Below are 56,972 nucleotides of genomic sequence, written 5' to 3' on the forward strand. Positions count from 1 at the left end.
CTGCACTTCATCCAGTGCCGCGATTCCGACCTGGTCGGCAAGCCCTTCTTCGCCAAGTACGACCCCGAGGCGGTCTGGCTGGACGACCTCAAACCCGCCTTCGCCGACCGCTTCCCCTGGCAGGGACCCAGGACCGAGGGCAGCGGCGCGTCCCGGCTTCCCGTCGTCTGACCGGAGCCCCTGGAAAGAAGTCTTGAAAGGCGGCAGCGGCATGACCTTGGCGATCTCGGACTACCCCCGCAAGCGGCTCGGCAAAGTCGCCGAGGTGAACGGCATGACCACCACCGACGGCCCGTGGATCGCCGTGCGCGAGGCGTTCGACATCACCGGCCTCAAGCCCGGGGTGCTGGCGAGGTGGGGGGAGGAGGGTCTCCTCTCGGTCTTGCGGACCGCCGAGCGGACGCAGCGGCTCTACCTGAAGCCCGAGCTTGAACTGCTCGTCGGCTTGGGCACATGCGCGCCGCCGACCCTGCGCAGCGTGCGCCGCTACCTGCGGACCCATGAGGGGGCGCGCCTGGTGACCGCACTGGCGGGCCTGCTGAGCGGTCAGGGGTTCATGGTCGAGATGGTCGATGAGCTGTGCCTGCGCGTGGCGAAGGGCACAGGCCCAGGTGCGGTGGAGATCGAAGGTCGCCGCCGCGGCGACGACGGCGACCGCTGGTGGTTCGGTTGGGTCGGCGGCTCGTGGATGTGCGAGGCCGACAAGCCGGCCGACGCCGGAGTGCAGGTGAAGGCGGCGCTGCGCGAGGTGATGGTGGCCTGATGACGAGGCGACGACCGCGCACTTTCCGCCAGACCGGACACGCCCAGCCGCGAGCCGAAAGCGCGCGGGCGGGGCGCGGGTCCTGGAGTCGCCCGGGCGAGGACGCTCCAGGACCCATCCAGGCACCGGGCGGGGGTCGAATGCCCCCGCCCCCGCCCGGTCCTCGGCCGTCCGGATCGAGAGACACCCGTGACGGCCCGCGCAAGGCGGGCATCGTCTCGCAGGCTTGAGGGAGGGCTCATGTCAGAGGTCGGGGTGAATCCCGACGAGGCCGTGGCCGGCGGTCGGGAGGCGGGGATGCTGGCCCTGTCGTTCCGGGGCCTCGCCACGATGTTCCAGTCGACGATCGATGTCGCGTTCATGCGCGCCGGGGAGTGGCCGGTCAAGAACGGCTACCTGGCGTACGCCGAGGAGCAGATGTCCAAGATCGCCAGAGTGCAGGCGCACGGCGAGGGGCTCAGCGGCGCCGTCGAGGGCGCCGGTGCCGCGGGCGCCGAGACCGACCGGCGGATCGACGAGGACTACCAGGGCGTCCGGGGACTGCTGCTGCGCGACCTGAACCACGAACTCGGACGGCAATGACATGGCCGGCTTCGATCCCCAGGACACCGACGCCGACCCCGACCAGATCGACCTGTCGGTGGAGGCGTTCTACGACGTCGCGGGAAGGATCACCGGGCGGAGCGGGGAGTTGGAGGGCGCCTTCAACGGCGCGGCGATGAACTTCTCCGACCTGATCGCCCACGACATCTGGAAGCAGAACGAGTACAACGCCGAGGACTGGAGGTCGGCCGTCGAGGCGGCCGTCTACGGCGCCGGCGTCACCAGGGCGTGGGCCGGTGACGTGCGGGAGTTCAAGAGCAGGCGCCGGGAGCTCATCGGCCGGTGGGAGACCGCCCGCGGCGACGACTTCGGCGTCGTGAAGCAGGAGCCGCACCCGAACCTGGACAGGGTCGAGCTCCTCGTCGATCCCCTCGCGGTGGAGCGGAGGCTGTCGGAGGACTTCGTCCGCCGCCGGGCCGCCGCGGAGGCGTCCCTGCTCCGCGGCCTGTCGGGCCAGGCCCAGACCGCGTGGGACGCACTCCAGGAGAAGGCGGAGCTGCGCGGGCGGCAGCTCGCGCAGGGGCCGACGCCCCAGAACCTGCGGCACCTGGTCAGGCACGGCGTGCTGGGCTGGGCCCCGTACAACATCCGGGGCGCCGACGCGCCGCTGCCGCTCAACCCGGAGATGGCCGGGCTGGACGCCCAGGCGCTCCGCGACTACCTCAACGGCGACCTGGAGCCCGACGCCGGCTACGCCGCGATCATCGCGGCGCTCAACGCGGCCGTCCGGCAGGGCATCGGGCGTGCGGGTGACGGCGAGCGCGTCGATCCGGAGGTCATCGAGTACCTGGAGTCCTTCTACGGCGAGCTGGGCGGCGACCTCATGGTGATGGACGCCTACGCCAACGACGACATGGGGCTGGGCGACCGGGCCCTGCTGCAAGGGGACACGCTCCGGGCGCTGGGCGGCGGCCTGCTGGTCCTGTCCAACGGCAGGCTCGGCGGCGGGTTCGACCGCCTCCCCCAGGCCGTGCGGGGCCTGTTCAACGGCGACTTCGTGAACGACGCCCCCGCGCAGACGCCGACCGATGCGTGGGGCCGCGACTACGCGGCGCTCGCCGACCTGCTGGGGCACGCCGACCGCCGCCTCACCCCAGGCACCGACTTCGCCGTGAACCTCATCGCCGTCACGCCGCACTACCTCGAGGTCATCGCCTCCCACCCCAACCAGATGGCGAGCGAGGAGTTCCGGCTCCTGGACGGCTCGGCGCGGACCATGCTGCGCGTCGCCACCCGCGACATCGAGGCGAACCACGCCATCCTCACCGGCGACTTCGAGCCCGGCGAGGTCGGCAGCGCGACGCCCGAGCTGCTGCGGTCGCTCTTCACCCACGACTGGGCCGACGACGGCGCCATGGCCGCGCGGCTCACCGACTGGATCTACGAGGACGGCGTGGACGAGAGGCTCGCCGGGGAGGCCACCGCGGCGCTCATCAACACCGTCACCGGCATCGGCGACGGCGGGCTCTACGCCGCCCTCACCGACACGAACGCCGGCCTCGACTCCATGGGCATGATCAACCCGGAGCTGTCCCGCGGCCTCGGCAACATCGCCGTCGCCTACCTCGACGACTTCGCCGCCCTCCAGGACGACGCGGAGACGACCTCGTTCGCCGGCGGCGACCTGGAGGTCGCCTACGACGCCCGCGCCCGCTTCTTCGAACTGGTCGCCGGGGACGCGGGCGCGGCCACCCACCTGTCCGCGGCCGTGGAGACCTTCGAGCACAACAACCTGCTCGCCTACGCGGGCGTTCCCCGGGAGAACGCGGCGTCGGAGTTCGGCGCCGCGAACGCGAGGCTGCGCGCCTACCTCGACGCGGGACTGCTGAACGAGGCGATGGACCGCACCGGCAACGCGCACGACGCCGCGGCCGACGCCGCGTTCAGGGAGTTGAACGGCCAGACCTTGGTCTCCGGGGTGCTCAAGGAGACCATCGGCAACTTCGGCCCGTGGAGCGCCCTCGGCAAGGCCGTCATCGGTGTGAGCAACGAGGCGTACCGCTTCGACGCGCGGGCCGGCTCGAGCGTGCCGGACGTGGTGCTCCAGCTTCCGAACGCGGAGCGCCAGTACTCGCGGACCGACCTTTCCCAGCAGACCATGCTGTCGCTCGTCCACGCCGCGGTGCGGGACGGGCGCATCCCGATGGACGAGGTCCCGCAGGTCCTGCGCACCGGCGAGGAGCGATCCCCGATCAGGCGGCTCGACGAGGTCCCGGGCAGCGAGCGCGACCAGGCCGAGGACGCCGCGCGCCGGCTGCTGGAGCAGCCGTTCCCGGGGTTCCGGGACCTGCTGGAGGTGCAGGAACGCGAGTACGCGGACGTCTTCAGCACCCACGCCGCCAGCAGTCCCGACCACTACAAGCTGTACGTCCGCAACGGTGAGACGTCGGAGTACTGGAGGCGGTGGTTCTGAACACCAGGGACACCACCCCGGGCCAGCAACTGGTCAGGTGCGCGGCGGATGTGCGGGCTCCAGGTGGGCGCGTTCTCCTTGCGGGCCGAACAGGGTGAGGACCTCCGCGGGCCGGCTGTCGGCGCTGCCGATCCGGTGCGGTATGCGGGTGTCGAACTCCGCGGCCTCGCCGACGCCGAGTAAGAACTCCTGCTCGCCGAGCACGAACCTGACCTGTCCGTTGAGGACGTAGAACCACTCGTAGCCCTCGTGGGTCTGCGGGGTCGTCGCGGGCGCCCGCCCGGCGGGCGGATAGATCACCTTGTAGGCCTGGACGCCGCCGGGCCGCCTGGTCAGGGGGATGATCACCAGGCCGGATCGGCGCACTGGCCGCAGGTGGATGCGCGGGTCTCCGGTGGGCGGGGCCGCGACGAGATCGTCGAGCGGGACGCCGTGCGCCCGGGCCAGCGGCAGCAGCTGCTCCAGCGTGGGGCGGAGCCTGCCGTTCTCGAGACGGGACAGGGTGCTCGCCGTGAGGCCGGTTTCGTCTGCCAGCGCCGCCAGCGTGGCGTTCCGCGCCCGGCGCAGGGCACGTAGACGCGGCCCGACTCCGGCCAGAACGTCTTCCGCGGGGTTGTCCATGTGCCGATGATGCGGATCCGCAACTTTTCTTGCAAGGGGGAACGGCGGTGGTGATGCTGCCGGTACATCACCGCCGTCGAAGGGCAGACTCGCATGGATTCCACCGCGGACGCCGAGGCGTTCTGGGAGCGGCACTACCGCGCCCGGCGCGCCTGGGACGCGCGCGTCAACCCGGTGCTCGCGGAGATCGCCGCACCGCTGAACAGCGGTGCGGCTCTGGATCTGGGCTGCGGCGCCGGTGGCGACGCCGTATGGCTCGCCCGGCGGGGCTGGCACGTCACCGCCGTGGACATCTCCACCACTGCCGTCGAACGGGTGCGGGAACGCGCTCGCGAGCTCGGTCTCGCGGGGAGGGTCGCCGCCGAACAGCACGATCTGGCCACGAGCTTCCCGGCCGGGGGGTTCGATCTCGTCTCCGCCCAGTACTTCCACTCCCCGTTCCCGCTGCTCCGCGGCCAGGTCCTGCGGACCGCCGCGCGGGCCCTGCGCCCCGGCGGCCTGCTGCTGATCGTCGACCACGGCTCCACCGCGCCCTGGTCGTGGAACCAGGACCCCGGCATCCACTTCCCCACTCCCGCCGAGGTCGCCGCCGAACTCGATCTGGACGCCGCGCACTGGTCCGTGCTGCGCGCCGACATGCCCCGTCGCCCGGCCACCGGACCCGCGGGTGAGACCGCCACCGTCATCGACAACATCCTGCTCGTCCAGCGAACCGGAACGGAGTGACCCCGATGCGGGCCAAGGACGCCACGCCGCCGCGGACCGGCGCCAGTGAGAAGGCCACCCTGCGGGGCTTCCTCGACCAGCTGCGGGACGCGGTCGCGAACAAGGTCGCGGGCGTGCCGGAACCGCAGGTCCGAACGGGCGGAGTGCCCTCGGGCACCAGCCTTCTCGGGCTGCTCAAGCATCTGGCGTTCGTCGAACGGTTCTACTTCCTCGGTGAGGACGCGGGCGACTGGCGCGCGACCATGCGGCCGTCCGCGGAGGACACCGTCGACGGCGTGCTCGCCGACTACCGCAGGACCGTCGAGCGAGCGAACCGGGTCATCGACGCGTGCCCGGATCTGGCACTTCCCGCCCCGCGCCCGCCGCGTCCAGGGCCCGCGCCATCGATGCGCTGGGTCCTGGTGCACATGATCGAAGAGACCGGACGGCACGCCGGCCACGCCGACATCCTCCGCGAGCAGATCGACGGATCCACCGGCCGCTGAGTTCGGACGGCCGCGGGTCGCCGGGATCAGGGTTCTTGATCGGGGGTCAGTGGCAGGTGGTGCGGGGGCGGGTGCGGGAGGGTTCGGCCCGTCGAGGCGGTGATGCCGTCGAGGGCCAGTTCGAGGTAGCGGCGCCAGGCCTGCGGGTCGGTAGTGAGCAGCGGCGCGGCCGTGTGCTGGATGCCACTCAGCAGGAGCATCACGTCGGTGCCGGTGATGTCCGGGCGGACGATGCCCTGCCGGCGGGCGCGCTCGGTGAGCTCCTCCGCGACGTCGCACAGGCGATCGATCGCGTCGCGCACCTGCTGGTGCTGCAGGGACGGGCGTCCGACGACCTCGCAGAACGCCCGGTCCTTGACGAAGGTCTCCACTCCGGCGGCCATGAACTCCCGCAGCGCGAGGCCGGGATCGTCCGCCGTGAGCAGTGCGGTGCCGATGTCCGCGAGCTCGTCGAGCATGCCGAGCATGATCGCCGCCAGCAGTTCCCCCTTGGATGAGAAGTGGCGGAAGACCGTGCCCTTGCCTACTCCGGCGCACTGCGCGATCTCGCCGATGGACACCTCGACTCCGCGCTCGGCGAACGTTCTGGCCGCGGCGTCCAGCAGCAGCCGGCGGTTGCGGACCGCGTCGCTGCGCGATGGGCCGGCCGGCGTCGTTCCAGTCATGCGCCTCTCCTCCCCCCTCAGCGTACCTAAGGTGACCAGGCGGTCCGTTTCACTGCTAGGCTAAAGTGACCGCCCGGTCCGTTTACCGGGCCGGGCACCTGTGAGCGGAGGGAAGCAGATGAACGCCATGGTGGAAGGAAAGGTCGTCCTTGTGACGGGAGCGTCGTCGGGGATTGGCGAGGCCACTGCTCTGGCCCTCTCGGCGGAGGGGGCCCGTGTCGCGGTCGGGGCCCGGCGCGCCGACCGGCTGGAGTCCCTGGCGCGCAAGGCGCCCGGCGAGGTCCTGGCCCTCGAACTGGACGTGACCGACCAGGAGTCGGTGCGGGCCGCGGCCGCCAAGACCGTCGAGCACTTCGGCGCCCTGGACGTCCTGGTGAACAACGCCGGGGTGATGCTCAGCGGCCCGATCGCGGGCGCCGACACCACGGAATGGACGCGCATGGTCGAAACCAACCTGCTCGGGTCGATGTACGCGGTCCACGCGGCGTTGCCGCACCTGCTGGAGAGCAAGGGCATCGTCGTGCAGGTCTCGTCGACCTCGGGACGCATCGCGACGGCCAGCAGCGGCGTCTACGCGGCGACGAAGTTCGGCATCACCGCGTTCTCCGAGTCGCTGCGGCAGGAGGTCACCACCCGGGGCGTGCGTGTCGTGGTCGTCGAGCCCGGCTTCGTCGCCACCGAGCTGGCCGGCCACATCACCGACCCCGCGATCCAGGCCGCCGCGCGGAAGATGGCCGCCTCCATGCGCACCCTGCAGCCCGAGGACATCGCCAACGCCGTCGTCTACGCGGTCACCCAGCCGGAGCACGTCGCGGTCAACGAGATCCTCATCCGTCCGACCGACCAGACCCAGTAGCCGAACACGTTCAGCGGTGCTTCTCGGCCAGTGCCGCCAGTTCGTCCAGGAAGAGGAGCGCCTCCTTTTCTGGGGCCCCGGCGTCCCGGAAGAAGGCGAAATGGTCGATGCCGCCCTCGGCGAGAGTTGTGAGGGCGCGCTCGTCCAGTGGGGCTCCGATCAAGGTGACCGGGATCGGTCTTGCGGCTCGGTGTCGCAGGTTCGCCACTTGGGCCACCAGGTCCTCGGGGGTGCCGACGAGGTTGGGGGCCCATCCGTCGCCGTACTCGAGAACGCGGTCGAGGACGGTGGGGCCGTTGCCGCCGATCAGGATCGACGACCGCACCGGCTTCGGCCAGGAGAAGATCGGGCCGAAGTCGACGAACTCGCCGTGGAATTCGGCCCGTTCCTTGGTCCAGATCTCCTTCACCGCGAGCATCCGCTCGCGCATCAGGGCCATGCGCGTCCTGGGGTCGGTGCCGTGGTTGCGCATCTCCTGGCGGTTCCAGCCGGCGCCGACCGCGAGCTCGAAGCGGCCTCCGGAGAGGTGGTCCAGGCTCGCCGCCTGCTTGGCGAGCGTGATCGGGTCCCGCTGGACGGCCAGGGCGATCCCGGTGCCCAGGAGGAGGCGCTCGGTCGCGGTCGCGGCGGCCGCCAGCGCCACGAAGGGGTCCAAGGACCGGTAGTAGTCGCGGGCGGGGAGGTCGCCGCTGGGGTCCGGGGGCTGCTCGTCCACCGGGATGTGGGTGTGCTCGGCCACGAAGAGCGAATCCAGGCCGCGTTCCTCCACGGCCCGGGCCAGTTCGGCCGGCTGGAGACCCTCGTCGGTCAAGAACGTGCTCACGCCGAATCTCATCTCGACACCTTTCGCTACGGGGTTCCGAGACTGCCCGAGCCGGACGGGGTCTCCCAGAGCCCGTTTGCGTGTACGACGAGTGGTCCTACTACTCCCAGGGTCAGGCTGGTACGCACTGGTATGCTGACGACCGCCGATAATGGGCGGTATGGACGATCGGCAGCTCGGAGAGTTCCTGCGCAGCCGCCGGGGACGGCTGAGGCCGGAGGACGTGGGGCTGCCCGCCTCCGGGCGGCACCGGCGGGTGCCGGGGCTGCGCCGGGAGGAGCTGGCCGGGCTCGCGGGCGTGTCGGTCGCCTACCTCACCCGGCTCGAACAGGGCAAAGGCCACAACGTTTCAGCCGAGGTGCTGGACGCGCTCGCGCGTGCCCTGCGGCTGACGGCCAACGAGTACGAGCACCTCGAACACCTGGCCGGGGCCCGCAGGAGATCCGCGCCGCGGCAGGAGCGGGTGCGGAGCGCGTTGCGGGATCTGCTGGCCTCGATGAACGGGGTGCCCGCGTACCTGACGGGACGGTGTTCGGACATCCTGGCCTGGAACCCGCTGGCGACGGCCTTGTTCGGCGACTGGGACCGATGGCCGGCCGAGGAGCGCAACCTGGCGCGGATGGTGTTCCTGCGGCCCGAGTCCCGCAGGCTCTTCGTGGACTGGGAGTCCAAGGCGGCCGAGGTCGTCGGTGCACTGCGCCTGGAGGCGGGCCGACGGCCGGGGTTGCCGGCGCTCGTGGACGAGCTGTCGGTGAAGAGCGAGGAGTTCCGTCGCCTGTGGGCCCGGCATGACGTCAAGGAGAGGAGCCACGGGACCGATCGGCTGGATCATCCGGTCGCGGGCGCGCTCACGCTTTCGTTCGAGTCGTTCCGGCTGCCCGACGAGCCCGATCAGTGCCTGACCGTCTTCCACGCCCGGCCGGGCACCGCCACGGCGGAGAACCTGCGGCTGCTGGGCAGCTGGGGGTCGGACACGGACCGCCGGTGGTCAGGGCCAGAGGGCCTGGAGTACGGGAATCAGGGCGCTGCCCGCGGCGCTTTCGAGGATCGTCCGGAGTGAGAGCCCGAGGGCGCGGAGCCTGGCGTGGTCGGGTCGCGGCCGGCGGGTGGTTTCGGCGATCTCCTCGATGAGCCGCCGCGCCCGTTCGCCGTCCTCCTCGGTCAGCCCGAGCGTCGGCAGTGCCTGCGCGACCGCTTCGGTGAAGTTCGTGAGGGCGGGCACGTCGATCGTGGTCTCGGAGATCTGGGTGTTGTTCGGCCCGATCGCGAGTTGGCCCGACACGGAGCCGCCGATGTGCACGTCGTAGTCGTCGCGTTCTGCCATGGCCGGCCTTTCCTCAGTCGATGGTCAAACGCTCGTGGGCCTTGCGGTCGGACTGGAGGCCGACCGCGGTGACGTCGTACTGCCCCGGTCCGGACGGGACGTGGCCCGGAGCCTCGACCCGGCCGTCGTCTGTGGCGACGTAGACTCCGTCGGCCCCCAGGCCGGTGACGCGCACCGACTCGCGCGGGCGGAAGCCGATGGCGATCACAGTGAAGGTCTGGTCCGCTTCGGGAGCCGGGGGGTTGAACGAGATGTCGGGCGGGGTGAGCGGGGGCGTCGATTCGACGCCTTCCCTGCCCGTGCCGCGTCCGGGGCCCTTCACCTCCACCCAGTCGTCGGGCGTCAGGTGGGACAGCACGTCGTACACGTAGACGCGGTAGCGGCCGTCGGACGGGGCGTGCACCTTGATCACCTTCTCGGCCCGCCCCTGGCCGTCGGTCGTCGCGTGCCGGATCCCGCCGGAGCCGCCGTCCAGTTCGTCGAGCCCCATGAAGTGGATCGGCTGGCGCGGCTTGAACCCCGTCGCGGTGATCGTGAGCATGTCCCCCGGTTCGACGGTCGACGGCTCCGCGACGACCTTCATCTGCCCCTGCGGCTCCGGGGTCCGGGACCGTGACTCGGACGTGGACGGGGACGGGGGAGGCCGGGTGGAGACGACGCGGGTCGGGACGCCGGACGGCACGGCCGCCGGGGCGGGCGCCGACACCGGACGTCCCCCGCCGCGCACGGCGACCACGCCGGCGACCCCCGCGGTCGCCACCACCGTGACCACCACCACGATGACGGCGGGATGCGCCAGCACGGCCGCGCCGGACGCCTTGGCGCCCGTCGCGGCGGTCGCGTGCACGGCGAGCGCGGTTCCGCCCGCAGCGCCGCCGGCCGCCGCCAGGCCCGCCAGCATGCCGAGCGCGCGCCGCCGCACGCGGTCCTCTTGCTCGAAGTACGCCGCGTCCTCCGCCGAGTCCGAGCGCCGGGCGGACTGGTGGCCGAGCTTGAGCACCTGGCGCCAGACGCCCCATCGGAGCGCGCGGCCGAACGCGGGCGCGGTGGTCCGGGCGAGCCGGCAGGCCCGCTCGTGATCGCCGCGGTCGGCGGCGGCGGTCAGGACCGCCAGCACGATGGGTCCCGCGGAAGCCACCTCGCGTGGCGTGGCCGTGCGCGCCCAGGCATCGAGGGCCTCGGCGTAATCGGCCGGATCGGCCTCGCCTTCCGCGCCGGCCGCGAGGACGTGGCCGCCTGCCCCGGCCACGGCCAGGCCGACCCGCTCCAGTTCGGCGACATCGGCATCGTCGCCTGCCAGCGCGGTGAGCAGGCCGGACGGAACCGGCAGGCCGGGCAGGGCGCGCAGCACGTCCAAGGCGGCGCGGGCCTGCGCGTTCAGCCCCGCGACCAGGGCCTCTCTGAGGAAGGCGAGGTCGGTGCCGAGGGAGGCGCCCCGTCCCTCCTCGATCGCCGCCGCGGCCTGCAGCATGGTTCCGGGTTGCCCGTGGCAGGCCTCGTACACGCAGCGGACGCCGTCGAACTCCTCGTCGTCCAGGTCGCGGCCGAGTTTCGCCGTGACCAGCCCCAGTGCCTCTTCTTCCGCGAGCCCGCCCAGCTCCAGTCGCTGCGCCGCGCCGTCCCCGAGGGGGGCGGTCGTCCCGACCAGCAGGCTGCCGGCCGGGACGGCCTGGATCAGGTTCGTGAGGTCGTCGGCACGGCCCGGGAAGTCGTCGATGACGAAGAGCGCCCGGATCGGGGCCATCAGCTCTCCGAGGCGGGCGGGGGTGGGCCGGTAGTCCTCCACGTCGTAGCAGGTCTCGAAGAGCCGCTGCAGGACGTCCTCGACCGGCTGTCCGGCCGCGGCCAGGAAGACCACGTCGCCGTCCCAGTCCGCCGCGACCCGGCACAGCAGCGCCGATTTGCCCGCCCCCCGCGAGCCGTGCACCACCACCGGCCGCTTCTGTCGCAGCCACCGAGCCACGTCGGCCAGTTCTTCCTCGCGGCCGACGAGCGGGCCGGCGGGATCGGGTTTCTCCGAACGGGCGGGCCTTTTCCGTGCGCGCATCCGCGGCGCCGCTCCGGTGCCGACCGACACCGAGGAGCCGGTCGCGTTGATCACCACGTTGCGGTCGCCGACGACCATCTGGCCGCCGACGTCGCCGTCGACCCGCACTCCGCCGCGCATCGGCTCCCCGTCTCCGCCCGTGCCCCCGCTCCAAGGATCGGCCATCCGCCTTCCCGGACACAGACGCGCGACGGAAATGGCCGGGCCCGGCCGGGAACGGCGTTGTACTCGGCGATCAACTCTGCGGCGAGGCGAGGAGCATGCCGGTGATCATGTCGACGAGGGCTTCGCCCACCATCGTCCAGTCCGCGGGCCGGCCCGTGTAGGCCGCCGCGCGCTCCTGCTCGGCGCAGGTGTGGATGACCACGAGCCGCATGCTCTGGCTGCGCAGCGCCGCCACCTTCGGTGAAAGCCCGGGCGCCTGCGACCGGACCGCGACGATCGCCTTCCGGAACAGCGGAGCCTGCAGGGGCGCGGCGAGCTCTTCGGGGCCCAGGGTCGGGTCGGCGCAGACCTGGGCGGTGAAGCGCGCGTACCAGGTCGGGTGGCCGAGTTCGGCGAGGTGCTCGGTGTAGGGCAGCGCCAGGCTGGCGATGTGGTCGCGGGGATCGTCGGAGTCGCGCGCCTCCCGGGCCAGCTCCTGGATGCGGCGCGCGATGGGTTCGCCGTGGAAACGCGCGATGGCGCGGATGAGGTCGGCGCGCGAGCCGAAGTAGTAGGCCAGGGCCGAGTTGTTGCCCTGGCCCGCCGCTTCGACGATCTGGCGGTTGGAGACCTCCGCGAGGCCGTGCTCGGCGTAGAGCCGTTCGGCCGTGCGCAGCAGCAGCACGCGCGTGGCGTCGGCCTGCTCCCGCCGCGTGGCGGCCGGCCTGCGCGCGGCGCGCGGGCGCTGCGGAGTCGTGGCGTCCATGTGATCGTCTTCCTGTCGTCCGCGCGGCGGTCCCGGCTGACTTCGCATCTTCTCAGACATTCCTCTGACGAGATCTCCATGGTACAAGTAAGAAGACCTTCTTAAATCTAGGGCCGAGGAGCACCGCCGTGGACATCGAGGCCGACCGGGAGAGATGCGTCGGCGCCGGCCAGTGCGCGCTGGCCGCCCCCGGGGTGTTCGACCAGCGCGAGGCCGACGGTCTCGTCGAGGTCCTGGACCGCAGGCCGCCGCGGTCGCGATGGCAGGCCGTCCGGGAGGCCGAAGCCCTGTGTCCCGCCGCGGCGATCGCGGTCAGCGACGACTGAGACGAGGTAGTGATGCCTGGACGAGTCCAAGACAAGGTCGCCTTCATCACCGGGGCGGCGCGCGGCCAAGGCCGCAGCCACGCGGTGCACCTGGCACGGGAGGGCGCGGACATCATCGCGGTCGACATCTGCCGGCAGGTCGAGGGCGTCCTGTTCCCCATGCCCACACCGGACGATCTGGCCGAGACCGTCGCGCTGGTCGAGAAGGAGGGCCGCCGGATCGTCGCCGCGCAGGCCGACGTGCGGGATCACGAGGCGCTGAAGGCCGCCGTGGACGAAGGCGTCGCGCAACTCGGGCGCCTGGACATCGTCGTGGCCAACGCCGGCATCGGCGCCACCGGCGACCTCATGCAGTCGATGAAGGAGGAGGTCTGGCAGGACACCATCGACATCAACCTCACCGGGGTGTGGCACAGCGCCAAGGCCGCGATCCCGCACATCATCGAGGGCGGCCGCGGCGGAGCGATCGTGCTGACCAGTTCGGTCGGCGGTCTGCGCGGGTCCCAGCACATCGGCCACTACATCGCGGCGAAGCACGGCGTCGTGGGACTGATGCGGACGCTGGCCCTGGAGCTCGGGCAGCACAGCATCCGGGTCAACACCGTCCACCCCACCCAGGTCAACACGCCGATGCTGATGAACGACTGGACGTATCGGGCCTTCCGGCCGGACCTGGAGAACCCCACCGCCGAGGACTTCGCGCCGATCTCGCAGGAGAAGCACGTCCTCCCGGTGCCGTGGGTGGAGCCGGAGGACATCAGCAGAGCGGTGCTGTACCTGGTCTCCGAGGACGGCCGCTACGTCACCGGGGCGACCCTGCCGGTCGACGCGGGAAGCCTGCTCAGGTGAGCGTCCGCGCGTCCCGGCCCTCCCACGAAGGGAACGTTCGATGAGCACCGCGAAACAGCACGGCCGTCCCGCCTCCATCGTCGGGCAGCGCCCGTTCCCGCCCGAGCAGGTGGAGCGCCGGCCGGGCTGCCCGTTCGACCCGCCGGAGGCGCGGGAGCGGCTGCGCGAGGACGGGCCCGTCTCGAAGATCCGGCTGGCCAACGGCGCGGACCTGTGGGTGATCAGCGGATACGACGAGGCCCGCGCGGTCCTGTCCGACGTCCGGTTCAGCTCCGACGTCATCCGGCGCACCAGCTCGTTCAACCTGACTCCGGAGCAGGTGGCCGCGGGACCGTCCGGCTGCCCGGTGCACGAGGGCGAGCGCCGGGACGGCATGTTCATCTTCATGGACCCGCCCGAGCACACCCGGCTGCGCCGTCTTCTGATCAGCCAGTTCACCGTGCGCCGCATGAAGGCGCTGGAGACCCGGGTCCACGAGATCACCGTCGAGCTCGTCGAGGCCATGCGCGCCGGCGGCACCCGGGCCGACCTGGTCGCGGACTTCGCGCTGCCGCTGCCCTCGCTGGTGATCTGCGAGCTGCTCGGCGTCGCCTACGAGGACCGGGCGGAGTTCCAGGAACGCAGCGCGATCACGCTCAACACCGGCAACAGCGCGGAGGTGCAGGCCCAGGCGGGACTGGAGCTGCTGGAGTTCATGCGCACGCTGGTGGCCGCGAAGCGCGAGGACCCCGGCGACGACCTGCTCTCCGGCCTCATCCGCGGCGACCTCGCCGCCGACCCGCCCCTGTCGAACGCCGAACTGGTCGACATCGGCCTCACGCTGCTGGGCGCCGGGCACGAGACCACCGCCAACATGCTCGCGCTCAGCACCTTCGCGCTGCTGGAGCATTCGGACCAGCTCGCCGCGCTGCGCGCCGACCCCGCCCTGATCGACAACGGGGTCGAGGAACTGATGCGCTACCTGTCGATCATCCACACCGGACCGCGCCGGATCGCCACCGAGGACCTGACCGTCGCCGGTGTCACCATCCCCGCCGGCGACACCGTCTTGATCTCGGTGCCCACCGCCAATCGCGACGCCGCGCGCTGGTCCGCGCCCGAGCGGCTCGACCTCGCCCGGCCCCGGGCGCCGCACCTGGGTTTCGGCCACGGCGTCCACCAGTGCCTGGGCCAGCAGCTCGCCCGCGTCGAGCTGCGCATCGGGCTCGCCGAGCTGTTCACGCGCCTGCCGGACCTGCGGCTCGACGTCCCCGCCGCGGAGATCCCGCTGCGCACCGACATGGTCGTCTTCGGGGTCCACACGCTGCCCGTGGCCTGGGGATGACCGAGACCGCCGCGGCCCGCTACGCGGGCGCCCGGGTCCAGCGAGTCGAGGACGGCCGCCTGGTGACCGGGCACGGCACCTTTGTGGACGACATCGCGCGGCCGGGGATGCTCCACGCCTGCTTCGTGCGAAGCCCCATCGCGCGGGCGCGCGTCACGCACGTCGACGTCTCGCAGGCGCTGGAGCTGCCCGGGGTGCACGCGGTGTTCCTGGCCGGGGACCTCAATCCGGACGTGAAGGAGCAGTGGTACACCTCGCTCGGCCGGGACGCGGGCCTGGCCTGGCCGCCGCTGGCCTCGGACGAGGTGCGCTTCGTCGGGGACCCGGTGGCCCTGGTGGTCGCCGAGGACCGCTACCTGGCCGAGGACGCGACGGAGCTGGTGGAGGTGGACTACGAGCCGCTGCCCGCGATCGCCGACTACCGGGAGGCGCAGACCGCCGGCGTCCAGATCCACGAGGGCTACCCCGGCAACATCGCGGGCCAGGCGTCCGGGCCGCCGCCGGAAACGGTCGAGGACGCCTTCGCCTCGGCGCCGCACGTCGTCGAGGAGACCGTCTACCAGCAGGGCTACGCGGCGGTGCCGCTCGAGACGCGGGGGCTGGTGGTGGAGTGGACGGCGGGCAGCCGCGAGATGACGATCTGGGCCGCCACCCAGGCCCCGCACGAGGTCCGCGCGTTCTGCTCGCGGCTCCTGGGGCTGCCCGAGCACTCCGTCCGGGTCATCATGCGCGACACCGGCGGCGGCTTCGGCCAGAAGGTCGTCCCCCAGCGGGAGGAGATGTGCGTGATGCTGGCCGCGCGCAGGGTCGGCGGCGCCCTCAAGTGGATCGAGGACCGGCGCGAGAACCTGATGGCGGCGGGCCAGGCGCGCCACGAGCACGGCACGGTCAGGATGGCGTTCGACGACGAGGGCGCGATCCTGGCCGTGCGGCTCGACCACGTCCAGGACGTGGGCGCCTACCCGACACCGGGGCCGGTCAAGACGGCCGGCGCCGTCGGCATGTTCTTCCCCGGCCCCTACCGGGTGCCGCGCGGCGCCTGGTCGACCACGTCGGTGTTCTCCAACACCAGCGGCCGCACGGCCTACCGGGGCCCCTGGCAGTTCGAGTCCGTGGCGCGCGAGGTGCTGCTCGACATCGCCGCCCGCCGGCTGGGCATCGACGCGATCGAGCTGCGCAGGCGCAACCTGCTGCGCGGCGACGAGATGCCCTTCACCAACCCCAGCGGCATGCCCTACGACCACATGTCGCCGCTGGAGACCTTCGAGCAGGCCCTCGCGATGCTCGACCACGAGGCCTTCCGGCACGAGCAGCGCCGGGCGCGCGAGGCGGGCCGGTACCTCGGGGTCGGCGTCTCCGCCTACGTGGAGCCGACCACGACCGGGATGGGCTACTACGGAACGGAGGGCGCGACGATCCGCATCGAGCCGTCGGGCAAGGTGAACGTCTACGTGGCGGGCGGTTCGACGGGCAACAGCATCGAGACCACCGTGGTCCAGCTGACGGCCGACGCGCTGGGCGTCGACATCGAGGACGTCGCCACCATCCAGGGCGACACCGCGGTCACCCCGTTCGGCGCGGGGACCGGGGGGAGCCGGAGCGGATCCATGACCGCCGGGGCCGTCGCCGAGACCGCCCGCGTCCTGCGGGAGAAGCTCGTGGCGCTGGCCGCCCACCGCCTGGAGGCCGCGGAGGGCGACATCGAACTCGCGCACGGCCGCGCCCGCGTGCGCGGAACACCGTCCGCCGCGGTCGGCTACGCCGAACTGGCGGAACTCGCCTACTTCCGGCCGGAGGCGCTGCCGCCGGGCATCTCGGCCGGCCTGGAGGCGAGCGCCCGGTACAAGGCGCGGAGCCCCCTGCTCTGGGCCAACGCGACGCACGTGTGCACCTGCGAGGTCGACGTGACCACCGGCGAGGTGACCCTGCTGCGCTACATCGTGAGCGAGGACGCCGGGCCGATGATCAACCCGAACGTCGTCGAGGGGCAGATCGCCGGCGGGACCGTCCAGGGCATCGGCGGCGCCCTCCTGGAGCACCTCGCCCACGACGAGGACGGCAACCCGCTCGCCACCACCTTCATGGACTACCTGCTCCCGACCACCACCGACGTCCCCACGATCGAGTACGGCCACGTCGAGATCCCCGGACCCGGACCCGGAGGGTACAAGGGGGTCGGGGAGGGCGGCGCGATCGGCGCGCCGCCGGCCGTGATCAACGCCGTCGCCGACGCGCTGTCGCCGTTCGGCGTGCGGATCACGCGCCTGCCCGCAAGCCCCGCGGCCATCGTCTCCCTGCTCGAGTCACCGAACTGACCGATACGGCCACCCCGCCGGTGGTGTGCGGCGGTGCGATCTTGGGCACCTCTCGGAACACCGCCGGAGAACCGGCAAGGCCTGTGACGCCGACGTCCAAGCCGCCTCCCGGAGAGAACAGTCGACGCCGCCGTTCGCCGCACCGCGACGGCGCCCCCACCCCGAAGAACTGTCGATCAGCTGTAGCCCCCGACCGCTGATGAGAGGCGACTGTGTACCGAACCAGACGTTTCCCGGCAACCAGACGTTTCCAGGCGGCCGCCGTGGCCTGCGCCGCGGCCCTGGTCACGGCCGCGTGCAACGGCCACGCCGCCATCACCTCGACCGGGCCGGCGGGCGACCCCGTGCCCGGCGGCACCGCCCGCATCATCATGATCAACGAGCCGCGGAGCCTCGATCCCGCGGCCATGTCCAACGCGTGGGCGTTCAACGCCGTCCTGGGCAACGCCCTGTACGGCACCCTGATGACCAACGACGTCCAGACCGGCCGCGTCGACCAGCAGATGGCCGAGAGCTTCACCACCAAGGACAAGGGCGCGACCTTCGAGTTGAAGCTGCGCGCCGGCCTGACCTTCACCGACGGCGCACCGCTGGACGCGCACGCCGTGAAGTTCAACTGGGACCGGATCCGGAACCCGGCCACCGGCTCCTCCTCCATCCGCGACGCGGCGATGGTCGCCTCGACCGAGGTCGTGGACGCCCGGACCCTGAAGATCGCGCTGCGGATGCCCATCCCCAACTACGCCCACTCCGTGGTCGCCGGGGGGATGAACTGGATCGCCTCGCCGAAGGCGCTGGCGAAGGGGCAGCGGGCCTACGACGCCGCTCCCGCCGGCGCGGGCCCGTTCACCCTGAGGTCCTGGGACCGCCAGGACAAGATCATGCTGGTGAAGAACCCGAGGTACTGGGACGCCCCCAAGCCCTACCTCGACCGCATCGAGCTGCGCTCCACGTCCGACACCATGCAGCGGCTGAGCAGCCTGACCAGCGGCGGCGCCGACGTGGTCGTGGACACCAGCTGGAAGAGCATCGACAAGGCCCGCAAGGCCGGATTCCCGACCCAGGTCATGCCGCTGAGCGGCGGTCAGGCCCTGACCATGAACACGCGCAGGCCGCCGTTCAACGATCTTCGCGCGCGCCAGGCCATCGCCGCCGCGCTGGACCTCGATGCCACCGACCTCTCCGTCTACAACGGCAAGGGGAAGATCCCCTACAGGCTGTTCACCGAGACCTCGCCGTTCTACGAGGACATCCCGCTGACGAGGCAGGACAAGAAGACCGCGCAGAAGCTGTTCGACCAGCTCGCCGCCGAGGGCAAGCGCGTCTCGTTCACCTTCACCGCCCAGACCAGCCCGGACCCCAGGGCCGTGGCGGAAAGCGTCCAGGCCCAGCTCAGCGCGTTCAGGAACGTCGACGTCAAGATCCGGATCATCGCCTCCGCCGAGACCGCCGCGCTCTTCGCCTCGCGCGACTACGACATGCTCATCTCCTCGGCCCTGATGGTGGACCCCGAACCGCAGTTGTGGACCGTCCACCACGGCCGGTCCTCCGCCAACTACTCGGGACTCAGCGATCCGCAGCTCAACGCCGCGCTGGACAAGGGCCGCCTGTCGACCTCGATGGCGGAACGCAAGGCGGCCTACAAGGTGGTGCAGGAGCGGCTGGCCGCCCTCGTCCCCGTCGTCTACTACACCCGTGCCGCGCCCGCGGTCGAGACGGCCGGGAACGTCCACGGCGCCAGGCTGTACGGCTTCGGGTCGCTGCTGCCCGAGGAGCTGTGGATGCGACGGTGACGCCGCGGGGGGAGGCGGCGGAACCGCCGGGCGACGGGCTCCGTCTCTTCGTTCATGAACATCCCGGACGAGGAGATCATGACGGTCCCGGACTCGTGGCCGGCGCAGCTGCATCCGCGCCGCGACCTCGGGCCCGTCCCGGCCGCCGAGCCTGACGCCGAGGCCGCCGACCGCTGGCGGGCCCGGCTCGACGGCGAACGCGCCGAGATCGAGAAGGTCCTCGCCGTGGTGGAGGACGCCGACGCGGCGGAGGCGGCCCGCGCCTACCTGGACGGCGCCGCCGACCCCGTCGGCGCGGCCGTCGTCGCTGGCGCGGTCCTCGGCCTCGACGGCGACGCGGCGGGCTCGGACGAGGAGGAGACCGCCGCGCGCTACGCGGAGGTGATCGACGCGTGGGCCGCGGAGCACGGCGTCGCCTTCGCCGCGTGCGCGTTCACCGAGCTGCAGGGCATCGTGGTGTGGCGCGGCTTCCAGGGACTGCGGCAGCGCGAGCACGCGACGCGCCACCCCCTGTCCGGGGAGATCACCGCCCTGCGGACCGAGCGGAAGGACGACTCGGCGGAGCGGTACCTGCGCGGCCGGCGGGCGGGCCGCCGCATGCGCGCCCTGCTCGCCGCCGCCTCCGACGACGAGTACCGCTCCGCGGTGGCACGGCTCGCCTCGCTCCGCACCACCCCGGTCCGGCGCGCGACCGCCGCCTACCTCGTCCCCACCGAGCTGGACTGGGTGGAGCAGTGGTGCCGGGAACGTCCGGAGGAGCCCCTTCTCGCCAAGGGCGTGTGGACCATGCGGTTCTGCTCCCTGAGCACCCCGGAACAGCTCGCGGCGATGGGCGACTCGGCGGTCCTGAGCGGCGAGGCGCTCGAACGCCCGGTGCTGACCACGATGGCCGTGGCGCTGGGGGACGCGCTCGCCCCGCTGCTCTCCAAGGCTTCCGAACGATTCAACGACGTCGATTTCGCGGTGCTGGCCGCGATCCCCGGCGACGCCTCGTTCCGCCTGCTGCTGGAGCTCGCCGAGCAGAGCCCCGAGACGGGCCCGCTGCGCGACGCGCTGCGCCGTTACCCGGTGCGGACGCTGCGCCGGACCACCCGGCTGTGCTCCACGGGGGGCCGCATGGGCGTGGTCGCCTCCGATGTCCTCGACACCTGGGCGCGCACCGAGCCGGACCTTCTCCGCGCCACCGCCGACAAGCTCGGCTCGGGGGCCCGGGACCTCGTCCACTCGAGCCTGGAGACGACCCGGCGATTCCCCGAGGCCGCCGCCGACGTGCTGCCCAGGATGCTGGTCGCCCCCGCCTGGACCCGCCGCTCCGAGCTCGCCAAGCCCGTCACCATCTCGGGTCTGAAAGCCCCGGACGAGGTCACGATCCACTGGACAGACGGCGCCCGCCAGAACTGGGCCGAGGCCGACATCAAGGAGTGGATCGGCCACTACGGCGTCGCACCCGGCTGGGACAGGATCTGGCGTCCCGGCGACTGGCGCGACAGCGGGATCGTCCTTCCCCTGGTGTTCGCCCAGGCTCCCCTGGAGGTGGCGCAGCCCCTGCTCGCCGAGTGGGACACCACCGAAGGGCACCGGGTCCCCAACGCGATCAAGCGGACGGTGGCCCGGTTCGAGATGGAGGTCTACCCGCACGTGCTGCGGGGGGCTCGGCACAACTCCCGCTCCTTCGGCGAGTTCCTCCTGCCCTATCGGAGCGCCGAGGTGGCCGCGCTCATGGCGGACTGGTTCGTCCGGCTGAAGGCCGTCCGGAAGACCGCGGCCGCCTGGCTCGAATGGCACGGCACCGCCGCCGCCCGGCTCCTGGTGCCCGCCGCGCTCGGCAAGGCGGGTCCCGCCCGCCAGGCCGCCGAGGCCGCGCTCCGGCACATCGCCGCCGTCCACGGCGACGAGACGGTGCCGGCCGCCGCCCGCGAGCACGGCGAACGGGCCGCCGCCGCGCTCCAGGCGTTCCTCGCCACCGACCCCCTGGACGTCCTCCCGCCCACCGTCCCCGCCACGCCCGGCTGGCTGGACCCCGCCTCGCTCCCCCAGGTGGCGCTGCGCGACCGCCGCACCCGCCTGCCCGACGACTCGGTCGCCCACCTGCTCACGACGCTGGCGCTCTCACCGCTCGACGCCCCGCACCCGGGCCTGCGGATCGTGCGCGAGACCTGCGACCCGGCGTCCCTGGCCGCGTTCTCCTGGGCGGTGTTCCGCGCCTGGCGGACGAACGGCATGCCGGCCCGCACCAACTGGGCGTTCACCCAGCTGGGCCTGCTCGGCGACGACGACACCGCGCGCCGCCTCACCCCGCTCCTCCGGGAATGGCCGGGCGAGGGCGGGCACGCCCGCGCCGTCACCGGCCTGGACGTCCTCGCCGCCCTCGGCACCGACACCGCCCTCATGTGCCTCGACCAGATCGCGCAACGCGTCCGGTACAAGGGCCTGAAGACCAAGGCGATCGAACGGATCGGGCAGATCGCCGAGCGGCTCGGCCTCACCACCGACCAGCTCGCCGACCGCCTCGTCCCCGCCCTCGACCTGGACGCCGGCGGCGCCCTCACCCTCGACTACGGGCCCCGGACGTTCACCATCGGCTTCGACGAGGCGCTCAGGCCGCAGGTCACCGACCAGGCGGGCAGACTGCGCACATCCCTCCCCAAACCCGGCGCGAAGGACGACGCCCAGCTGGCCCCCGCCGCCTACCGGCGGTTCGCCCAGCTCAAGAAGGACGTCCGCGCCATCGCCGCCCACCTGGTCCACCGGCTCGAACGCGCCATGGCCGACCGGCGCCGCTGGACCCCCGAGGAGTTCACCGAGCTGTTCGCCCGCCACCCGCTGACCCGGCACGTCGCGCGCCGCCTGGTCTGGCTGGCCACCACAGAGGAGACCACGCGCACGTTCCGCATCGCCGAGGACCTCACCCCCGCCGACGCCGCCGACGACGCCTTCGCCCTCCCCGCCGGCGCCCGGATCGGCATCGCGCACCCCCTCGACCTCGGCGGCGACCTCGCGACCTGGGCCCAGATCTTCGCCGACTACGAGATCACCCAGCCGTTCCCGCAGCTCAGCCGCGACACCCACCGCCTCTCCGACGAGGAGCGAAGCGGCTCCCGGCTCGAACGGTTCGAGGGCCTGACCGTGCCGGCCGGCGTGATCCTCGGCCTGACCACACGGGGCTGGGAACGCGGCGACCCGCAGGACGCGGGCATCGAGCACGCCTTCCTGCGCCCCCTCCCCGAGGACCGGTACGCGCTGCTCCACCTGGACCCCGGCTTCGTCGCGGCCGACGCCCACGCGTTCGAGGAGCACACCCTCACCCACGCGTTCGTGTCCGGCGACCGGTTCGGGACGCCGTCCGGAGACCCGGTCCGGCTCGGCGACCTCGACGACGTCACCGCGTCCGAACTCCTCCGCGACCTGACCGTCCTCAAGGACGCCGCCACGTCAGCGTAGTCAGGTCCGCGATCACCTCGGAGACGATGACGGGATCCAGGTCCCCCCACGTCCCCTCGGTGAGGTGGACGCGCTGGATCTCCTGCTCCTCGCCGTCCCGCGCACCGCCGTAGCCGAAGCCCGGGAACAGCCTGACCACCGCGTGGACGCCCTCGGCCACCTCCCGGGCGAGGCCGTCGTCGGCGGGCCCGTCGTGCCAGGTCCGCTGCCGCAGCCCCATGACCGGCCCGCCCGCCGCCTTGAGCCCCTCGAAGCGCTCCAGCGAGGAGGCGCCCCGCTCCCGCTCGGTCGGCTCGTGCACCGGCCGGCCGAGCTGCGGGAACGGCTGCAGGATCTCGTAGTCGGCGAACACCTCCGACCAGGCCGCCACGCCCTTCTCGCCCAGCCCGACGGGATGCGCGATGCCCACCCGGGCCGAGGCGGGCAGGGTGAACGGCTCGTCGGAGGAGTCGGCGAGCGTGCGGTCCTCCGCGATCCGGAAGGCCGTTCCCGCGTCGTCCACCCAGACCAGCCGGCGCGCGATGTGCCACAGCAGCGGATGATCGACGATCAGCTTCCGGAACTCGGGCTCCGGCCAGCGGCGGCCGCGCACCATCGCCTCCTCCAGGCGCCGCACCTGGTCCTCGGCGACCTTGGCCACGTCCTTGCGCAGCTCGGCGAAGCGCCGGTGCGCGGCGGGCGCCAGCCCCGGGTCGTCGCCCGCGCCGGGACGCGGCAGGGACTTGCGGGCCCGGCCGTCCTCGTCGCGCACGTACGGCTTGAGCTGCTCGTCGAACCCGACGGTGAACCGGCGCGGCCCGTAGTCGAGCGTCATGCTGCCGTCCGCGTCCAGCCCGAGCGCGGGCACGAGCCGGTCGGCGAGCTGCCCGCGCGACAGCCCCAGATCGGCGGCCACCTCGTCGACCCACTCCATCGCCCGCTTCTTCAGCGAGTCCGACCGCGCCTTCTGCCCGATCCCGTACAGGTGCGCCAGCGCCGTCTCGGTGCCGATGCCCGCCAGGAGACCCAGCGCGGTGGCGGCCGTCTGCTTGCGGCCCTCGCCCGGCCAGGACCGGATCAGCGGCGCCAGCCGGCGCACCGTCGAGTCGTCGCCCAGCCAGGCGAGCTGCTGGAACCCCCAGCCCGCCGCGGTCGGCGCGCCGTGCAGGTCCCAGCCGCGGAACAGCTCCCAGGAGAACGCGGCCAGCGACCCCGGATCGCACGCGTCCCGGACGATCGGCACCCCCGGGTACACCTGGTCGGGCTTGCTGATCGACAGCATCGTCAGCACGTGCCCGGTGGCCTCGGCCGACAGCGCCCGGCCGTCCTTCAGCCGGATCCGCGGGAGCGTGCGCGGATCGCTCCACGCCGCCGGCTTGGGGAACGAGGCGGGCAGCACCTCCAGCGGGTCGGTGGCCAGCATGCCGGCGACCGCGTCAGCCGCCTGCTGCCCGTACGGCCGCACCGCCGCCACCACCGGGCCCGCTCCGTGCTCCGCCGCCAGGTGCCGCAGCGCGCCCTCGGCGTCGCGCCGCACCGCGCCCGGCTTACCGAGCGCGGCGGGCACCAGGTACGGGACGGCGGCCAGGCCGTGCCGCGCGAACCAGGCGACGGCGGCCCTGCGCGCCCGCCGCACGCGCATCAGGCAGCGCGCCACCAGCTCGACGAGCCCGGTGTCCAGGAACGGCAGCGCCAGCTCGGCCGCGAAGTCGGGGTGGCTCTTGCCGAGCAGCCCGACCACGTGCAGCGCGTCCAGCTCGAACCGGGCCAGCAGCGCCCTCTCCCAGATGTCCCAGGGGTAGAGGTAGCGCGGCACCCACGACGCCAGCCGCGGCCGGGCGACCTCCTCCGACACCGTCGCCAGGGTCTTCCCCTGCCGGAACGGGTCCAGGCTGCCGAACTTCCGGGCCATCTCCTCCGGGTCCTGGCCGCGGTCGGAGATGTACCAGTACCCGTTCGACCTGATCGGCGCCCACCCCTCCCGCTCGCCCGGCTCCCAAACGGCGACCGGCGCGGGCGGCTCCAGCCCCCGGATCACGACGGCCTTGGCCCGTTTCCGCTTGACCGCCCACGGCGGCGAGGCCAGCACGGCGGGCAGGGCCGCGGCGGGGGCCTCCGAGGCCGCGTCGTCGATCTCGGCCAGCGTCCGCTCGGCGACCTTGCGCGCGCCGTCCGGCAGGCCCGGCACCACCTCGGCGGCCAGGTCGCGGTGCCCCCGCAGGTGGCGGCGCAGCAGGTCGGCGGCGACGCCGGCGGCCTTGGTGGAACCCGCGGCGGCCGGCGGCAGCAGGCGCAGCGCCCGGCGCGGGAACGCCTCCATGGCCCTGAGCAGCGCGGGCGGGGCCTCTTTGTCGCCGACCCGGTCGACAAGGCACTGGAACGCCGCGTCCGACGGCAGCGTCGCCAGCGCCCGCAGCACCTGCCGGCGGCTCTCGGCGATCTGGTTCTCCAGCAGGTCCAGCAGCAGCGGCAGCGCCTCCGCGCCGAGCCCGTCGACCAGCGTGTCCGCGAGCCTCTCCGTCAGCACGGTGTAGCGGGGCCATGGGAGAGGGCGGAGCAGGCCGACCTGGTGCGGCGTGCTCAGCGAGCACAGCAGCAGCTCATACTGTTCGGTCATGACGTGGTTGTTGTAGAGGGGCGGGTGCGCGCAGCACTCGTCCACCCAGTCGGTCCGCGTCGGGACCAGGAAGGCCGCCACGAACCGCTGGCCCCGGGTGCGCCGGTGACCCTCCAGCCGCCGCTCCGCCGCCGCGTACTCCTCCTCGCCCGCGGCGGCCAGCAGCTCGCGCATCCGCTGCACACCGGCACCGCCGAGGACATAGAGGCTGTCGTCCTGCAGCGGTTTGACGGGCACGAACGTGCCGCCGGTCTCCCAGCGGTACTGGTACCCGCTCAGCTCCGCGACCGCGCACGCGGCGAACGCGACCCCCCGCTCAGCGGTCCACGCGTCCGGGAGCCAGTCCGGGCAGTCGCGCGTGCCGTTCCCGTGCGCGGCCATCGCCGCGACGGCCGCCCGCGCGGGATCGTCCTCCGCGCGAACGGACGCGTCGAGGCGCGCCGCCGCGGCCGGGTCCGGCACGGCCTCGGACACGTACGGGCCGTTACGCCGCGGATAGGGCCGTCGGCCCTCGGGGAGCTCGGGGATGTGATCTTCCATGGCGTCCGACCCTACGGCCCGCCTCGGACGTCGCGGTCAGAGGTCGTCCCACGTGTAGGTCTGCCGGCCGTATTCGGTGGCGAGGCCGTTCCAGAGGCCGACGAACGTCTGCTTCGACCTTGTGGCGGCATTGTTGGCCTCGGTGATGGCGGCATCGCCGTAGGCGCTCGTACACAGCGGGCGCTCGGCCCAGGTCAGGTACTTCTGGTCGGTGTCAAGCGTGACCTGGAGCATGGACACCAGCGCCTGCTTCACCGAATCGCCGTCCGGTACGGCGTCGGTCCGCAGGTTCCGCGCCTGCTGGAGGTGGCCCGTGCGTTCCTCGATCAGCCGCCGGAGCGGCCCGATGTCGGACTCGACGCTCGAACAGGAGCCCAGGGTGCCCGGCAGGTCGCCGCTCGACGCGCTGATCGACCGGAGCAGCGTCGCCATCGCGCCGACCTGCGCGGCCGGTGCGTCCGAGCCGGCCGGCCCGGACGGCGACACCGCGGCGACGCGGCCGGGGTCGCGGGTGGGCCAGTGCCGGAAGGTGATCACGCCGCCGCCGATGAGCACGACAAGGACCAGCGCCGACAGTCCGATGCTCATCCACCGTTCGGCCGCCGGGTCCCGCGGGCGCTGGTGGCGGGGGACCTCCCACGCCGTCCCCGGAGTACGCGGGGCCTCGGCCGGGGGCTGCTCTTCGCCGCAGTGCGTGCAGAAGGGCAGGGGCGACAGGTCGAGGTTCCCGCAGTAGCGGCATCTCATGGCCGGTCGCCGTTGGACGAGGCGTGGGCGTGGCCGCGGTGGTCGCGGTGGTCGCGGCGCTTGCGCGCGCGGGCGATCCAGTCCCGGCCGTCGGCGGCGACCGCCTCCAGGATGCGGAGCGCGCCGGTGAACTCCGAGTCGTCCGGGACGCGGTTCTGGTCGTCCTCCAGGATCGCCCCGTCCAGGTTCTCCACCGTGATGGAGATCGGCTCGCCACTGGTGAGGGTGAGGCGGAACTCCTGGAAGAGGATGAACGAGGACGGGCCGGCGTCGCGCCGCTCCTTGGCGCCCTCGCCCGGCCGTTCCGCGCGGGGCAGGATGATCTCGCGGTGGCCGTCGTCGAACCGCAGCCCGACCTCGGTGACGCGCGCCGCGGCGATCACGTCGTAGCGGAACTCGATGCGCTGCTGGTCCTGCGCGATGCCCGTCGGGAAGTCCAGGCGCACGTTGATCTCCCGCACACCGTCCAGGGTGAACAGGAAGATCCACACGCGGTAGGCGGAGAACCGCGGCGGGCCGTTGCTGAACCGGGCCCGCCGGGCCTGCGGCGCGGCTTCGGTCAGGACCGCGTGCGCGACCACGTCCCGGTTGGCCAGGCCGTGCTGGTTCATGGCCAGCCGCCTGAGGTAGATCTTGTCGTAGTCCAGCCAGCGCACCATGTCGGCGTCGTCGGGCCGGTCGTCGAGGAGCGCGACCCGCCGCTCGTAGGCCTCCCTCTCCTCGCGGGTGCGGGTCTCGGCCTCGGACCTGTTCCTGGTGTAGGTGATCCGGCTCCACAGGTGGACGTCGGCGCGGCCGAGGGCCAGCAGCAGGGCGCCGCCCAGGAACCCGCCGACGGCCACCTGCGTGATCCGCGGCTCCGACTGGTAGATCTTCCAGAGCATGGAGAGCACGGTGAACGCCGTGACGCCCGCGCCGGGGACGACGCCCAGCCATTTCACGACGCGCCGGGTGTCCCTCAGCTCACCGCTCCTCCACCTGCGCGCGATCTTCTTGGCGTGCCAGTCGGCCAGCCACTCGATCGTGCTCGGCTCGGTCCCGGGCCTGCTGTAGAGGTCGACGAGCTCCTCGGCCAGCCTGGCCCGGAACCGTCCCATCGCGACGTGCCACCCGGCCCCCCGCAGCGCGTCCTCGGGCGCGCGGCGGGCGAACTGCCGCCGGACGATCTCCTCGACCCGCGCGGCGAAGTCGGGGTCCTTGGGGCCCGGATTCCGCGGCGCGAACGCCGAGTAGCGCTTGGGGAAGTGCGACGGGAGGCAGAAGGCGAGCAGCCCGCCGCCCGCCACGAGCACGACGCCGACGATCACCGCCGCCTTGACGCTGAGCAGCGCGAGCAGGGCGAAGGACAGGATGAGCGCCCCGCCGCCCAGCAGGGCGCCCCCCGCCGCCGCCGTCTGCTGCAGCACCTCCAGGCCCGGCTCGCGGACCGGTATCGGCTGCGGCTCGGCCGGCTCGGGCTCGAAGAACTTCCACACCCGCTCCTCCCGCCGGTCGGCCGTGCGCGCCCGCCGGACGACCTCGGCGAACCTCGCGTCGAGGTGGTCCTGGATCGCGCCGGTCAGGATCAGGTCCAGATGGCGCCGGATCTCCTCACGCAGGGACTCGGAAAGCCCATCGAACCCGGCGAAGCAGGCGTCGAGCCTTTCCGGGTGGTCCCGTCCCGTCCGCTCCTGGAGCCGCAGGCAGTCGACGAGTTCGAGCAGGACGTCGAGCGCCCGGCGCCAGTCGTCGGCGGGCCCGTCGGCGGCCAGCGTCCGGGCCCGCTCGATATCGCCGAACTCCTCGTGGCCGAGGAGCTCGAACGACCGGTCGCCCAGCACCGCGAGCACCCAGTGGAAGGCGACCTCGTTGGCCAGCGTGGACGGCGGGCGGGCGAAGCCGACCTGGAACACCTCCTGGATCAGCTCCTCCGCGCGCCGCGGCATGCCGCCGGCGAGGCAGTTCTTGGCGACCCAGAACTTCCTCTCGGGCGGGTCCTCGCTCTTGACCTCGTACCGCACGTCCCCGTAGACGACGCCCTGCACGCCGATGGTCGCGTTGCCGCCGGCCTCGTTGCGGACCTCGGCGGAACGCCCCTCTCGCCGCGCCGGGCTCACGGCTTCCCGCCGAAGTCGAAACTGGGATCGCCGTGGACGACGCCCTGGATGCCGATCTTCGCGTTGCCGTGAGCGTTGTTCACGACGTGCGCCCCCTCGGCGGACCGCTCCTTCTCGGTGAGCCCGGGGACGAGCTCCTTCAGCTTCGCCGCGAGAAGGTCGAGGTCTCCCGCCAGGTTGCGGTGGCCCAGCCGCGCGTACTGGCAGTAGGCCAGCCGCGCCAGCTCGGGCGGGAGCACCTCCGCGGTCAGGGCGCCGGCCGACCCGACCAGCACGGGAATCACGCGGACGCCGTGGTCGAACGCCTCCACGATCTCGCGCCGCGTCCAGTTGTCCTCCCGGTCGATCCTGCGCCGGCCGTCCTCGGCGTCCGCCAGCCAGCGGGCGCCGATGACGGCGAGCAGGGCGTCGCTGGCACGGACGGCCTCCAGCAGCGCGGGCCGGAAGTCGTCCCCGTACGGGATCGACTTGCTCGCGCGGAAGAACACCTTCGAGTCGAATCGGTCCGACAGGTGCTCGTCGAGCATCGCGGCGACGTTCTCCTCGTCGCCCGTCATGTAGTTGACGAAGACCTTGGTCATGGTCGCTTTCTCTGCTCTCTCGGCTCTCGGCTCCGGCTCAGACGTCCGGCGAGCTCAGGGACTCGGTCAGCGCGGGGTACAGCCCGCGCACCGCGGGGTCGGTGTGCCAGCGCGCCAGCGTGCGGGCCAGCCGGCGCAGGTCGGTCGCGATCGTCGCGGAGCTGACGACATCGGTGACGGGCAGCAGTTCGGCGGTCAGCGCGCAGGCGTGGTCGACCCGGCCCGCCGCCGCGTGCGCGAGCGCCCGGCGGACCCCGAACCGCGCGCGGGAGCGCAGCGCCCGCGGGCTGAGCCGGGCCACCTCGGCGTCCAGGATCTCACTGGCCTCCTCGGGCCGCCCCAGCTCGTAGAGGCACCAGCCGGTGACCATCGCGACCGGGTCCGCCAGGTTCACCGAGCCGAGCACCGGATCCCGGGACGCCCCGGACGCCCCGGACGCGCGGTCGAGCAGTTCGCGGGCCCGCTCCAGGCTCTCCATGCAGGCCCGGTGGTCGCCCGCGAGCGCGTGGCCCTGCGCCTCGCGCTGCGCGGCCAGGCCCCGGATCCGGTCCGGCGTCTCCGGGGAGACCTGCGCCTGCCGCGCCAGCCGGACGGTCTGCGTGGCGTCCTCCCGGTAGAGGGTGACCAGCGCGCGCCGCACCAGGGAGTAGGCGGCCAGGTCGTGGTCGTTGCCGTCGGCGGCCATCCGCACGGCCTTCGCCGTCCACCAGAGGGCGGCCTGGTCGTTGCCCGACTCCTGCGCCATCCACCCGGCGTACTCGGCGAACCGCGCGCCCAGGACCAGGAACTCGTCCCTGAGGTCCGCGGGCGCCCGGGCGGACAGGCTGCGCAGGACGTGGGTCTGCGCGATCACCGGAGGCAGCACCGCCCCCGGGCTGGCGGTCTGCCCGAGGCCGCGGAACTGGTCGAACAGCCCGCGGAAGGCCTCCAGCGCGGTCGGCTCCTTCGCGGTCGCGGTCAGGCCCTGGGAACTCAGCCCGAAACCCAGCAGGGAGGACGTGCTCATCGCCGACGCCTCGTGCCGGTCGACGGGATGGAACCAGCTGGTTCCGCTGTCGGAGAGATTCATCAGCCACACCTCGTCGTCGTCTGTTCCTGCGTCGGGCAGTGGCGTTTCCGATGGCTGCGCGGGCGCCAGCGAGAGGAGCGCCCCATCGGCACCGAGTGCCGCGTCGCTCATCCGCGCCAGCTCGGGTGAAGGGGTTTTACCGCCATTCTCGATCTTGCTCAGATGTCCTTTGCTGTAGTGCAGCAGAGCACCCAGTTGCGCCAGTGACAGCCCGGCCGCCATTCTCCGCCGCCGAAGCTCCACACCAAATGTTGTCACCCGCTCGGCCACCCTTACCCCGGTTTCCCGTTGCCGCTGCCAGAGGCTGCGAACAACGCCTACCTGCGAACACGCGAGACGACGAACAGTGGGAACCGACCGGACGAACCGCCCGCGCCACCGAATTGCCGGACGGCGTTCGGGTCGACAGGGAGGACAGCGATGATCCGTCGAGCAGCGCACTCGAAACCCGGCCGGCACGGCTTTCTCCCGCGGCCCGGGGTGCGCGGCACGCTCCACTCCTGGGCGGCGCTGACCTGTGTGATCGAGCTGCATGCGGAGGGAATCCACCGGTTGCCGCTCACGCTACCGGTCGTGATCATCGCGCTCCTGGACGCCTGGCACGAGTTCCAGATCATTCCAAGCACGTCCGACAATAGCAGCGCCCCCGGCAATCATGGCAAAAGAACGTCCGAGAACGGCCACTGAAAGAGGGTTTCCCGTTTCCTCCACTAAAGGTGGACGTAACGCGCGCCGGCTCGGGTCGATGGGGAGACGCGGTCAGTGGCCGTCGGGCCGGTCGGGGGCGAAACGCAGGATCCACAGGTCGCGCCAGCGCGACCGGTCGTCGCTCAGGTAGTGGACCTCGATCCGCACCACCGCCGGCGGCTCTGTCCATGTCCGCCATGCTGCCAGCCGGCCGCGTGGTCTCAGCTGAAGGCGCGGCGGTAGAAGTGCGGGCTCACGCCGGGGAGCTGTTCGCCTACGAGCGCCGCGGCACCGTCTGGCGCGCCCAGGGACCGCTGCCCGCCGGTTTCTGCCCCCGCAAAGCAAAGAAGGAGCGGCCACGGCCGCTCCTCTCCACTCTCAACTTATAGCGCACCGGGGGGCTTGCGGCAAGACCCCGGGCGTACCTCAGAATCGCTGGTCGAAGCCAGATTCGACAGACCCGGGGGACGCGGAAATGCGCGTGTTGAAATCCTTGACGACCAGTGCGTTCGACCTTCCCGAGCGCCTCGCGCCCAAGGCCGACCCGGCGCTGATCGGCGACGACGAGAAGCACTTCGCGGCCATCGCGGAGAGCCTCGAGACGTCGATCGCCGACCTGTCCGGCCGTCTCGACGCCGAGCGGAAGGCGCCCGGCGGCATCGGCCAGAAGGCGCTGGACCGCGACATGGAGATCCACCGGCTGAGCGCCCGCCTGCGCGCCCTGCGCCGCTTCGGTCTGGACCTGTGCCTGGGGCGCATGGTCGGCGCGGACGACTCCGAACCCGTCTACGTCGGACGGCTCGGCCTCAAGGACGCTTCGGGCCGCCGGCTGCTGCTCGACTGGCGGTCCCCCGCGGCCGAGCCGTTCTTCGGGGCGACCCATGCCAACCCGATGGGTCTGGCGAGCCGCCGCAGGTATCGCTGGACCGGCGGCCGGATCAGCGACTACTGGGACGAGGTGTTCGCCGCGGACGGGTTCGACGGGCACGCCGCGCTCGACGACCAGTCCGCCTTCATCGCCAGCCTGGGGAGCCACCGGTCGGCCCGGATGCGGGACGTGCTCGGCACCATCCAGGCCGACCAGGACGCCATCATCCGCGCGGGCTCGCGCGGCGCGCTCGTCGTGGACGGCGGTCCGGGCACCGGGAAGACCGTCGTCGCCCTGCACCGCTCCGCCTACCTGCTCTACTCCGATCCGCGGCTCGGCCACCACCGGGGCGGGGTGTTGTTCGTCGGCCCGCACCAGCCCTACCTGGCCTACGTCGCCGACGTCCTCCCCAGCCTGGGCGAGGAGGGCGTGCAGACCTGCACCCTGCGGGACCTCGTGGCGGAGGGAACCGCGGCGGCGGTCGAGGCCGACCCGGACGTGGCCCGCCTGAAGTCGTCGGCGGATCTGGTGAAGGCGATCGAGAAGGCCGTCAGGTTCTACGAGAATCCGCCCGCCAAGGGGATGACGGTCACGACCCACTGGTCCGACGTCTGGCTGAGCGCGGACGACTGGGCGGAGGCGTTCCGGGCGCCGGACCCCGGCACCCCGCACAACGAGGCGCGCGACCAGATCCTGGAGGAGCTGCTCACGATCCTGGTGGACAAGCACGAGGGCGACGTCTCGGCGGACCTGCTCCGCAGGTCGCTGCTGCAGGACAGGGACCTGCTCATGGCCCTCAACAGGGCGTGGCCGATGCTGGAGGCGGCCGACCTCGTCGGAGACCTGTGGTCGGTCCCCGCCTACCTGCGGATGTGCGCCCCCTGGCTCGGCCCCGACGACGTCCGGAAGCTGCAGCGCGAGGACGCCCACGCCTGGACGGTGTCGGACCTGCCGCTCCTGGACGCGGCGCGGCAGCGGCTCGGCGACCCTGAGGACTCCCGGCGCAAGCGCCGCCACGACGCCTCCATCGCCGCCCAGCGCGCCCGCATGGCGCAGGTCGTCGACAACCTGATCGAGGCCGACGACGACGGTGAGGGCTTGGTGACGATGCTGCGCGGGGAGGACATCCAGAACTCCCTGGTCGACGAGAGCGAGCTGCCCGGCATCGACCCGGACCTGCTCGCCGGCCCGTTCGCGCACATCGTCGTGGACGAGGCCCAGGAACTCACCGACGCGGAGTGGCAGATGCTGCTCCTGCGCTGCCCGTCCCGGAGCTTCACCATCGTCGGGGACCGCGCCCAGGCCAGGCACGGGTTCACCGAGTCGTGGGAGGACCGGCTCAAGCGGATCGGGCTCGACCGGATCGAGCTGGCGTCCCTGAGCGTCAACTACCGGACGCCCGAAGAGGTCATGGCGGAGGCCGAGCCGGTCATCCGGGCCGCGCTCCCGGACGCCAACGTGCCGACCTCGATCCGCGGCAGCGGCGTCCCCGTCGTGCGCGGATCCGTCGCGGAGCTGGACGCGGTCCTCGGCGCCTGGCTCGCCGAGAACGCCGACGGGACCGCCTGCGTCATCGGCGATCCCGCGTTCCCGGCGACGTCCCGCGTCCGGTCGCTGACGCCGGAGCTGGCGAAGGGGCTGGAGTTCGACCTGGTCGTCCTCGTCGACCCGGAGGCGTTCGGCGAGGGCATCGAGGGGGCGGTCGACCGCTATGTCGCGATGACCCGGGCGACCCGGCAGCTCGTCATCCTCACGAGCTCCTGACGGAGATGTTCCAGAAGCCGGCGTAGCGGCCGCCGAGGCGGAGGAGCTCGTCGTGGCTTCCTTCCTCGACGATGCGGCCCGCGTCCAGGAAGACGATGCGGTCGGCGCGCCGGACGGTCCGCATCCGGTGCGCCACCATCACCACCGTCCGGCCCGCCATCAGGCGCTCGATGCCCTCGTGGACGGCAGCCTCGTTCACCGGGTCCAGTGCGGAGGTCACCTCGTCCAGCAGCACGATGGGCGCGTTCTTGAGCAGCGCCCGCGCGATCGAGACGCGCTGGCGCTCGCCGCCCGACAGCAGCGCGCCGCCCTCGCCGACGTTCGTCTCCCATCCGCCGGGGAGCCGCTCGATCACCTCGTCCAGGCGCGCCGCGGTCGCGGCCGCCCGGACCTCGGCGGCGCCGGCGCCGGGACGGCCGAGGCGCACGTTCTCCTCGATCGTGCCCTCGAAGAGGTAGACGTCCTGGAACACGACGGCGATCTGCTCCATCAGCACGTCGGTGCTGATCGCGCGCACGTCCGCGCCGCCCACGCGGACCGCGCCCGCGTCCACGTCGTAGAACCGCGGGAGCAGCTGGAGCAGCGTGGTCTTGCCCGCGCCCGACGGCCCGACGACGGCGAGCCGCCGCCCCTGCGGCACGGACAGCGACACGCCGTCGATCACCGTGCGGTCGTCGTGCCGGAAGGTGACGGAGTCGAACTCCAGGTCGTGGCGCACCGGGCGGACCGGTTCGCGCGGCTCCGGAAGCGGCTCGGTGCGCAGCACCTCGTCGAGCCGCACCAGCTGGGAACGCGCGGCGTGGAGCCGGCCGCCGATGTCCGACAGCGACAGCAGCGGGTCGGCGCAGCGGGCGGCCAGCACCAGGATCGCCAGCACCTCGGCGGCGCCGATGGTCCCGCCGAGCGCGAGGTAGGCGCCCAGGACCAGCAGCGCGGTGAAGACCGCCTGCACCGTGAGCGTCAGGCCCAGGACACCGGGCAGCACCGACAGCATGGAGCGGCGGGAGGCGCGCTGGAGTTCGCGCAGCGAGTCGTCGAGCAGCCGGAAGCATTCGGCCGTCCGGCCGCCGGCGCGCAGCACCGGCTGGGCCTGGAGGTACTCGATGACCCGCCCGGTGGCGTCGTGGTCGCGCGCGGCGCGCTCGGCGTCGGCGGCGGCCATGGAGCGTCCCGTCCAGATCTGGATCGCCGCCACGACCGGGACGGCGAGCAGCGCGGCCAGGCCCATCTGCCAGCTGAACGCGAGCATCACCACGACGATCGTCAGGGGCGTCACGCAGGCGGAGATGAGCGGGGCCAGCAGGTGCGCGATCACGCTCATCGCCTGAAGGACGCCGTGGCCGGCCAGGACGGACACCTCCCCGACGCGGCCGGCGCCGTACCAGCCGATCGGCAGCCGGGCCAGATGGTCACCGAGCCGGCGGTACATGCCCTGCAGCAGCGTCGACCCGCCGCGGAAACCGGACAGGTCCCCGGCGTAGCGCAGCACCCCGAAGACCGCGACCACGGCCCCGAACGCGATCAGCCAGGGGCGGGCGTCGGCGGGCGTGCCGCCGAACAGCGCCCGCAGCACCGGGACCAGCAGCGCGTAGGACAGTCCTTCGGCCACCGCGGCCGCCGTCATCAGGGCCACGGTGCGGCGTACCGGCCGCGCGTACTCGGGTCCGAGCACGCGCATCAGCATCCGGATCATCAGGACTCGTCTCCTTGCGGTACGCCGCCACGGGTGTCGGTATCGTCGGCCGCCGATCGGTGGGATCGCCAGAACGCGGCGAACCTCCCGTCCCGCGCCAGCAGGTCGGCGGGCGCGCCGCGCTCGACGATCGACCCGTTCTCCAGCATCACGACGGTGTCGGTGTCGGCGACCGTCTCCAGGCGGTGGGCGATCACCAGGATCGTCCGGTCGCCTTCCAGCGTGGCCAGGGCCCGGCGCACCGCCTGTTCGGTCTGCGGGTCGGCGAAGGCGGTCGCCTCGTCGAGCACGAGTACGGGCGCGTCGGCCAGCAGTGCGCGCGCGATCGCGATCCGCTGCGCCTCGCCGCCCGACAGTTCGACGTCCTCCCCGATCACCGTGTCGTAGCCGCGCGGCAGTTCGAGGATCCGGTCGTGGACGTTCGCCCGCCGGGCGGCGCGGACCACGTCGTCGCGGCCGGCGTGCGGCACCGCCAGCGCGATGTTGTCCGCGACCGACGCGCGCAGCAGGCGGACGTCCTGGAAGACGAAGGAGACCATCCGGTGGAGCTCCCGGGAGCCGAGCTCGCGCAGGTCGACGCCGCCGAGGGCGACCGAGCCCTGCGTCGGGTCGAAGAACCGCGGCAGCAGCCGGACCAGCGTGGACTTTCCGCTCCCGGACGGCCCGACGATCGCGGTGACCGTCCCCGGTTCGAGCACCAGGTCGATCCCGCGCAGCACCTCGTGGTCGGCGTCGTAGCCGAAGCGGACGTCCCGCAGCTCCACCCGGTGCCCCCGGGGCGCGACGGGGTGCGCGGGCTCCGGCAGCGACCGCACCGCGAGGACGTCCCGGATCCGGCCGACCGCGCGCCCGGCGGTCTGCATGTCGTCGAAGCCGTGGCCGAGGACCTCCACCGGAGCGGCCAGTCCCAGTCCCAGCAGCAGGAAGGGCAGCAGGTCCGCCGCGGGCAGGAAACCGTTCGTGATCAGGATCGCGCCGCCGGCCAGCACGACCAGCAGCATGAACGGCGGCGACAGCACCAGCTGCATCCCCGCGGCGATCCCGGAGAGGCCGCGCACCATCCGGTAGAAACTGCGGACGAAGTCGTCCACGGCCGTGCGGAACTTCAGGTGGGCGCGCTCGCCCCCGCCGAACGCCTTGACCACGGCGATCCCCTGGACGAACTCGACGACCGAGTTCGCGATCCGGTCCATGGCCGCGTCGAACTCCTTCTGCTCGCGCAGCCGGGCCGGCGTCATCATCAGGGGCACCAGCGCCACCGCCAGCGCCACCGGGGTCAGCGTGATCAGCGTGAGCCGCCAGTCGACGGTGAACAGGTAGACCAGCGACACCAGCGGCACCACGAAGGCGGAGACGAGCTCGCCGGGGGTGTGCGCGATGAAGGGGTGCACGGCGCTCACGTCCTCCCCCACGATCTTCGCCAGCTCGCCCGTCCGGCGCCGGGAGAGCCAGCCGATCGGCACGCGCCCCAGCCGCGCCGCCAGCCGCCGCCGGAAGGACAGCTGGACCTGGTCGTCGAGCACGTGCCCGACGCCCGAGGACGCGGCCGTGAACAGCAGCCGCGCGAGCAGGCCGGCCGCGCCCGCGATCACGGCGGTCCAGACCCGGTCGTGATCGATCGGGCCGGGCGCCGGCAGGGCGCGCCCCAGCTCGGCGACCGCGAGCAGCGGCGCCAGCCCCGCGACGGCGCCGATGATCTGCAGGATCACCACGGCGGCGAACCCTCGGAAGTGCGGGCGCAGCAGCCCCGCCACGCTCTGTCCGGCCGCGGAGTCGGCCTCCGGTGGCGGCAGGGGCCGCTGTCTCGCCTCGGCAAGGTCGGTGGCGGTCATGCCGGAACGTCCTTCCTGCGGTCGCCGACCCGCTCGGCCTGGTCGGCTTGCGGCGGCGCCGGGCGCGGGATGGTGAGGGCGACGAGGGCGGCGGCGACCAGGAGCGCGGCGCTCAGGGTCAGGCCGAGCGCGTATCCGTCGTTGAGGGTCTCGGGCGTGACGGCCGGGCCGGTGCGGTTGTGCGCGACGGTGCCGAGGGCGGCGAGCCCGAGCGAGGCGCCGATCTGGCGCGAGCTGTTGAGCAGGGCCGAGGCGGTACCGGCCTCGTGGGAGGCGACGCCGGCGCTGCCGGCGGAGACGACCGGTCCCAGGCAGAGCCCGAAGCCGACGCTGGCGACGATCGAGGGCCCCAGGACGTCGGTGGTGAAGGCGCCGTCGGCGCTGATCAGGCCGAACCAGGCGAACCCGGCCGCGGTCAGGAGCCCGCCGAAGACCAGCAGGGTCCGGGGGGCGAGGCGGTAGCCGAGCTTGACGGCCAGCACCGAGCCGGCGACCACACCGAGGGCGAACGGCAGGAACATCAGCCCGGTCAGCGCCGGTTCGGTGTCCAGAACCTGCTGGAGGTAGAGGGACATGAAGTAGAACGCCGAGGCCATGGCGGCGCCGACCAGCAGGATGGAGGCGTTCGCGCCGGCGACCGAGCGGTTGGCGAACAGGCCCAGGCGGACCAGCGGCTCGCGGCGCGTGGTCCGCTCGACCTGGACGAACGCGGCCAGCAGCGCGGCGGCGACCGCCAGCGTCGTCAGGGTGACCGGCGAGGTCCACGCGTGCTGGTCGGTGCGGACGACGCCGAACACCAGCAGGGTCATGCCCGCCGTGGCCAGGACGGCGCCGAGCACGTCCGGACGGCCGCCGCGGGAGGGGGGCGGGCCGGCGGCGACGCCGCGCCAGGCCAGGGCCAGCGCGCCGGCGGCCATCGGCACGTTCACGAACATCACCCAGCGCCAGCCGGCGTACTCGGTGAGCACGCCGCCGATCAGGACGCCGAGGGCGCCTCCGGCGGCGTTCATGGCGCTCCACACCCCGAAGGCCCGGACCCGGGCCCGGCCCGCGGGGAACGCCGCGATCAGCAGCGCCAGCGCGGCCGGGGCCAGCGCGGCGGCCCCGACGCCCTGCGCGGCGCGGGCGGCGACGAGATGGCCGGGTTCCTGGGCGAAGCCGCCGGCGAACGAGGCGAGGCCGAACAGGCCGAGCCCGAGCAGCAGGACCCGCTTGCGGCCGTACCGGTCGGCGGCCTTGCCGCCCAGCAGGAGCAGCCCGCCGAAGGCGAGGGCGTAGGCGTGGATCACCCAGGTCAGGCCCACCGCGCCGAAGCCGAGGCCGGCGGCGATCTGCGGGAGCCCGAGGTTCACGACCGACAGGTCCAGCGACACCATGAACTGCGCGACGGCCACCGCGGCGAGGGTGAGCCCCGGCCGGGCCCCCGCCCCGGCGGCCATGTTTCCGCCTGCCGAATTTCTCATGCCGGACATGGTGGTGTTCGGGCAGGTCGGCGGTCATCGTGCCCAGGGAGACTTCTGCGACCGGCACCCGGGAAGTACGTCCGGCGCGACTACTTCGCGGGGAGTAGTGGGCAATTACGCCGTGCTGCGGAGGAAGCCCGGCGGAGACGACCTTAACCTTTGTCGAATGAGGTTCTTGGACCGGGGGCGGCCGCTCGCCCAGGACGGCCTGCTCGCCGCGGCGATGGCCGTCCTGCTGTCGGTCATCGTGGTCAACACGCCGGGCGCGGGCGCGCTGGATCTCGCGGGCGCCCTCGCCGGGTCCCTCGCGCTCGTCGCCTGGCGGCGGGCGCCGCTGGTGGCGCTGCTGGTCAGCACGGTCTGCATGCTCGCGGTCGGGGCGCACGTCCAGCCGGGCCCGGCGGCCGCCTATCCCGTGATGGTGTCGGTGTTCGCGGCGGTCCGGGCCGGTCACCGGGTGGTCGCGGCGCTGGCGGCCGTGGCGTTCCTGGGCGCCGGCCTGGCGGTGAACCTGTCCGGGGCCGACGAGTCGGGGCAGAACCTCCAGGACATCTCGCTGCTGGTCGGCTGGTTCGTGGCGGCCGGCGTGGTGGCGACGGTGACCCGGCACCGGCAGGCGTACCTGGAGGAGGCCGAGCGGCGGGCCGCCGAGGCCGAGCGCACCCGCGAGGAGGCGGCCCTGCGCCGCGCGGGCGAGGAGCGGCTGCGCATCGCCAGGGAGCTGCACGACTCGCTCACCCACAGCATCTCGATCATCAAGGTCCAGGCCGGGGTGGCCGTCCACCTGGCGCGCCGGCGCGGCGAGGACGTGCCCCCCGCGCTGCTGGCCATCCAGGAGGCCGGCGGCGACGCCATCCGCGAGCTGCGCGCCACCCTGGAGGTGCTGCGCGACACCGGCGACTCCGACGGCTCCGGCGGCTCCGGCGGCTCCGGCGGCGAGGCCCTGGCCAGCGGCCTCGACCGGCTCGACGACCTGGTGCAGCGGGCCCGCTCGACCGGGCTGCCGACCACGGTGACGATCTCCGGCGCGCGGCGGGACCTGCCGGCCGAGGTGGACCGGGCCGCGTACCGGATCGTCCAGGAGGCGCTCACCAACGTCTCCAGGCACGCCGGCGGGGCGGGCGCGGCGGTGCGCGTCGACTACGCGGACGGGGAGCTGGTGGTGCAGGTCGACGACGACGGCAAGGCCGACCCGGACGCGCCGCCCGTGCCCGGCACGGGCCTGCTCGGCATGCGCGAGCGCGTCGCGGCGCTCGGCGGCCGGCTGCGGGCCGGGCCCCGCGCCGAGGGCGGCTTCACCGTGCGCGCCGAGCTCCCCCTGGGAGAGCCGTCGTGATCCGCGTGCTCCTGGTGGACGACCAGGCGCTCATCCGCGGCGGCTTCCGGGCCCTGCTGGAGATCGAGGACGACATCGAGGTGGTGGCCGAGGCCGCGAACGGCGAGCAGGGCGTGGCGCTGGCCGTCGAGCACCGGCCCGACATCGCCCTCGTCGACATCCAGATGCCGGTGATGGACGGCATCGAGGCGACCCGGCTGATCGCCGGCGACGAGCGGCTGAGCGGCGTGCACGTGGTGATCCTCACCAACTACGGGCTGGACGAGTACGTCTTCAACGCGCTCCGCGCCGGCGCCTGCGGCTTCATGGTCAAGGACACCGAGCCCGCCGACCTGGTGCAGGGCATCAGGGTCGCGGCCCGCGGCGACGCGCTGCTGTCCCCCGCGATCACCCGCCGCCTGATCGGCGAGTATGTCAGCCGCCGTCCCGAGCCCGCGCCCGAGGGGCTGGACGTGCTGACCAACCGCGAGCGGGAGGTCACCGCGCTGGTGGCCCGCGGCCTGTCCAACGACGAGATCGCCGCGCAGATGGTGATCAGCCCGACCACCGCCAAGACGCATGTGAGCAGGGCGATGACCAAGCTGCGCGCCAGGGACCGCGCCCAGCTGGTGGTGTTCGCCTACGAGTCCGGCCTGGTCGTCCCGCGGCGCTCCTGATCCGCACCGCTAGGGTTCGGCTTCTCCGGGCTCCGGGCCGTCGTCGGCGGCCCGGGTGCGGCGCGCGGCCATCCGCCGGGGGTCGGGCCAGCGCACGTCGTGGGCCCAGCCGGCGCGCTCGAACATGCGGATCAGCCGCGCGCTCGGGTCGAGCTGCCCCCTGCGGACCCCGTGGCGGGCGCAGGTGGGATCGGCGTGGTGCCAGTTGTGCCAGCCCTCGCCGAACGTCAGCAGCGCCACCCACCACACGTCGGAGGAGCGGTCGCGGGTGTCGAACGCCCGGTCGCCGAAGGTGTGCGCGACGGAGTTGACCGACCAGGTCACGTGGTGGACGACCGCGTAGCGGACCAGCCCGCCCCAGAACAGCGCCGACCACAGGCCCGCCCACGACCCCGACCACAGCCCGCCCGCGGCGGCGGGCAGCAGGAACGACGCGGCCACGGTCACCGGGTACAGCGCGTCCAGCCGCCGGATGTCCGGGTCGGCCAGCAGGTCGGGGACCCAGTGCCGGCGGTCCGAGCGGCGGCGGGCGGTGTAGAACCAGCCCACGTGGGCGTGCAGCAGCCCGCGCAGCAGGGCCGGCCCGCTCTCGCCGTACGCCCACGGGGAGTGCGGGTCGCCGGGCCGGTCGGCGTACTTGTGGTGCCTGCGGTGCTCGGCCGCCCACAGGCTCGCGGGCCCCTGCAGGGCCAGGCCGCCGGCGACGGTCAGCGCGATCCGCAGCGGGCGGCGGCACCGGAACGCGCGGTGCGTCAGCAGCCGGTGGTAGCCGACGCTGATGCCGAAGATGCTGACCGCGTACATGACGGCCGCGATCACCAGGTCGCGCGGGCCGATGCCGCGGCCCCACAGCGCGGCCACCGCCGCGACCAGCGCGACCTGCGGGACCACCACCAGCACGACCAGGTAGGCGGTGCGGCGGCCGGTGGACACGCCGAAGGTGCCGGCCGTCGGCCGGTCGGGCCTGCGCGTGGGCGCGGACATGCCGTCTCCTTCGTGTCCGGACGACGGACGCTGCCGATTGAAGGGCATGCGCCGCGCGGCTCGCCAGTGACCTCGCGGCCAGGGAAATATCCCTTGTCGTAGTCAACTCAATACTTTCTGCGGTCAGACGCTTGTGTATTCGGTCCTGGATGGTTAGCTTCCAGATACCTCGCGTCACGGACCGGTTGTTGGTCGGGCGATGACGCATGCCCTTTTCCGACCCTTCTCCGACGGAAATGGAGACACCGCGTGGGCGATGCACCGCGGCACCTCACAGCGGACGGTTATGTGGATCGGTACGAGGCGGCCGCCGAGGGAGATCCGCTGCAGGCACTGGCGCTGCTGGCCGGGTGGCTGCGCACCGAATGGCGTCCCCTCTTCGCCGAACTTCGGGCCCGCCGACCGATTCTCAGCACCCCCGCCTTCACCGTCGTGACCCGATTTTCGGACGTCAGTGAAGTGCTCCGGAACGGCGACATATTCACGGTGAGCGGATATGCCGCAAAGCTCGATCCGGCCCTCGGCGCACCGGTCATGCTCACCCGTGACGGCACCCCGCTGAACTGGCGCGAGAAGGGCCTCATGCAGGTCATGCTGCCCCCCGAGGACGTGCCGGCGGTCCGCGCGCTGGTCGCGGAGACGGCAGACCGGGCGTTGGACGCGGCGGCCCCGGCGGGACGGATCGACGCGGTCGGCGAGCTGTTCCGGCCCGTCTGCACGACCGTGTGCGCGGAGTACTTCGGCTTCCCCGGCCCGGACCCCGGGACGCTGGCGCGCTGGTCCAGAACGATCATGACCGATGTCACCGCCAACCTCGCCGGCGACCCCGCGGTCCACGCCGCGTCGCTGGAGGCCGGCCGGGAGATGATGGAGCACCTGCGCGGCGCGCTCGCCGACCGCCGCGCCGGCGATGCCGAGGCGCGGAGCCGGGACGTCTTCGCCCGGCTGCTGCGCACCGCCCTGCCCGGCGAGCTGGCCTGGGACGACGACCGCACCGCGGTCAACGTGGCGGGGCTGCTGCTGGGCTTCCTGGAGAACGCCGTCGGGTCGATGACCCACCTGGTGCGGCAGATCCTGCTGCGCCCGGAGATCCACCGGGCCGCCGCCCTGGCCGCGGCCGATCCGGACCCCGCGGAGTTCGACGGCCACGTCTGGGAGGCGCTGCGCTTCGACCCGTTCCTCAAGGTGATCACGCGGGTGTGCGCGCGCGACCACGTCCTGGCGGCGGGCACCCCGCGCGAGACCGCCGTGCCCGCCGGGACCCTCGTCCTGGCCGCCGTGGCCTCGGCGATGTTCGACGAGACCGCCGTGCCCGAGCCCGACCTGTTCCGCACCGACCGGCCGCCGCACACACGGCTGCATTTCGGTCACGGCCCGCACGCGTGCGTGGGCGTGCACCCCGGCGCGGCGGTGATCTCCGAGACGGTGCGCCGCCTGCTCGCGCGTCCCGGGCTGCGGCTGCTCGACCCGCCGGACGGGACGGTGGTACGGGACCGGGACATCTTCCCGGACCGGTTCTGGCTGGGGATCGGCGACCGCGAGGGATGAACATGCGCAACGAGCGGACCAAGGCACGGAGCATCGCGACCGACGGGGCGGCCAACCGGCTGCGCTACCTGGCCCTCACGCACGGCCGCCCGCTGTGGCGGATGGCGGAGGCGAGCCCGGGGCTGCGGCTGCGGCTCAACGCCGCGCTGATCGACAGCGCCGTCCGGGAGATGCCCGGACGGCCCGAGCCGCTGAGCACCAGAGCGGACTACACCTCCTGGGCGTCCCTGACCGACCGCACCTACATGGCCCGGCACCTGCCCCCCGTGCCCGCCGGCGACGAGGGGCGGCCGCCGGTGGACCAGGCCGCCGACCTGTTCGCCCGGGGCGAGGAGATGATCCCCTGCCCCCGGTCGACGGTGCTGTTCGCCTACTTCGCCCAGTGGTTCACCGACGGGTTCCTGCGCGGCGACACGCACGTCCCCCGGGATCCGCGCCGCACCAGCTCCAACCACGAGATCGACGTCAACCCCGTCTACGGGCTCGACGAGGAGCAGACCGCCGCCGTCCGGGCCTTCGACGGCGGGCTGCTCAAGAGCCAGCTCGTCAACGGCGGGGAGTTCCCCCTCTTCCTCTGCGAGAACGGGAAGATCAAGCCGGAGTTCTCGGCGCTGAGCGTGGCCCTGTTCGACCGGATCGACGACGCGCGGCGCGACACCCTCTTCGCCACCGGCGGCGACCGCGGCAACGCGCAGGTCGGCTTCACCATGTTCACCGTGCTCTTCCTGCGCGAGCACAACCGGGTGGCGCGGGAGCTGGCGGACGCCTACCCGAAGTGGGACGACGAGCGGCTGTTCCAGACCGCCCGCAACATCGTGCTCGCCCTCGTCATCAAGCTGGTGGTCGAGGAGTACATCAACCACATCACCCCGTACCACTTCCGCTTCCTGCTCGACCCGGCGCTGAGCACGCGGCTGGCCCGCGCGCCCTGGCACCGGCAGAACTGGGCGTCCATCGAGTTCAACCTGGTCTACCGCTGGCACAGCCTGGTCCCGTCCGAACTGGTCGTCGGCGGCCGGGAGCTGCCGCTGGCGGGCACGCTGTTCGGCAGCGCGCTGCTGCCCGAGGCGGGGCTGGGGCGGCTGTTCGAGGACGCCTCGGAGCAGCGGGCCGGGCGCATCGGGCTGTTCAACACCGACCCGGTCCTGCGGGAGGTGGACGTGGCGAGCGTCGCCGGCGCGCGGGCGGTGGACCTGGCCCCCTACAACGACTACCGCGAGCACTGCCGCTTCCCGCGCGTCCGCCGCTTCGAGCAGATCTCCGGCGATCCCCGCGTCCACGGGGCCCTGCGCGAGCTGTACCGCAGCGTGGACGAGGTCGACCTGTACGTGGGCCTGTTCGCCGAGGAGCCGGGGTCGGCCAGGGCCATCCTCCCGCCGCTGCTCACCAAGATCATCGCGATCGACGCGTTCTCGCAGGCCCTGACCAATCCGCTGCTGGCGCCCCGGCTGTGCAACGCCGACACCTTCTCCCCGGTCGGGATGCGGATCATCGGGACCACCCGCACCGTCTCGGACGTGCTGCACCGCAACGTCCCGGAGGACCCGCGGCCGCGGTTCGTCAGCATGACCTGGCGAGGCGCCCGGTGACCGGCGAACCCGAGCCCGTCCCCCAGGACGGCGCCGAGCACTCCGCCGAGCACTCCGCGGTGCTGCGCGAGGCCGCGCGGGAGCTGGCGGAGATCGCCACCACGTTGCGCGAGGTCTCCCGGCGCGCCACCGCCGCCGCCACCGACGGAGCCGTCTACGGCTCGCTGCACCGGGCGCCCGCCGCCGGGGCGCGGGCGCAGCGGGCGGTGCTGCGCGCGGTCACCGACCGCCGCGGGCTGGGCTACACCGTGACGGGCGGCCCGGTCGGCGCGCTCGGCTCCAAGCTCGGCGGCATGGCCGGGACGCGGAGCCTGGCCGTCCGGATGATGACGACCTCGCTGCGCCTGCGCATCGCCGCCGTCTGCCTGGACAACCCCGAACTGGTCACCGATCCGCTGCTGGCGCGGCTGCACGAGGCGGTGGCGGCCGAGCGCGAGATGGACGCGCTGCGCGCCCTGTGCGCCCTGGTCAAGGACCGCGGCACGGCCCGCGCCCTCACCGCCATCGCGCCGATCTTCAGCGAGTTCCTGGCGCTGCGCGCCCTGCTGGACCGCAACCCGCTCAACGACCGCACCGCCTGGCTCATCGCCGGCGGCGAGGCCGTCGCCACCGCCGACCCCATCACCGGCCTGAGCAACCGGGCGATCGCCGCCCTGGACGTCGGCGAGGGCGCCGCCCGCCGCACCGAGCCCGGCCCCGAGGAGTCCGCGCGGCTCGGGACGCACGGGTCGCTGCTGGGCTTCCTCACCAACATCCTCGTCGTCGGCCCCACCGGCCGGGCCCTGGTGCAGACCGTGACCGGCCCGGACGGCACCCGGCGGCACATCGTGCAGGTCCCGGGGATGCGGATCGGCAACCCCGACCTGGAGTCGCCCGCCGACCTGCTCGGCGCGTTCAGCAGCACCCTGAGGGACAGCGCCCCCTTCAGCCGCGCCCTCGCCAAGGCCATCGACGACTACGGCGTGCCGGCCGGCGAGGAGGTCGCCCTGATCGGCCACAGCGCGGGCGGCGCCGCGGTCATGAACCTGGCGCAGGACCCGGAGTTCTGCGCCCGCCACACCGTCACCCACGTGGTGGCCGTCGGTTCGCCGATCGACTTCAAGCGGCCCGTCTCCCCGGACACCTGGGTCGCCAGCATCACCAACCAGCACGACCTCATCCCCAGCCTCGACGGGCAGGGCGCCGGCTCCTGCTTCGACCTGCACCCGGACTGGTACGTGGTCGACTACACCGACCCCGCGCACGTGTTCCCGGCCTGCCACAGCATCGAGCACTACACGGCCAACATCACCAAGGACCTCCCCGAGGTCCGCGCCCACCTGGACGAGCAACTGCGGCCCTACCAGGGCCCGGTCGTCCGGTCGCAGCTCTACCGGCTGTACGACCGCGAGCCCGGGACAGCCACGGTCACCACCAGCGGCGGCCCCGTCCAACTGCCCCTCCAGAGCCCGGAGGGCCACGCGTTCACCGCCTACTTCACCGCCGATCCGGCCGCCGCCGCGGAACTGCTCGGCGAGCACGGGCGCGCGGTACGGGTGGGCGGCCGCGCGCTCGTCACCCTCCACGCGTTCGAGAACCGGGGCGCCGCGCTCGGCGACTACGGCGAGCTGCACCTCGGGGTCGTCGTCGCCGACCCGGACGGGCCGCGCCCGTCCCGGATGTGGCGCGAACTGCTGCCGTCCGGCGAGCACCGCGGCCTGGGCACCTGCTTCCTGCACTCGGTGCTCACCACCGAGCTGGCGTGCGCCGTGGCGTCCGAGGTCTGGGGGCATTCGGCGTCGGTGGCCGGGGTGCGCGTGGAGGGCGACGACCGAGCCGCGTCGGTGACGGTCGCCGACACCGGCGGCCCCATCCTGACGCTGGCCGGTCCGCTCGGCCGCGGGCTGCCGTTCGTGCGACGGGATCTGGTCGTCTATTCGCGGCGGGACGGCACCCCGCTGCGTTCGCAGATCCGGGAACGCGGCCGCCGGCGGGTGCACCCGTCCCCCGGCATGCGGCTCACCGTCGGCTCCTCCGAGCACCCCCTGGCGCAGCGGCTGGACGCACTCGGCCTCGACGGCGCCCGGCCGGTGCTGTGCCTGGTCGCCCCCGCCCGCAGCAGCCTGCGGACACCGGCCGTCCCCCTGCCCGCCCGCTGACCCCGGAGGCATCCCGTGCCCGGACGCACCGACGCCATCACCGCCCACGCCCGAGTCCTGGGGGCCGACGCCGAGGTGCTCGAAGAGTGCGCCGCACGGCTGCGCCGCCTCGCGTCCAGGCTCGGCGCGCACGACGCCGCGCCGCCCTGGCTGTACCGGACGCTCGACGACCACATCACCGCCTGCGTGGTCGCCTCGGCCGACCTCGCCGACGCGTCAGCACGGCTCGACGACTACGCCGGGGCGACCACCGACGGCACCACGTAACGCTCACACCGCGGAGGCGTCAGCCGCGATCCAGGCTCGGCGTGATAGGCATGGCAAGCGTGACGGTATTCGTCTGCACGGCCTGCGGGGCAGCGCTGACCGAGCGCCTGGAGCGGCTGAAGACCCTTCCCGGGCGGCCGCCGTTCGAGGCGCGCTTCGAGTCCGGTGACGGGTCGCGCCGGGCGCCCGCCACGGTGGCGCGGGGGTACTACGCGCTGGACCCCGAGCCGTGGGGGCCGCCGTTCGTCCCCACGGACGACGCCGAGGCGATCTTCCCGGGCGGCCCGTGCGTGGGCGATCCGGACGGCGATGGTTTCCTGGTGTCCGCCGGTCCGCGCGACACGATCGTCCTCCACCCGGAGGACGCCCCGGTGCTCCAGTACTCGCCCAAGCCGGACGACGCAGGCTGCTGCGGCCTGACCGGCAGGGCGGGGTTCAACATGAGGTGCCCCTGCGGCACCGACGTCGGCACCGAGATCAGCGAGTGCTACACCGCCTACGAGCTGCACCTGGTCCCGGACCTGGTCCACGCCCGGCCGGCCCCGCCGTCCTGATCTCCGGTTCCGGTCCGGCGGCCCGCCTGGCATAGGCTTGGCCGGTGTTCTCGCCCCAAGGTCCGTCTCTGCGCGAACTGGCGATCCAGGCGCTGTCCTCGGTCGAGCGCGGTTACGACCTGCTCGCCCCGAAGTTCGACCACACGCCCTTCCGCACCCCCGACGGCCTTCTCGCCGCCACCGCCGACGCGCTGGGGCCGCTCGGCCCGTTCGATCAGGGGCTGGACGTGTGCTGCGGCACCGGCGCGGGGATGCGGGTCCTCAAGCCCCTGTGCCAGGGAGGGGTCACGGGCGTCGACTTCAGCGCCGGCATGCTCGCGCAGGCGCGTGAAGCGCATCCGGACGCCGAGTGGGTACGGGCGGACGTCCGGGACCTGCCCTTCGAGCAGGCGTACGATCTCGCGGTCAGCTTCGGGGCGCTCGGCCACTTCCTGCCCGCCGAGCGGCCCGCGCTCTTCTCCGGGGTGTACCGCGCGCTGCGGCCCGGCGGTCTCTTCGCCTTCCCGATCGCCGCGCCGCCGCCCATCTCGTCGGTCTGGTACTGGACGCTGCTCGGGTTCGACCTGGTCATGCGGGTCCGGAACGCCGTGTGGCGTCCCCCGTTCGTCATGTACTACCGCACCTGCCCGCTGCACGAGATCCGCGACGACCTGACGGCGGCCGGTTTCACCGTGACGACGGCCCCCCTGCCGGCCTTGGGCGAGCGCGAGGACGGCAGCCCGCGGTACGGGCTCGTCCTCGCGCGCAGACCTTCCGGCAGCTGAACCGCCCTTGGGCGCCCGTGGAGGGCGGCCAAGGGCGGTCCGCGCCTACTCGGGTTCCATGGCGAAGGTTCGCCAGGCGGTGGCCCAGCGCTGGAGGTCCTCGGCGGTGCCTCCCAGCACCTTGATCACGGTCTCCACGGTGGTGAGTTTGGCCGGGATGGTGTCGGCGGCCAGGGTGTTGCGGAAGGTGGTGTAGGAGAGCTTCTTGGCGCAGCGGTCCTGCATCTGGCGCAGGCTGGGGTTGCCGGCCCAGATCCGGTAGGCGCGCAGCATCGCCATGAATTCCCGCTGGCTGGTGGCGCGCAGCGGGTCGGGGCGGCGGTTGTGCCCGTGGACGTCCGGTGTGGCCTGCGGGGTGGTCGCCGGTTCCGGCTCGTCCCCGGACCTGGCCGGTTCGGCCGGGCACCAGGGGTCGGGGCAGGCGGGCGCGCCGATCGCCGAGGGCGGCGGGGCGTCCTCGTCCTGGCCGCAGGTGGGGCAGCGCGCGGGGGACGAGGAGGGGGTGCCGGGGCGTCTGGGCCGGGCGTCGGGGTGCGGGCGGCCGGGACGGGGCCGGTCGTGGGAGAGCGCCATGACCTCGGCGGCGCGGCGCTGCCGCTGGAAGTCGTGCAGCCGCCCGGTCAGCAGCTCGATCTCGCGGTTGAGGTCGCGGACGCGGTCGAACAGCTCCTTGGCGGTGACGACCCGGGCGGGGTCCTTCTGGGCCGGGCCGCACATGATCAGGATGCGCTCGATGCGCTTCCAGGTGCCGCTGGTGAGCTGGTGGTCCCCGGCCAGGATCTTCCAGACCTCGGTCGGCTCGACGGCGGCGGCCGAGGCGATCACCTCGACGCCGTCGTCGCCGGCGATCCGGTCCAGTTCGGTCTGGATGGTGCTGGCCAGCAGCAGGTTCAGCCGGGCGCGGAGGCCGGTGGTGTGTCGGCGCAGTTGCTCGCGGCGCGCGCGGGTCTCGGCCTCGTTCAGCTCGCCGATGTCGGGCCGGGTGCCGTCCTCGACCATCGGCGGCCTCATCGGCGGTCCTGTTCGGGCGGGCCGGAAGGGCCCCGGTGATCTCACTGGAGTTTCCCTTTCGTTGTGGGTCGCCGGTGCTACGGGCGTGCGGAATGCGGGCATGCGGATCCCGAGGGGAGGAGTGGAGTCCTCACCGTCCGGTCTCTGGCGCGTTATCTTGCCGCAGCATCGGCGGGCGTTGGCGCAGGATCTACAAAAACCACATACCGAACCGCACTGAACCGCCCTCTACCAGGTGATATACCGTCGACTCCGGGTGTTGCGCGGCGTGCGGAAGTGGTGAAGACCGGTGCGGAACGTCAAGAAATGAGCGTCCCGCTCGTGCGTGATCACTTGTTTGATGTGTAATACGAGTCGCACGCCGAGGGGCGTCGCGGAAAGTTCCCCGAGTTTGGTCGCGGTGCTACGGGCTGACGGTCGGGAACGGCAGCGGACCGGGCCAGTGGAGTGGGCCGGTTCATGACGAAGGGGGGACCCGCCGGGTCCCCCCTTCGCGCTTCCCGGGCGCAGGGAGATGGCGCGGGGGTCTTGACCATACATATGAGTCGATGTGTATGGTCCGAGGGACGGAGCGTGCGGTGCGGCGCGGTCGGCACGCAGGACGAGCCCCGGACACCAGGAGGCCCAGGGATGACCGAGCTGCAGATTCGCCGGATCCCGTTCGAGTTCGACGAGCAGGTGCCGTTCCAGTGGAACCCGGCCAATCCCGACTTCGGGCTGATGGCCAACGCCATCGGCATGCTGGCCATCGCGTTCGAGAAGTACATCGTGGCCGTCACCCGGGAGGTGATGCCGCGGCTGCGCGACCCGGAGGTCGCCGAGGAGGCCGACGCCTTCCTCCGGCAGGAGGCGCAGCACGCGCGGGCGCACCGGCTGCACATCAACGCGCTCATCAAGCGCTACCCCGGTCTGCGCTCCACCCTGGACGAGGCGGTCGCCGACTACGACCGGCTGCGCGAACGGGAGCCGGTGGAGTTCCACGTCGCCTACATCGCCGCCCTGGAGGCGACGTTCACGCCGCTGTTCAAGATGATGCTCGACAACCGGCGGTCGCTGTTCACTCCGGGTGACGCGCGGGTGGCGTCGCTGTTCGTGTGGCACTTCGTCGAGGAGATCGAGCACCGCAGTTCGGCCCTGGTCATCTACCACGGGCTCGTCGACGACCCCTGGTTCCGCACCCGCGTCGCCCGCCGGGCCTTCGGCCACGCGGTCGGCGTCTACCGGGGGATCATCGAGGGGTTCGAGCGGCACGTGCCGCGGCGGGACCGGCTGGTCGACACCCGCCGGGTGATGCCGAGGCAGATCTGGCTGCGGGAGATGGGCGCCCGGCTGCCGGTCGCCGGCCGCCGCGTGGCCGCCGGACGGTACCCGACCCCCTTCCAGGGCGTCCCGATGGCCCAGCTCGCGATGACCTTCGTCCGGCTGCTGCGCTCGCAGGCCCCGCGCCACCGCCCGGCCGAGGAGCCGCTGCCGGCCCTGGCCGCCACCTGGTTCGACGCCTACGACCGGGGAACGGACATGACGCGGTTCGAGGGCGCGGCGCTGAAGAGCGCGTCATGAGCGGCCCGTGCGACGAGGCGTTCCGGGTCATGGCCGACCGGCTCGGCGGCATCTCCTGCGACGCTGATCCGGTCGGCACCCTCCGCGACCCCGCGGGCCTGACCGGCTGGACCCTGCCGGTGGTCGAGGCCCTCATGATCGCCGGCGCCGTGCTGGCCCTGCTGCACGCGGTGCGGACCTGGCGGCGGACCGGCGATCCGGCCGGTCCCGCGCTGTGGAGCGCCGCCGTGGCCTTCGTGCTCATCCTGGAGCCCCCGCTGTACTTCCCCCGGCAGTTCGGCATCAGCGAGTACCTGGACGTGCTGTTCGTGCACAACGTGTTCAGCGTCCAGTTCCTGTTCGACCGCATGCCGCTGTACATCGTGGCGCTGTACCCGGCGTGCTTCTACCTGGCCTGCGCCCTGGTCACCCGGCTCGGGGTGTTCCGCCGGCACGGCCGGGTGGTCGGGGCCGTATGCGTGGGGTTCGTCAACCACTGCTTCTACGAGATCTTCGATCATCTCGGCCCGCAGCTGCGCTGGTGGGCCTGGAACACCGGTGCGGCCGTCAACGATCCGGCGCTCGGCTCGGTCCCGCTGGTCAGCACGGTGATCTTCGGGTTCCTGGCGCCCGCGCTGCTGGTGTTCTGGTGGCGGACGCTGTTCCCCGAGCCCGCCCCCGAGCCGGCCGGGCGCGGCCCGCTCGGCGCTCCCGGGGTCGCCGTCCGCGTGCTGCTCGTCGGCGTCCTGACCACGGTGTCGCTCCCGGTGTTCAGCGCGCCGGTGTCCTACCTGACGCTGACCGACACGCCCAACCGCGCCGTCATGGCGGCCGTGCTGTACACGGCCATCGCGGTCGCGGCGGTGGTCGCCGTGGCGGCCGTCGCCAGGAGCGCGCCAGCGGACGCGCCGGCCACCGGCGACCGTTTCCTCGACCGCTATGCCCTGCTGCACGGCACGGTCTACCTGGCGGTCTTCGCCCTGCTGTGGGCGGCGGCCACACCGGATCTGCTGGCCGCCGAGGGCGGCCGCACCGGCGACGGGGCCCCGGTCGGCAACCCCTTCTACGCGCTGGCCTGCGCCGCCGTGTGCGTATGGGTGCTGTGGCGCGCCGCCCGGCTCGCACCCGCCGCCCGCACACCGGAGACCGGGCACCCCGCCCGCACGTCACCCCAGACCGCCTGAAACCGTCTCAACCGGGAGCCGGCGCCGGCCGTTCACCGCGTTCACCGGCCTGCGCGGTGATGGCCGGGGCCAGCCAGCGCATCAGGTAACGGCGCAGGCCGGCTCCCGTGCGGGCGGGCGTTCCGGGGTCCGTCACGAACGACTGCATGATCCGCAGCATGTGCTCGACCAGCTCGTCCAGTTCCTCGGCGCCGAACCCGGCCGCGGCCCAGTCGACGGGGAACCGCTCGATGAGCCCGCGCCCCAGCCGCAGCGCGGGCTGCGACGTGAACCCCTTGGCGAACGCGCCGCCCCGCCCGGACGACAGCAGGATCCCCACGTAGGGCTCGTTCGGGACCTGCTCCAGCGCGTACACCGCCCCCTCCACCACCACCTCGGCCGGCGTGCCCCCGCGCAGCGCCACGTGCTCGGCCAGATGCCGCTCGATCTTGTCCATGAACGCGCCGGTGGCGTCGATGGCCGTCGCCACCAGCAGGTCCTCGGTGTTGGTGAAGTACCGGTAGACCGTCTGCCGCGTCACCCCCAGCTCGCGGGCGACGTCCGCCAGGCTCGTGGTGACCCCCGACCGGTCGATGCAGACGCGGGTCGCGCCGATGATCCGCCGGACGGCCTCCTCGTCGTCCCCCGGCAGGTCGCCCGACCATCCATGCCTGCGCACAACGCCCCTCCTCCACCTCGCCCCGAGATTACCGAAGCGCCGCCCCTGCCCCGGCGGCCGCCCGCACGCCGCCCTTTGACCTGCCCTGTGCAGATATTACAAAGGGTTCAATGGAGCCGGAGCGCGTCTCCTCACAAGGAATTGTTGAAGGCCCGCCGCCGATGCGGACGATACTTTGGGCGGGCTTGGCGGGCGGGGCGCCGACTATCACCCGGGCCTTTATGTGAAAGTTTGATATTTGACCCTTACCCGGCCGCGGGCCGTAGCGCCGCGCACGTCTGCCGGAACACCACTGGACTGCGGAAATAGCGGTGCCTACAGTGAATAACCGAGAGTGGGCCCGAGGCGCCGCCGCACCGGTGTCCGGGAGCGGATCAGCCGAAGGGCCGGTGAACGAATGCGAACGGAGAAGGGAAAATGTCTGAGCATTTAAAGGAGTGCGGTCATGCGAGGGCCGTCTGGCCGGATCTGTGCGCCGTCGCGCCCAGCCCCGACCTTCGCGAGCGGCTGAACCGGGAACTCGAAGAGATCCGTGAGCGCGGGCCGGGCTCGGTCAACCTGCTGGGAATGAGCCACGCTCCGCGCATGCGCGGCTTCGACGACGCCACCCTCTTCCCCGCGGACGAGTACGCGCGGGGGACCCCGGAGTCGACCATCAGATCGGCGGCGGCCGACCGGGCGCCGCTGCGCGGGCAGGTGCGGGTCATCGTCATCCCGGCGGACTTCTCCGACCGGGCCATGACGACCACGAACGAGCGGCTCGAAGAGCTGTTCTTCTCGCTCGGCGCGATGGAGCAGGGCAGCGTGCGCGAGTACTACCGCGAGGTCACGCACGGCCTCGTCGACATCGTCGGCCAGGTGGTCGAGCCGGTGCGGCTCCCGCGGACGCTCGCCTGGTACGCCAACAACAACTTCGGGATCGGCCGTCCGAGCGGTGAGGCCAGGGCGAACATCATGGCCCGGGACGCGGTCGTGAAGGCCGATCCGACGGTCGACTTCACGCCGTACGACAACGACGGGAACGGCTACGTCGACGCCTGCATCGTCGTCCACGCCGGACCCAGCGGGGACGCCACCGGGAACCCGGGCGACATCTGGGCCCACAAGTGGACGCTCCCCGAGGTCTACAACGCCGACAACACCAAGGTGTTCGCCTACCTCACCGTCGCGGAGGACGCGAAGATCGGCGTCTGCGCGCACGAACTGGGCCACCTGCTCTTCGGTTTCCCCGACCTCTACGACGTCGACGGCACCTCGGAGGGCGTCGGCAACTGGTGCCTGATGGGCGCCGGGTCCTGGGGCGGCGGCGGGGCCAGGCCGGTCCACCCGTCCGCCTGGTGCAAGATCCGCCAGGGCTGGGTCAGGGAGACCAACGTCACCGCCAACGGAACGCTGCGCATTCCCGATGTCAAGACCGGCTTCGAGGTGCACCGGCTCTGGCGCGGCGGAGAGCAGGGGGACGAGTACTTCCTCGTCGAGAACCGCCAGCGCGACGACTACGACGGGGCACTGCCCACGGGCGGGCTGCTGGTCTGGAAGGTGGACGAGAGGCAGCCCGACAACACCGACGAGAACCACTACAAGGTGGCCCTGCTCCAGGCGGACGGGAAGCGCGACCTCGAACGCGCCCGCAACCGGGGCGACGCCGGGGACGCCTATCCCGGCAGCACGGGGAACGCGTCCCTCACCGGTTCCACGAACCCGAACACCCGCTCCTACACGGGCGAGGACACCGAGGTGGCGGTCACCCGGATCTCCGCGCCCGGTGCGGAGATGACCGCGACCGTCGCGGTGCGGGCGGAGGCGCTCGTGGGCGAGACGGGAACCGCCGGAGACGGCGCCGGCGCCAGGCGGCCGTTGGCGGCGACGGTCCGCTGACGGAAGTGCCGTGGACACCATGGTCCAGTCCATCGACAACCTGACCGCCCTGACGGGGCGCGTGGCCGAGATCGGCCCGCATCCGCGCCTGGCGGGCTGGGACCGGGTGCTCATGGACGTGCTGGACGCCGGTCCCGTCCCGGGACGGGCGGACCTGCTGTCCCGGCGCGCCGGAGAACGGCTGGAACTGGCCGTCCGGCACGACCTGCTGGGGAACGCGGCACCGGGTGCGACTCTCCGCCTGCGGGCGAAGCTGTCCTCGGGCGAGGTGATCGCGGAACCCCATCCCGACGAAGGCGACTTCACCGTCCGGCCGCCCTGAACGGCGGGCGGCGGACGTCATCACGACCATCACCGAAGGAGGCGACATGAGTACACAGCGTTCAGGCACGCAGACTCTCCAGGGGAAGACGACCGGCATCCACGGAATGCTGGTGTTCGGCGACGATGTGCCGCGCTTCTCGCACTTCCCGATGTTCCAGCCGCCGCACCATTCCCAGGTGATCCTCGAAGTGGGGTTCGACGGCGCCACGAAGGGGGTGCTGGACGCCGATCGCAAGGCGGAGTCCGACAACATCTTCAGCTTCAAGCCCGAGGTGTTCGACATCACCGAGCTCGACCCGTCCGGTCCGGGGCCGGTCCGGACCTCGCTGCGGGGAACGCTCTACCACGGCCACTTCGAGCACGGTGGCGAGCCGATCTCCGAGGAGATCACGGTGCGGATAAGCCGTGTCGTGTACTTCCAGCTGCTCGACCTGGAGGCGGCGCACGACAACAACGCCGACCTGAGGTACCTGGTCCTCGGGCGCGCCGGGGATTTCCACCTCGCGCACTACATCACGGCCCGGCCGGACTTCGACCACGTTCTCCAGGCCCGGCTTGTCCCCGGCAGCATCAAGAACGACGAGGGCGACCCGGTGCCCGATGAAACCGCCGCCCAGTTCAATCTGGGCGACCCGGCGTACTTCCAGGGACGCCACGACGTTCCCGCGGAGCGACTGACCGCACCCGGGACGTTCAAGGCACTGTTCTCCGGCCAGCCCTCACGCGCGGGGGTCGTCACCTACACCGCCGACCTGGAGATCGTCCAGGAGATCTACCTGGAGGTCGCCGAACTGGCCTGATGTCAGGCGATGTCAGGCAGTGCGGTAGCAGGTGCGCGGCCGAGCCAGGCGCCACGGGCGAGTGGGGCCTGGCGAGGCCGTGCTGTCGGCCAGGGGCCGGTCGCCGCTGAGGATGTCGGCGGGGGTCGCCAGCACCACGTGCGGCGGTCGCGCGACCAGATGGGGGCAGACCGCCGCGGCCAGGGCGGCGCACTCCGGGCATGCCGGCGCCGGGGTGAGGAAGTCGCCGGCGGCGTCGACCACGGCGGCGGCGGCCTCGGGCGCCGGCAGGCCGCACACCTGGCACAGCCAGCGCCGCTGGCACGCCTTGAGGCGCTCGCTGTGCACCAGGCGCCACCACACCCGCCCGCCCGTCACCGGGGTGATCCACGGGACGGGCCGCTCGTCCGCACGCGGGCGGGGCCACCCGGGCGGGTCGGGATCGACGCCGGCGGCCGCGGCCAGGCGGTCGGCGATCCGGGAGATCGTCTCGGGCAGCGCCCGCGCCGTGCACCGGTCGGCGCCGCAGTAGGCGTACCCGTCGCCGACGACGGCGAGCATCGGCCGGCCGCACTCGCGGCACGGCAGATCGGGCGAGAGCACCGCACTGGCAGACGGCAAACCCAACCAAAACACCCCTGATAGGGATGTTCCCGGCTATGCGCCCAACCAGACCGGTGTCAGGGGAGGTGTTTCCCGGAGCACCGGCCGAGGTGCGGCAGGGCGGCCGGTTTCTTCAGCCGCCGCCCGGCGACCTCCCCTCGCCGGGTCCGGTTCACCGGGGTTCGCGGCCGGGGCGGTCCACCGTTTCGGGGAGGAGGCCGCGTGCGGTGACCTGCTCGCCGCATTCGGAGCAGGCCAGCACCGGGTGGGTGATCTTCCCGCAGGACTCGTGCCGCAGGACGCGCATCACGGGGTCGTCCCCGAGGTGCTCCTCGGCCCATTGCGCGATCGCCAGCAGCGGGGGGACGACCAGTTGCGCGTTCTCGCTGATCCGGTACTCGTACCAGTCGGGATCGGTGCGGTACCGGTGCTTGACGAGGATGCCGACGTCGACCAGCATCGTCAGCCGCGAGGTGAGGATGTTGGGCGCGATGCCGAGGGCGCGCTGGATCTGCCCGAAACGGCGCACCCCGAAGAAGATCTCGCGTATGACCAGGTAGGTCCAGCGCTCGGCCAGCAGTGAGATCGCGGCCGCGCTGGGGGCCTGTCCGGGTGGGCGGTGCTCGGCCATGCCCGGCAGGTTACCGTCCGCCGCGCTCCGCGCTTTCAGTACACGCCTCCCAGCTTGCGGTGGTCCCAGCTCACGATCCTGGTGGGTGAGAACCGCAGCGCGACGCGCTTGACGGCCTGCTGGGCGGCGGCCCGCTCGAGTTCGGGCGGGACGGGGTCGCCGGGCGCGAGCCCCGGGGTGTAGCGCCGCGCGACCGCCAGGCCCACCTCGGCGACCGCGTCGGCGTCCTCGACGATCTTGACTCCGCACTCCATCATGACGCCGCGGAGGTCCTCGTACCGCTCGCCGTCCTCGACCTGCAGCGTGGCC

The 56,972-nt window shown here is 72.8% G+C and carries 47 protein-coding genes and 2 pseudogenes (1 of these 49 running past the window's edge); 29 read left to right on the top strand and 20 right to left on the bottom strand.

The annotated features are described in order from the left end of the window. From ACFPZN_RS29520 to ACFPZN_RS56810, 4 genes and pseudogenes are all read left to right on the top strand, one after another. Nucleotides 1-171, top strand: a pseudogene (locus ACFPZN_RS29520) (lysine 2,3-aminomutase); the annotation flags it as partial. Between the two features lie 40 nt (nucleotides 172-211). Further along, nucleotides 212-763, top strand: coding sequence for a hypothetical protein (locus ACFPZN_RS29525; RefSeq protein ID WP_378285510.1), 552 nt, complete (start codon nucleotides 212-214; stop codon nucleotides 761-763). A gap of 240 nt (nucleotides 764-1,003) precedes the next feature. Then, nucleotides 1,004-1,345, top strand: a complete 342-nt coding sequence (locus ACFPZN_RS29530; protein WP_378285511.1) for a hypothetical protein — start codon at nucleotides 1,004-1,006, stop codon at nucleotides 1,343-1,345. Nucleotides 1,346-1,991: 646 nt separating this feature from the next. Continuing rightward, a pseudogene (locus ACFPZN_RS56810) lies at nucleotides 1,992-2,732 on the top strand (TPR repeat domain-containing protein); the annotation flags it as partial. 1,080 nt (nucleotides 2,733-3,812) lie between these two features. Here ACFPZN_RS56810 and ACFPZN_RS29540 read toward each other — a convergent pair. Further along, complete coding sequence (locus ACFPZN_RS29540; protein WP_378285512.1) at nucleotides 3,813-4,400, bottom strand: helix-turn-helix domain-containing protein; 588 nt, start codon at nucleotides 4,398-4,400, stop codon at nucleotides 3,813-3,815. 93 nt (nucleotides 4,401-4,493) lie between these two features. Between ACFPZN_RS29540 and ACFPZN_RS29545 the strand changes: the two genes are divergently transcribed. Together ACFPZN_RS29545 and ACFPZN_RS29550 are read left to right on the top strand one after the other, a co-directional pair. Next, the gene (locus ACFPZN_RS29545; protein WP_378285513.1) at nucleotides 4,494-5,126 is read left to right on the top strand and encodes a class I SAM-dependent methyltransferase; all 633 of its coding nucleotides are present in this window, start codon (nucleotides 4,494-4,496) and stop codon (nucleotides 5,124-5,126) included. A gap of 5 nt (nucleotides 5,127-5,131) precedes the next feature. After that, nucleotides 5,132-5,611, top strand: a complete 480-nt coding sequence (locus tag ACFPZN_RS29550; RefSeq protein WP_378285514.1) for a DinB family protein — start codon at nucleotides 5,132-5,134, stop codon at nucleotides 5,609-5,611. 26 nt (nucleotides 5,612-5,637) lie between these two features. On the opposite strand, the gene ACFPZN_RS29555 is transcribed toward ACFPZN_RS29550, so the two are convergent. Beyond that, nucleotides 5,638-6,276 (bottom strand): TetR/AcrR family transcriptional regulator, encoded by a 639-nt coding sequence (locus tag ACFPZN_RS29555; RefSeq protein WP_378285515.1) that lies wholly within the window; start codon nucleotides 6,274-6,276, stop codon nucleotides 5,638-5,640. Nucleotides 6,277-6,394: 118 nt separating this feature from the next. On the opposite strand from ACFPZN_RS29555, the gene ACFPZN_RS29560 reads away from it, so the two are divergent. Beyond that, on the top strand, nucleotides 6,395-7,132 hold the full coding sequence (locus tag ACFPZN_RS29560) for an SDR family NAD(P)-dependent oxidoreductase (RefSeq protein ID WP_378285516.1): 738 nt from the start codon (nucleotides 6,395-6,397) through the stop codon (nucleotides 7,130-7,132). A 10-nt stretch (nucleotides 7,133-7,142) separates the two neighbouring features. On the opposite strand, the gene ACFPZN_RS29565 is transcribed toward ACFPZN_RS29560, so the two are convergent. Further along, nucleotides 7,143-7,955, bottom strand: a complete 813-nt coding sequence (locus tag ACFPZN_RS29565) for an LLM class F420-dependent oxidoreductase (protein WP_378285517.1) — start codon at nucleotides 7,953-7,955, stop codon at nucleotides 7,143-7,145. A 160-nt stretch (nucleotides 7,956-8,115) separates the two neighbouring features. On the opposite strand from ACFPZN_RS29565, the gene ACFPZN_RS29570 reads away from it, so the two are divergent. Next, on the top strand, nucleotides 8,116-9,015 hold the full coding sequence (locus ACFPZN_RS29570; RefSeq protein WP_378285518.1) for a helix-turn-helix domain-containing protein: 900 nt from the start codon (nucleotides 8,116-8,118) through the stop codon (nucleotides 9,013-9,015). Here the strand turns inward: ACFPZN_RS29570 and ACFPZN_RS29575 are convergent. The 3 genes from ACFPZN_RS29575 to ACFPZN_RS29585 all read right to left on the bottom strand — a co-directional run bounded on the left by ACFPZN_RS29575 (nucleotide 8,944) and on the right by ACFPZN_RS29585 (nucleotide 12,236). Next, nucleotides 8,944-9,279 carry a hypothetical protein gene (locus tag ACFPZN_RS29575; RefSeq protein WP_378285519.1) on the bottom strand — a complete coding sequence of 112 codons (336 nt, stop codon included), beginning with the start codon at nucleotides 9,277-9,279 and terminating at the stop codon, nucleotides 8,944-8,946. The genes ACFPZN_RS29570 and ACFPZN_RS29575 overlap by 72 nt on opposite strands. A 13-nt stretch (nucleotides 9,280-9,292) precedes the next feature. After that, entirely contained in the window at nucleotides 9,293-11,446 is a 2,154-nt protein-coding gene (locus ACFPZN_RS29580) for a hypothetical protein (RefSeq protein WP_378285520.1), read from the bottom strand. A gap of 115 nt (nucleotides 11,447-11,561) precedes the next feature. Continuing rightward, nucleotides 11,562-12,236 carry a TetR family transcriptional regulator gene (locus ACFPZN_RS29585; RefSeq protein WP_378285521.1) on the bottom strand — a complete coding sequence of 225 codons (675 nt, stop codon included), beginning with the start codon at nucleotides 12,234-12,236 and terminating at the stop codon, nucleotides 11,562-11,564. Nucleotides 12,237-12,364: 128 nt separating this feature from the next. Here ACFPZN_RS29585 and ACFPZN_RS29590 point away from each other — a divergent pair, with 128 nt between their 5' ends. From ACFPZN_RS29590 to ACFPZN_RS29615, 6 genes are all read left to right on the top strand, one after another. Beyond that, the gene (locus ACFPZN_RS29590) at nucleotides 12,365-12,562 is read left to right on the top strand and encodes a ferredoxin (protein WP_378285522.1); all 198 of its coding nucleotides are present in this window, start codon (nucleotides 12,365-12,367) and stop codon (nucleotides 12,560-12,562) included. Between the two features lie 12 nt (nucleotides 12,563-12,574). Continuing rightward, nucleotides 12,575-13,411, top strand: a complete 837-nt coding sequence (locus tag ACFPZN_RS29595) for a mycofactocin-coupled SDR family oxidoreductase (RefSeq protein ID WP_378285523.1) — start codon at nucleotides 12,575-12,577, stop codon at nucleotides 13,409-13,411. Between the two features lie 40 nt (nucleotides 13,412-13,451). Continuing rightward, on the top strand, nucleotides 13,452-14,735 hold the full coding sequence (locus tag ACFPZN_RS29600; RefSeq protein ID WP_378285524.1) for a cytochrome P450: 1,284 nt from the start codon (nucleotides 13,452-13,454) through the stop codon (nucleotides 14,733-14,735). Then, nucleotides 14,732-17,050, top strand: a complete 2,319-nt coding sequence (locus tag ACFPZN_RS29605; RefSeq protein ID WP_378285525.1) for a xanthine dehydrogenase family protein molybdopterin-binding subunit — start codon at nucleotides 14,732-14,734, stop codon at nucleotides 17,048-17,050. The genes ACFPZN_RS29600 and ACFPZN_RS29605 overlap by 4 nt, the downstream gene beginning before the upstream one ends. A 263-nt stretch (nucleotides 17,051-17,313) precedes the next feature. Further along, nucleotides 17,314-18,843, top strand: coding sequence for an ABC transporter substrate-binding protein (locus ACFPZN_RS29610; protein WP_378285526.1), 1,530 nt, complete (start codon nucleotides 17,314-17,316; stop codon nucleotides 18,841-18,843). A 54-nt stretch (nucleotides 18,844-18,897) separates the two neighbouring features. Continuing rightward, complete coding sequence (locus tag ACFPZN_RS29615; RefSeq protein ID WP_378285527.1) at nucleotides 18,898-22,284, top strand: DUF4132 domain-containing protein; 3,387 nt, start codon at nucleotides 18,898-18,900, stop codon at nucleotides 22,282-22,284. Here ACFPZN_RS29615 and ACFPZN_RS29620 read toward each other — a convergent pair. Genes ACFPZN_RS29620 through ACFPZN_RS29640 form a run of 5 tightly spaced genes read right to left on the bottom strand, consistent with a single transcriptional unit; the run spans nucleotide 22,259 to nucleotide 30,183 of the window. Further along, entirely contained in the window at nucleotides 22,259-25,420 is a 3,162-nt protein-coding gene (locus tag ACFPZN_RS29620) for a DUF4132 domain-containing protein (RefSeq protein ID WP_378285528.1), read from the bottom strand. The two genes, ACFPZN_RS29615 and ACFPZN_RS29620, sit on opposite strands and share 26 nt — an antisense overlap. Nucleotides 25,421-25,456: 36 nt before the next feature. Then, entirely contained in the window at nucleotides 25,457-26,167 is a 711-nt protein-coding gene (locus ACFPZN_RS29625; protein WP_378285529.1) for a hypothetical protein, read from the bottom strand. Continuing rightward, nucleotides 26,164-28,263, bottom strand: coding sequence for a hypothetical protein (locus ACFPZN_RS29630; RefSeq protein ID WP_378285530.1), 2,100 nt, complete (start codon nucleotides 28,261-28,263; stop codon nucleotides 26,164-26,166). Before ACFPZN_RS29630 ends, ACFPZN_RS29625 begins: the two co-directional genes overlap by 4 nt. Continuing rightward, nucleotides 28,260-28,844, bottom strand: a complete 585-nt coding sequence (locus ACFPZN_RS29635; RefSeq protein ID WP_378285531.1) for a toll/interleukin-1 receptor domain-containing protein — start codon at nucleotides 28,842-28,844, stop codon at nucleotides 28,260-28,262. Before ACFPZN_RS29635 ends, ACFPZN_RS29630 begins: the two co-directional genes overlap by 4 nt. Before the next feature lie 37 nt (nucleotides 28,845-28,881). Then, a complete protein-coding gene (locus ACFPZN_RS29640; protein ID WP_378285532.1) occupies nucleotides 28,882-30,183 on the bottom strand; it encodes a helix-turn-helix domain-containing protein in 1,302 nt (433 codons plus the stop codon). A 150-nt stretch (nucleotides 30,184-30,333) separates the two neighbouring features. Here ACFPZN_RS29640 and ACFPZN_RS29645 point away from each other — a divergent pair, with 150 nt between their 5' ends. Together ACFPZN_RS29645 and helR are read left to right on the top strand one after the other, a co-directional pair. Further along, on the top strand, nucleotides 30,334-30,600 hold the full coding sequence (locus tag ACFPZN_RS29645) for a hypothetical protein (RefSeq protein WP_378285533.1): 267 nt from the start codon (nucleotides 30,334-30,336) through the stop codon (nucleotides 30,598-30,600). Between the two features lie 475 nt (nucleotides 30,601-31,075). Then, nucleotides 31,076-33,232, top strand: coding sequence for an RNA polymerase recycling motor ATPase HelR (gene helR, locus ACFPZN_RS29650; protein WP_378285534.1), 2,157 nt, complete (start codon nucleotides 31,076-31,078; stop codon nucleotides 33,230-33,232). On the opposite strand, the gene ACFPZN_RS29655 is transcribed toward helR, so the two are convergent. Genes ACFPZN_RS29655 through ACFPZN_RS29665 form a run of 3 tightly spaced genes read right to left on the bottom strand, consistent with a single transcriptional unit; the run spans nucleotide 33,219 to nucleotide 38,220 of the window. After that, nucleotides 33,219-34,925 carry an ABC transporter ATP-binding protein gene (locus ACFPZN_RS29655; RefSeq protein WP_378285535.1) on the bottom strand — a complete coding sequence of 569 codons (1,707 nt, stop codon included), beginning with the start codon at nucleotides 34,923-34,925 and terminating at the stop codon, nucleotides 33,219-33,221. The genes helR and ACFPZN_RS29655 overlap by 14 nt on opposite strands. Continuing rightward, complete coding sequence (locus ACFPZN_RS29660) at nucleotides 34,925-36,757, bottom strand: ABC transporter ATP-binding protein (RefSeq protein WP_378285536.1); 1,833 nt, start codon at nucleotides 36,755-36,757, stop codon at nucleotides 34,925-34,927. Before ACFPZN_RS29660 ends, ACFPZN_RS29655 begins: the two co-directional genes overlap by 1 nt. After that, nucleotides 36,754-38,220, bottom strand: a complete 1,467-nt coding sequence (locus tag ACFPZN_RS29665) for an MFS transporter (protein WP_378285537.1) — start codon at nucleotides 38,218-38,220, stop codon at nucleotides 36,754-36,756. The genes ACFPZN_RS29660 and ACFPZN_RS29665 overlap by 4 nt, the downstream gene beginning before the upstream one ends. Before the next feature lie 166 nt (nucleotides 38,221-38,386). On the opposite strand from ACFPZN_RS29665, the gene ACFPZN_RS29670 reads away from it, so the two are divergent. Together ACFPZN_RS29670 and ACFPZN_RS29675 are read left to right on the top strand one after the other, a co-directional pair. Continuing rightward, complete coding sequence (locus ACFPZN_RS29670; RefSeq protein WP_378285538.1) at nucleotides 38,387-39,556, top strand: sensor histidine kinase; 1,170 nt, start codon at nucleotides 38,387-38,389, stop codon at nucleotides 39,554-39,556. Continuing rightward, a complete protein-coding gene (locus ACFPZN_RS29675; protein WP_378285539.1) occupies nucleotides 39,553-40,212 on the top strand; it encodes a response regulator in 660 nt (219 codons plus the stop codon). The genes ACFPZN_RS29670 and ACFPZN_RS29675 overlap by 4 nt, the downstream gene beginning before the upstream one ends. 9 nt (nucleotides 40,213-40,221) lie before the next feature. Here the strand turns inward: ACFPZN_RS29675 and ACFPZN_RS29680 are convergent, their stop codons facing one another. Next, on the bottom strand, nucleotides 40,222-41,196 hold the full coding sequence (locus ACFPZN_RS29680; RefSeq protein ID WP_378285540.1) for an acyl-CoA desaturase: 975 nt from the start codon (nucleotides 41,194-41,196) through the stop codon (nucleotides 40,222-40,224). A 249-nt stretch (nucleotides 41,197-41,445) separates the two neighbouring features. On the opposite strand from ACFPZN_RS29680, the gene ACFPZN_RS29685 reads away from it, so the two are divergent. From ACFPZN_RS29685 to ACFPZN_RS29710, 6 genes are read left to right on the top strand one after another with little or no spacing between them, the layout of a single operon-like run. Next, nucleotides 41,446-42,744: a cytochrome P450 gene (locus ACFPZN_RS29685; RefSeq protein WP_378285541.1), complete on the top strand. Its 1,299-nt coding sequence runs from the start codon at nucleotides 41,446-41,448 to the stop codon at nucleotides 42,742-42,744. A gap of 2 nt (nucleotides 42,745-42,746) precedes the next feature. Further along, nucleotides 42,747-44,333, top strand: coding sequence for a peroxidase family protein (locus ACFPZN_RS29690; protein ID WP_378285542.1), 1,587 nt, complete (start codon nucleotides 42,747-42,749; stop codon nucleotides 44,331-44,333). Continuing rightward, nucleotides 44,330-46,471, top strand: a complete 2,142-nt coding sequence (locus ACFPZN_RS29695; protein WP_378285543.1) for a lipase family protein — start codon at nucleotides 44,330-44,332, stop codon at nucleotides 46,469-46,471. Before ACFPZN_RS29690 ends, ACFPZN_RS29695 begins: the two co-directional genes overlap by 4 nt. Before the next feature lie 15 nt (nucleotides 46,472-46,486). After that, the gene (locus tag ACFPZN_RS29700) at nucleotides 46,487-46,738 is read left to right on the top strand and encodes a hypothetical protein (protein WP_378285544.1); all 252 of its coding nucleotides are present in this window, start codon (nucleotides 46,487-46,489) and stop codon (nucleotides 46,736-46,738) included. 59 nt (nucleotides 46,739-46,797) lie between these two features. Next, nucleotides 46,798-47,292 (top strand): hypothetical protein, encoded by a 495-nt coding sequence (locus tag ACFPZN_RS29705; RefSeq protein WP_378285545.1) that lies wholly within the window; start codon nucleotides 46,798-46,800, stop codon nucleotides 47,290-47,292. 44 nt (nucleotides 47,293-47,336) lie between these two features. After that, nucleotides 47,337-48,056 carry a class I SAM-dependent methyltransferase gene (locus ACFPZN_RS29710; protein WP_378285546.1) on the top strand — a complete coding sequence of 240 codons (720 nt, stop codon included), beginning with the start codon at nucleotides 47,337-47,339 and terminating at the stop codon, nucleotides 48,054-48,056. A 45-nt stretch (nucleotides 48,057-48,101) separates the two neighbouring features. Here the strand turns inward: ACFPZN_RS29710 and ACFPZN_RS29715 are convergent, their stop codons facing one another. After that, nucleotides 48,102-49,067 carry a hypothetical protein gene (locus ACFPZN_RS29715; RefSeq protein WP_378285547.1) on the bottom strand — a complete coding sequence of 322 codons (966 nt, stop codon included), beginning with the start codon at nucleotides 49,065-49,067 and terminating at the stop codon, nucleotides 48,102-48,104. Nucleotides 49,068-49,697: 630 nt separating this feature from the next. Between ACFPZN_RS29715 and ACFPZN_RS29720 the strand changes: the two genes are divergently transcribed. Beyond that, a complete protein-coding gene (locus tag ACFPZN_RS29720) occupies nucleotides 49,698-50,627 on the top strand; it encodes a metal-dependent hydrolase (protein WP_378285548.1) in 930 nt (309 codons plus the stop codon). After that, nucleotides 50,624-51,790, top strand: coding sequence for a hypothetical protein (locus ACFPZN_RS29725; protein ID WP_378285549.1), 1,167 nt, complete (start codon nucleotides 50,624-50,626; stop codon nucleotides 51,788-51,790). Before ACFPZN_RS29720 ends, ACFPZN_RS29725 begins: the two co-directional genes overlap by 4 nt. Nucleotides 51,791-51,797: 7 nt before the next feature. Here ACFPZN_RS29725 and ACFPZN_RS29730 read toward each other — a convergent pair whose 3' ends face one another. Then, nucleotides 51,798-52,448, bottom strand: coding sequence for a TetR/AcrR family transcriptional regulator (locus ACFPZN_RS29730; protein WP_378285550.1), 651 nt, complete (start codon nucleotides 52,446-52,448; stop codon nucleotides 51,798-51,800). Nucleotides 52,449-52,865: 417 nt separating this feature from the next. Between ACFPZN_RS29730 and ACFPZN_RS29735 the strand changes: the two genes are divergently transcribed. From ACFPZN_RS29735 to ACFPZN_RS29745, 3 genes are read left to right on the top strand one after another with little or no spacing between them, the layout of a single operon-like run. Further along, on the top strand, nucleotides 52,866-54,326 hold the full coding sequence (locus ACFPZN_RS29735; RefSeq protein ID WP_378285551.1) for a M6 family metalloprotease domain-containing protein: 1,461 nt from the start codon (nucleotides 52,866-52,868) through the stop codon (nucleotides 54,324-54,326). Nucleotides 54,327-54,336: 10 nt separating this feature from the next. After that, the gene (locus tag ACFPZN_RS29740) at nucleotides 54,337-54,648 is read left to right on the top strand and encodes a hypothetical protein (RefSeq protein WP_378285552.1); all 312 of its coding nucleotides are present in this window, start codon (nucleotides 54,337-54,339) and stop codon (nucleotides 54,646-54,648) included. Between the two features lie 46 nt (nucleotides 54,649-54,694). Further along, nucleotides 54,695-55,450, top strand: coding sequence for a hypothetical protein (locus ACFPZN_RS29745; RefSeq protein ID WP_378285553.1), 756 nt, complete (start codon nucleotides 54,695-54,697; stop codon nucleotides 55,448-55,450). 12 nt (nucleotides 55,451-55,462) lie between these two features. Here ACFPZN_RS29745 and ACFPZN_RS29750 read toward each other — a convergent pair whose 3' ends face one another. The 3 genes from ACFPZN_RS29750 to ACFPZN_RS29760 all read right to left on the bottom strand — a co-directional run. Then, complete coding sequence (locus ACFPZN_RS29750; protein ID WP_378285554.1) at nucleotides 55,463-56,056, bottom strand: hypothetical protein; 594 nt, start codon at nucleotides 56,054-56,056, stop codon at nucleotides 55,463-55,465. 148 nt (nucleotides 56,057-56,204) lie between these two features. Beyond that, a complete protein-coding gene (locus ACFPZN_RS29755) occupies nucleotides 56,205-56,663 on the bottom strand; it encodes a winged helix-turn-helix transcriptional regulator (RefSeq protein WP_378285555.1) in 459 nt (152 codons plus the stop codon). A gap of 35 nt (nucleotides 56,664-56,698) precedes the next feature. Continuing rightward, nucleotides 56,699-56,972, bottom strand: partial view of a pyridoxamine 5'-phosphate oxidase family protein gene (locus ACFPZN_RS29760; protein WP_378285556.1) — the 3' portion only. Its footprint extends 203 nt past the window's final position; only the last 274 of its 477 coding nucleotides appear in the window; the start codon falls outside the window, past its right edge; it ends in the stop codon at nucleotides 56,699-56,701.

It is taken from the genome of Actinomadura rugatobispora (assembly GCF_042656285.1).
GTDB classification, from domain to species: Bacteria; Actinomycetota; Actinomycetes; order Streptosporangiales; family Streptosporangiaceae; genus Spirillospora; species Spirillospora rugatobispora.

Bases quoted from the DNA above. Each gene is read 5' to 3' on its own strand.
- ACFPZN_RS29525 (WP_378285510.1), top strand. From the start codon at position 212: ATGACCTTGGCGATCTCGGACTACCCCCGCAAGCGGCTCGGCAAAGTC.
- ACFPZN_RS29530 (WP_378285511.1), top strand. From the start codon at position 1,004: ATGTCAGAGGTCGGGGTGAATCCCGACGAGGCCGTGGCCGGCGGTCGG.
- ACFPZN_RS29540 (WP_378285512.1), bottom strand. From the start codon at position 4,400: ATGGACAACCCCGCGGAAGACGTTCTGGCCGGAGTCGGGCCGCGTCTA.
- ACFPZN_RS29545 (WP_378285513.1), top strand. From the start codon at position 4,494: ATGGATTCCACCGCGGACGCCGAGGCGTTCTGGGAGCGGCACTACCGC.
- ACFPZN_RS29550 (WP_378285514.1), top strand. From the start codon at position 5,132: ATGCGGGCCAAGGACGCCACGCCGCCGCGGACCGGCGCCAGTGAGAAG.
- ACFPZN_RS29555 (WP_378285515.1), bottom strand. From the start codon at position 6,276: ATGACTGGAACGACGCCGGCCGGCCCATCGCGCAGCGACGCGGTCCGC.
- ACFPZN_RS29560 (WP_378285516.1), top strand. From the start codon at position 6,395: ATGAACGCCATGGTGGAAGGAAAGGTCGTCCTTGTGACGGGAGCGTCG.
- ACFPZN_RS29570 (WP_378285518.1), top strand. From the start codon at position 8,116: ATGGACGATCGGCAGCTCGGAGAGTTCCTGCGCAGCCGCCGGGGACGG.
- ACFPZN_RS29575 (WP_378285519.1), bottom strand. From the start codon at position 9,279: ATGGCAGAACGCGACGACTACGACGTGCACATCGGCGGCTCCGTGTCG.
- ACFPZN_RS29580 (WP_378285520.1), bottom strand. From the start codon at position 11,446: ATGCGCGGCGGAGTGCGGGTCGACGGCGACGTCGGCGGCCAGATGGTC.
- ACFPZN_RS29585 (WP_378285521.1), bottom strand. From the start codon at position 12,236: ATGGACGCCACGACTCCGCAGCGCCCGCGCGCCGCGCGCAGGCCGGCC.
- ACFPZN_RS29595 (WP_378285523.1), top strand. From the start codon at position 12,575: ATGCCTGGACGAGTCCAAGACAAGGTCGCCTTCATCACCGGGGCGGCG.
- ACFPZN_RS29600 (WP_378285524.1), top strand. From the start codon at position 13,452: ATGAGCACCGCGAAACAGCACGGCCGTCCCGCCTCCATCGTCGGGCAG.
- ACFPZN_RS29605 (WP_378285525.1), top strand. From the start codon at position 14,732: ATGACCGAGACCGCCGCGGCCCGCTACGCGGGCGCCCGGGTCCAGCGA.
- ACFPZN_RS29615 (WP_378285527.1), top strand. From the start codon at position 18,898: ATGAACATCCCGGACGAGGAGATCATGACGGTCCCGGACTCGTGGCCG.
- ACFPZN_RS29620 (WP_378285528.1), bottom strand. From the start codon at position 25,420: ATGGAAGATCACATCCCCGAGCTCCCCGAGGGCCGACGGCCCTATCCG.
- ACFPZN_RS29625 (WP_378285529.1), bottom strand. From the start codon at position 26,167: ATGAGATGCCGCTACTGCGGGAACCTCGACCTGTCGCCCCTGCCCTTC.
- ACFPZN_RS29635 (WP_378285531.1), bottom strand. From the start codon at position 28,844: ATGACCAAGGTCTTCGTCAACTACATGACGGGCGACGAGGAGAACGTC.
- ACFPZN_RS29645 (WP_378285533.1), top strand. From the start codon at position 30,334: ATGATCCGTCGAGCAGCGCACTCGAAACCCGGCCGGCACGGCTTTCTC.
- helR (WP_378285534.1), top strand. From the start codon at position 31,076: ATGCGCGTGTTGAAATCCTTGACGACCAGTGCGTTCGACCTTCCCGAG.
- ACFPZN_RS29655 (WP_378285535.1), bottom strand. From the start codon at position 34,925: ATGATCCGGATGCTGATGCGCGTGCTCGGACCCGAGTACGCGCGGCCG.
- ACFPZN_RS29660 (WP_378285536.1), bottom strand. From the start codon at position 36,757: ATGACCGCCACCGACCTTGCCGAGGCGAGACAGCGGCCCCTGCCGCCA.
- ACFPZN_RS29665 (WP_378285537.1), bottom strand. From the start codon at position 38,220: ATGAGAAATTCGGCAGGCGGAAACATGGCCGCCGGGGCGGGGGCCCGG.
- ACFPZN_RS29670 (WP_378285538.1), top strand. From the start codon at position 38,387: ATGAGGTTCTTGGACCGGGGGCGGCCGCTCGCCCAGGACGGCCTGCTC.
- ACFPZN_RS29680 (WP_378285540.1), bottom strand. From the start codon at position 41,196: ATGTCCGCGCCCACGCGCAGGCCCGACCGGCCGACGGCCGGCACCTTC.
- ACFPZN_RS29690 (WP_378285542.1), top strand. From the start codon at position 42,747: ATGCGCAACGAGCGGACCAAGGCACGGAGCATCGCGACCGACGGGGCG.
- ACFPZN_RS29715 (WP_378285547.1), bottom strand. From the start codon at position 49,067: ATGAGGCCGCCGATGGTCGAGGACGGCACCCGGCCCGACATCGGCGAG.
- ACFPZN_RS29720 (WP_378285548.1), top strand. From the start codon at position 49,698: ATGACCGAGCTGCAGATTCGCCGGATCCCGTTCGAGTTCGACGAGCAG.
- ACFPZN_RS29725 (WP_378285549.1), top strand. From the start codon at position 50,624: ATGAGCGGCCCGTGCGACGAGGCGTTCCGGGTCATGGCCGACCGGCTC.
- ACFPZN_RS29735 (WP_378285551.1), top strand. From the start codon at position 52,866: ATGTCTGAGCATTTAAAGGAGTGCGGTCATGCGAGGGCCGTCTGGCCG.
- ACFPZN_RS29745 (WP_378285553.1), top strand. From the start codon at position 54,695: ATGAGTACACAGCGTTCAGGCACGCAGACTCTCCAGGGGAAGACGACC.
- ACFPZN_RS29755 (WP_378285555.1), bottom strand. From the start codon at position 56,663: ATGGCCGAGCACCGCCCACCCGGACAGGCCCCCAGCGCGGCCGCGATC.